Annotated in this window: 57 protein-coding genes and 8 pseudogenes (2 of these 65 running past the window's edge); 31 read left to right on the forward strand and 34 right to left on the reverse strand. The window is 48.4% G+C overall.

Annotation, left to right across the window (positions count from 1 at the left end; translation table 11 throughout):
- Positions 1-89, forward strand: partial view of an oxacillin-hydrolyzing class D beta-lactamase OXA-1 gene (locus CU081_RS25010; protein WP_001334766.1) — the 3' portion only. Its footprint begins 742 nt before the window's first position; 89 of the gene's 831 nt are visible here — the last part of the coding sequence; the start codon falls outside the window, past its left edge; its stop codon occupies positions 87-89.
- A 137-nt stretch (positions 90-226) separates the two neighbouring features.
- Positions 227-667 (forward strand): annotated as a pseudogene (locus CU081_RS25015) (CatB-related O-acetyltransferase); the annotation flags it as partial.
- Positions 668-720: 53 nt separating this feature from the next.
- On the opposite strand, the gene CU081_RS25020 reads toward CU081_RS25015, so the two are convergent.
- The gene (locus tag CU081_RS25020) at positions 721-1425 is read right to left on the reverse strand and encodes an IS6-like element IS26 family transposase (protein ID WP_001067855.1); all 705 of its coding nucleotides are present in this window, start codon (positions 1423-1425) and stop codon (positions 721-723) included.
- 106 nt (positions 1426-1531) lie between these two features.
- On the opposite strand from CU081_RS25020, the gene aac(3)-IIe reads away from it, so the two are divergent.
- From aac(3)-IIe to CU081_RS25035, 3 genes are all read left to right on the forward strand, one after another.
- Positions 1532-2392, forward strand: a complete 861-nt coding sequence (gene aac(3)-IIe / locus CU081_RS25025; RefSeq protein WP_000557452.1) for an aminoglycoside N-acetyltransferase AAC(3)-IIe — start codon at positions 1532-1534, stop codon at positions 2390-2392.
- A 12-nt stretch (positions 2393-2404) separates the two neighbouring features.
- Positions 2405-2947 carry an AAA family ATPase gene (locus CU081_RS25030; RefSeq protein ID WP_002063889.1) on the forward strand — a complete coding sequence of 181 codons (543 nt, stop codon included), beginning with the start codon at positions 2405-2407 and terminating at the stop codon, positions 2945-2947.
- Positions 2948-3038: 91 nt separating this feature from the next.
- A protein-coding gene (locus tag CU081_RS25035) for an IS3 family transposase (protein ID WP_165587319.1) occupies positions 3039-4195 on the forward strand; the annotation gives its coding sequence in 2 pieces (ribosomal slippage) (positions 3039-3297 and positions 3297-4195; 1158 coding nt in all).
- On the opposite strand, the gene CU081_RS25040 is transcribed toward CU081_RS25035, so the two are convergent.
- Positions 4141-4845, reverse strand: a complete 705-nt coding sequence (locus CU081_RS25040) for an IS6-like element IS26 family transposase (protein WP_001067855.1) — start codon at positions 4843-4845, stop codon at positions 4141-4143. The genes CU081_RS25035 and CU081_RS25040 overlap by 55 nt on opposite strands.
- A gap of 67 nt (positions 4846-4912) precedes the next feature.
- Positions 4913-7141, reverse strand: a pseudogene (locus tag CU081_RS25045) (Tn3-like element Tn3 family transposase); the annotation flags it as partial.
- Between the two features lie 13 nt (positions 7142-7154).
- On the opposite strand from CU081_RS25045, the pseudogene CU081_RS25050 reads away from it, so the two are divergent.
- Positions 7155-7499: pseudogene (locus tag CU081_RS25050) on the forward strand (WbuC family cupin fold metalloprotein); the annotation flags it as partial.
- 46 nt (positions 7500-7545) lie between these two features.
- Here the strand turns inward: CU081_RS25050 and CU081_RS25055 are convergent.
- From CU081_RS25055 to CU081_RS26195, 3 genes and pseudogenes are all read right to left on the reverse strand, one after another.
- Positions 7546-8421 carry an extended-spectrum class A beta-lactamase CTX-M-15 gene (locus CU081_RS25055; RefSeq protein ID WP_000239590.1) on the reverse strand — a complete coding sequence of 292 codons (876 nt, stop codon included), beginning with the start codon at positions 8419-8421 and terminating at the stop codon, positions 7546-7548.
- A gap of 255 nt (positions 8422-8676) precedes the next feature.
- Complete coding sequence (locus CU081_RS25060; protein ID WP_000608644.1) at positions 8677-9939, reverse strand: IS1380-like element ISEcp1 family transposase; 1263 nt, start codon at positions 9937-9939, stop codon at positions 8677-8679.
- A 193-nt stretch (positions 9940-10132) separates the two neighbouring features.
- Positions 10133-10339, reverse strand: a pseudogene (locus CU081_RS26195) (DUF4158 domain-containing protein); the annotation flags it as partial.
- Positions 10340-10502: 163 nt separating this feature from the next.
- Between CU081_RS26195 and CU081_RS25070 the strand changes: the two are divergent.
- From CU081_RS25070 to CU081_RS25080, 3 genes and pseudogenes are all read left to right on the forward strand, one after another.
- The gene (locus tag CU081_RS25070) at positions 10503-11060 is read left to right on the forward strand and encodes a recombinase family protein (protein ID WP_001235713.1); all 558 of its coding nucleotides are present in this window, start codon (positions 10503-10505) and stop codon (positions 11058-11060) included.
- A 182-nt stretch (positions 11061-11242) separates the two neighbouring features.
- Complete coding sequence (locus tag CU081_RS25075) at positions 11243-12103, forward strand: broad-spectrum class A beta-lactamase TEM-1 (RefSeq protein WP_000027057.1); 861 nt, start codon at positions 11243-11245, stop codon at positions 12101-12103.
- 209 nt (positions 12104-12312) lie between these two features.
- Positions 12313-12717, forward strand: a pseudogene (locus tag CU081_RS25080) (IS91 family transposase); the annotation flags it as partial.
- 106 nt (positions 12718-12823) lie between these two features.
- Here the strand turns inward: CU081_RS25080 and CU081_RS25085 are convergent.
- Genes CU081_RS25085 through sul2 form a run of 3 tightly spaced genes read right to left on the reverse strand, consistent with a single transcriptional unit; the run spans position 12824 to position 15339 of the window.
- A complete protein-coding gene (locus CU081_RS25085) occupies positions 12824-13660 on the reverse strand; it encodes an aminoglycoside O-phosphotransferase APH(6)-Id (protein ID WP_000480968.1) in 837 nt (278 codons plus the stop codon).
- Positions 13660-14463 carry an aminoglycoside O-phosphotransferase APH(3'')-Ib gene (gene aph(3'')-Ib / locus CU081_RS25090; RefSeq protein ID WP_001082319.1) on the reverse strand — a complete coding sequence of 268 codons (804 nt, stop codon included), beginning with the start codon at positions 14461-14463 and terminating at the stop codon, positions 13660-13662. The genes CU081_RS25085 and aph(3'')-Ib overlap by 1 nt, the downstream gene beginning before the upstream one ends.
- Positions 14464-14523: 60 nt before the next feature.
- A complete protein-coding gene (gene sul2, locus CU081_RS25095; protein ID WP_001043260.1) occupies positions 14524-15339 on the reverse strand; it encodes a sulfonamide-resistant dihydropteroate synthase Sul2 in 816 nt (271 codons plus the stop codon).
- A gap of 329 nt (positions 15340-15668) precedes the next feature.
- Here sul2 and CU081_RS26695 point away from each other — a divergent pair.
- Positions 15669-15755 (forward strand): annotated as a pseudogene (locus CU081_RS26695) (Arm DNA-binding domain-containing protein); the annotation flags it as partial.
- 270 nt (positions 15756-16025) lie between these two features.
- Here CU081_RS26695 and CU081_RS25110 read toward each other — a convergent pair.
- The 4 genes and pseudogenes from CU081_RS25110 to intI1 form a co-directional block, all read right to left on the reverse strand.
- Positions 16026-17030 carry an IS110-like element IS5075 family transposase gene (locus CU081_RS25110; RefSeq protein WP_000427619.1) on the reverse strand — a complete coding sequence of 335 codons (1005 nt, stop codon included), beginning with the start codon at positions 17028-17030 and terminating at the stop codon, positions 16026-16028.
- Between the two features lie 78 nt (positions 17031-17108).
- Positions 17109-18875, reverse strand: a pseudogene (locus CU081_RS25115) (Tn3 family transposase); the annotation flags it as partial.
- A 51-nt stretch (positions 18876-18926) separates the two neighbouring features.
- Positions 18927-19631: an IS6-like element IS26 family transposase gene (locus CU081_RS25125; RefSeq protein ID WP_001067855.1), complete on the reverse strand. Its 705-nt coding sequence runs from the start codon at positions 19629-19631 to the stop codon at positions 18927-18929.
- Positions 19632-19701: 70 nt separating this feature from the next.
- A complete protein-coding gene (intI1, locus tag CU081_RS25130; protein ID WP_000845039.1) occupies positions 19702-20715 on the reverse strand; it encodes a class 1 integron integrase IntI1 in 1014 nt (337 codons plus the stop codon).
- Positions 20716-20860: 145 nt separating this feature from the next.
- Between intI1 and aadA1 the strand changes: the two genes are divergently transcribed.
- On the forward strand, positions 20861-21652 hold the full coding sequence (gene aadA1, locus CU081_RS25135; protein WP_046622360.1) for an ANT(3'')-Ia family aminoglycoside nucleotidyltransferase AadA1: 792 nt from the start codon (positions 20861-20863) through the stop codon (positions 21650-21652).
- Between the two features lie 142 nt (positions 21653-21794).
- Here aadA1 and CU081_RS25140 read toward each other — a convergent pair.
- Positions 21795-22492 (reverse strand): IS1-like element IS1B family transposase gene (locus CU081_RS25140; protein WP_095033700.1). Its coding sequence is split into 2 segments (ribosomal slippage): positions 21795-22243 and positions 22243-22492, totalling 699 coding nucleotides; the frame shifts between segments, so codons are not numbered across the junction.
- A 278-nt stretch (positions 22493-22770) separates the two neighbouring features.
- Here CU081_RS25140 and catA point away from each other — a divergent pair.
- The 4 genes and pseudogenes from catA to CU081_RS25175 all read left to right on the forward strand — a co-directional run bounded on the left by catA (position 22771) and on the right by CU081_RS25175 (position 26059).
- The gene (catA, locus tag CU081_RS25155) at positions 22771-23445 is read left to right on the forward strand and encodes a type A chloramphenicol O-acetyltransferase (protein ID WP_031942326.1); all 675 of its coding nucleotides are present in this window, start codon (positions 22771-22773) and stop codon (positions 23443-23445) included.
- Positions 23446-23478: 33 nt separating this feature from the next.
- Positions 23479-24176 (forward strand): IS1-like element IS1B family transposase gene (locus tag CU081_RS25165; protein WP_095033700.1). Its coding sequence is split into 2 segments (ribosomal slippage): positions 23479-23728 and positions 23728-24176, totalling 699 coding nucleotides; the frame shifts between segments, so codons are not numbered across the junction.
- Positions 24177-24192: 16 nt separating this feature from the next.
- A pseudogene (gene pcoS, locus CU081_RS25170) lies at positions 24193-25407 on the forward strand (copper resistance membrane spanning protein PcoS); the annotation flags it as partial.
- 217 nt (positions 25408-25624) lie between these two features.
- Complete coding sequence (locus CU081_RS25175) at positions 25625-26059, forward strand: hypothetical protein (protein ID WP_000723070.1); 435 nt, start codon at positions 25625-25627, stop codon at positions 26057-26059.
- A 257-nt stretch (positions 26060-26316) separates the two neighbouring features.
- On the opposite strand, the gene CU081_RS25180 is transcribed toward CU081_RS25175, so the two are convergent.
- The gene (locus CU081_RS25180) at positions 26317-27432 is read right to left on the reverse strand and encodes a nickel/cobalt efflux protein RcnA (protein ID WP_001572377.1); all 1116 of its coding nucleotides are present in this window, start codon (positions 27430-27432) and stop codon (positions 26317-26319) included.
- A gap of 122 nt (positions 27433-27554) precedes the next feature.
- Between CU081_RS25180 and rcnR the strand changes: the two genes are divergently transcribed.
- Complete coding sequence (rcnR, locus tag CU081_RS25185) at positions 27555-27827, forward strand: Ni(II)/Co(II)-binding transcriptional repressor RcnR (protein ID WP_000019951.1); 273 nt, start codon at positions 27555-27557, stop codon at positions 27825-27827.
- 93 nt (positions 27828-27920) lie between these two features.
- Here rcnR and CU081_RS26365 read toward each other — a convergent pair whose 3' ends face one another.
- Positions 27921-28088 carry a hypothetical protein gene (locus CU081_RS26365; RefSeq protein WP_001572379.1) on the reverse strand — a complete coding sequence of 56 codons (168 nt, stop codon included), beginning with the start codon at positions 28086-28088 and terminating at the stop codon, positions 27921-27923.
- Positions 28089-28292: 204 nt separating this feature from the next.
- Here CU081_RS26365 and CU081_RS25190 point away from each other — a divergent pair, with 204 nt between their 5' ends.
- The gene (locus tag CU081_RS25190) at positions 28293-29111 is read left to right on the forward strand and encodes a DUF4942 domain-containing protein (protein WP_000193209.1); all 819 of its coding nucleotides are present in this window, start codon (positions 28293-28295) and stop codon (positions 29109-29111) included.
- On the forward strand, positions 29108-30313 hold the full coding sequence (locus tag CU081_RS25195; protein WP_001572381.1) for a hypothetical protein: 1206 nt from the start codon (positions 29108-29110) through the stop codon (positions 30311-30313). The genes CU081_RS25190 and CU081_RS25195 overlap by 4 nt, the downstream gene beginning before the upstream one ends.
- Before the next feature lie 279 nt (positions 30314-30592).
- Here the strand turns inward: CU081_RS25195 and CU081_RS25205 are convergent, their stop codons facing one another.
- From CU081_RS25205 to CU081_RS25215, 3 genes are read right to left on the reverse strand one after another with little or no spacing between them, the layout of a single operon-like run.
- Positions 30593-31912 (reverse strand): DUF1173 family protein, encoded by a 1320-nt coding sequence (locus tag CU081_RS25205; RefSeq protein ID WP_000078514.1) that lies wholly within the window; start codon positions 31910-31912, stop codon positions 30593-30595.
- Positions 31913-31934: 22 nt separating this feature from the next.
- On the reverse strand, positions 31935-32102 hold the full coding sequence (locus CU081_RS26370) for a hypothetical protein (RefSeq protein WP_000220758.1): 168 nt from the start codon (positions 32100-32102) through the stop codon (positions 31935-31937).
- 60 nt (positions 32103-32162) lie between these two features.
- Positions 32163-33590, reverse strand: a complete 1428-nt coding sequence (locus CU081_RS25215; protein WP_000833382.1) for a DNA cytosine methyltransferase — start codon at positions 33588-33590, stop codon at positions 32163-32165.
- 214 nt (positions 33591-33804) lie between these two features.
- On the opposite strand from CU081_RS25215, the gene CU081_RS25220 reads away from it, so the two are divergent.
- The 8 genes from CU081_RS25220 to CU081_RS25270 all read left to right on the forward strand — a co-directional run bounded on the left by CU081_RS25220 (position 33805) and on the right by CU081_RS25270 (position 40328).
- Positions 33805-34320: a thermonuclease family protein gene (locus CU081_RS25220; protein ID WP_031942328.1), complete on the forward strand. Its 516-nt coding sequence runs from the start codon at positions 33805-33807 to the stop codon at positions 34318-34320.
- A 2-nt stretch (positions 34321-34322) separates the two neighbouring features.
- On the forward strand, positions 34323-35219 hold the full coding sequence (locus CU081_RS25225) for a hypothetical protein (protein WP_000975181.1): 897 nt from the start codon (positions 34323-34325) through the stop codon (positions 35217-35219).
- Between the two features lie 47 nt (positions 35220-35266).
- Positions 35267-35581, forward strand: a complete 315-nt coding sequence (locus CU081_RS25230) for a hypothetical protein (RefSeq protein WP_001005009.1) — start codon at positions 35267-35269, stop codon at positions 35579-35581.
- Positions 35582-35654: 73 nt separating this feature from the next.
- Positions 35655-35912 (forward strand): hypothetical protein, encoded by a 258-nt coding sequence (locus CU081_RS25235; RefSeq protein WP_000637193.1) that lies wholly within the window; start codon positions 35655-35657, stop codon positions 35910-35912.
- A gap of 986 nt (positions 35913-36898) precedes the next feature.
- The gene (locus CU081_RS25255; RefSeq protein ID WP_001371914.1) at positions 36899-37096 is read left to right on the forward strand and encodes a hypothetical protein; all 198 of its coding nucleotides are present in this window, start codon (positions 36899-36901) and stop codon (positions 37094-37096) included.
- A 140-nt stretch (positions 37097-37236) separates the two neighbouring features.
- A complete protein-coding gene (locus CU081_RS25260) occupies positions 37237-37512 on the forward strand; it encodes a hypothetical protein (protein WP_000864986.1) in 276 nt (91 codons plus the stop codon).
- 491 nt (positions 37513-38003) lie between these two features.
- Entirely contained in the window at positions 38004-39482 is a 1479-nt protein-coding gene (locus CU081_RS25265) for a SulP family inorganic anion transporter (protein WP_000927306.1), read from the forward strand.
- An 18-nt stretch (positions 39483-39500) separates the two neighbouring features.
- The gene (locus CU081_RS25270; protein WP_001066652.1) at positions 39501-40328 is read left to right on the forward strand and encodes a universal stress protein; all 828 of its coding nucleotides are present in this window, start codon (positions 39501-39503) and stop codon (positions 40326-40328) included.
- A gap of 59 nt (positions 40329-40387) precedes the next feature.
- On the opposite strand, the gene arsC is transcribed toward CU081_RS25270, so the two are convergent.
- The 3 genes from arsC to CU081_RS25285 are packed head-to-tail and all read right to left on the reverse strand — an operon-like array spanning position 40388 to position 42481.
- Positions 40388-40813, reverse strand: coding sequence for a glutaredoxin-dependent arsenate reductase (arsC, locus tag CU081_RS25275; RefSeq protein ID WP_000065802.1), 426 nt, complete (start codon positions 40811-40813; stop codon positions 40388-40390).
- A 12-nt stretch (positions 40814-40825) separates the two neighbouring features.
- Positions 40826-42115: an arsenic transporter gene (locus CU081_RS25280; RefSeq protein WP_000922628.1), complete on the reverse strand. Its 1290-nt coding sequence runs from the start codon at positions 42113-42115 to the stop codon at positions 40826-40828.
- Between the two features lie 45 nt (positions 42116-42160).
- The gene (locus tag CU081_RS25285) at positions 42161-42481 is read right to left on the reverse strand and encodes a transcriptional regulator (RefSeq protein WP_000941305.1); all 321 of its coding nucleotides are present in this window, start codon (positions 42479-42481) and stop codon (positions 42161-42163) included.
- Positions 42482-42567: 86 nt separating this feature from the next.
- On the opposite strand from CU081_RS25285, the gene arsH reads away from it, so the two are divergent.
- Positions 42568-43272, forward strand: coding sequence for an arsenical resistance protein ArsH (gene arsH, locus CU081_RS25290; protein ID WP_000130816.1), 705 nt, complete (start codon positions 42568-42570; stop codon positions 43270-43272).
- 32 nt (positions 43273-43304) lie between these two features.
- Here the strand turns inward: arsH and CU081_RS25295 are convergent, their stop codons facing one another.
- The 6 genes from CU081_RS25295 to CU081_RS25320 all read right to left on the reverse strand — a co-directional run bounded on the left by CU081_RS25295 (position 43305) and on the right by CU081_RS25320 (position 50003).
- On the reverse strand, positions 43305-44708 hold the full coding sequence (locus CU081_RS25295; protein ID WP_000125668.1) for an ISNCY family transposase: 1404 nt from the start codon (positions 44706-44708) through the stop codon (positions 43305-43307).
- Positions 44709-45002: 294 nt separating this feature from the next.
- On the reverse strand, positions 45003-45809 hold the full coding sequence (locus CU081_RS25300; protein ID WP_016239971.1) for a hypothetical protein: 807 nt from the start codon (positions 45807-45809) through the stop codon (positions 45003-45005).
- 17 nt (positions 45810-45826) lie between these two features.
- Positions 45827-46267: a hypothetical protein gene (locus tag CU081_RS25305; protein ID WP_016239970.1), complete on the reverse strand. Its 441-nt coding sequence runs from the start codon at positions 46265-46267 to the stop codon at positions 45827-45829.
- Between the two features lie 152 nt (positions 46268-46419).
- Positions 46420-47781, reverse strand: a complete 1362-nt coding sequence (locus tag CU081_RS25310; RefSeq protein WP_000482601.1) for an FRG domain-containing protein — start codon at positions 47779-47781, stop codon at positions 46420-46422.
- Positions 47782-47794: 13 nt separating this feature from the next.
- Complete coding sequence (locus CU081_RS25315; RefSeq protein WP_000589340.1) at positions 47795-48598, reverse strand: hypothetical protein; 804 nt, start codon at positions 48596-48598, stop codon at positions 47795-47797.
- 58 nt (positions 48599-48656) lie between these two features.
- The gene (locus CU081_RS25320; protein WP_076611902.1) at positions 48657-50003 is read right to left on the reverse strand and encodes an ISNCY-like element ISLad2 family transposase; all 1347 of its coding nucleotides are present in this window, start codon (positions 50001-50003) and stop codon (positions 48657-48659) included.
- Positions 50004-50224: 221 nt separating this feature from the next.
- Here CU081_RS25320 and CU081_RS25325 point away from each other — a divergent pair, with 221 nt between their 5' ends.
- The 4 genes from CU081_RS25325 (at position 50225) to CU081_RS25340 (ending at position 52451) form a co-directional block, all read left to right on the forward strand.
- Positions 50225-50542: a hypothetical protein gene (locus tag CU081_RS25325; RefSeq protein ID WP_000785965.1), complete on the forward strand. Its 318-nt coding sequence runs from the start codon at positions 50225-50227 to the stop codon at positions 50540-50542.
- A 22-nt stretch (positions 50543-50564) separates the two neighbouring features.
- Positions 50565-50870 carry a hypothetical protein gene (locus tag CU081_RS25330; RefSeq protein ID WP_001100610.1) on the forward strand — a complete coding sequence of 102 codons (306 nt, stop codon included), beginning with the start codon at positions 50565-50567 and terminating at the stop codon, positions 50868-50870.
- Between the two features lie 44 nt (positions 50871-50914).
- Entirely contained in the window at positions 50915-51586 is a 672-nt protein-coding gene (locus CU081_RS25335) for a S1 family peptidase (protein WP_000285959.1), read from the forward strand.
- 457 nt (positions 51587-52043) lie between these two features.
- Positions 52044-52451 carry a hypothetical protein gene (locus tag CU081_RS25340; RefSeq protein ID WP_001371904.1) on the forward strand — a complete coding sequence of 136 codons (408 nt, stop codon included), beginning with the start codon at positions 52044-52046 and terminating at the stop codon, positions 52449-52451.
- A gap of 50 nt (positions 52452-52501) precedes the next feature.
- On the opposite strand, the gene CU081_RS25345 is transcribed toward CU081_RS25340, so the two are convergent.
- From CU081_RS25345 to CU081_RS25370, 6 genes are all read right to left on the reverse strand, one after another.
- Positions 52502-52891: a hypothetical protein gene (locus CU081_RS25345; protein ID WP_236689843.1), complete on the reverse strand. Its 390-nt coding sequence runs from the start codon at positions 52889-52891 to the stop codon at positions 52502-52504.
- A complete protein-coding gene (locus CU081_RS26795; protein ID WP_122966916.1) occupies positions 52788-53003 on the reverse strand; it encodes a hypothetical protein in 216 nt (71 codons plus the stop codon). The genes CU081_RS25345 and CU081_RS26795 overlap by 104 nt, the downstream gene beginning before the upstream one ends.
- A complete protein-coding gene (locus CU081_RS25355; protein WP_100185530.1) occupies positions 52985-53899 on the reverse strand; it encodes an IS5 family transposase in 915 nt (304 codons plus the stop codon). The genes CU081_RS26795 and CU081_RS25355 overlap by 19 nt, the downstream gene beginning before the upstream one ends.
- Before the next feature lie 496 nt (positions 53900-54395).
- Positions 54396-54887, reverse strand: coding sequence for a hypothetical protein (locus tag CU081_RS25360; RefSeq protein ID WP_000636790.1), 492 nt, complete (start codon positions 54885-54887; stop codon positions 54396-54398).
- 84 nt (positions 54888-54971) lie between these two features.
- The gene (locus CU081_RS25365) at positions 54972-55487 is read right to left on the reverse strand and encodes a hypothetical protein (RefSeq protein WP_000228894.1); all 516 of its coding nucleotides are present in this window, start codon (positions 55485-55487) and stop codon (positions 54972-54974) included.
- A gap of 564 nt (positions 55488-56051) precedes the next feature.
- A protein-coding gene (locus CU081_RS25370) for a hypothetical protein (protein WP_000502666.1) crosses the window boundary here: on the reverse strand, positions 56052-56394 show its end. 2993 nt of this gene lie beyond the right edge of the window; the window shows 343 of its 3336 coding nt (coding positions 2994-3336); its start codon lies beyond the right edge, outside the window; it ends in the stop codon at positions 56052-56054.

Raw genomic sequence — 56394 nt, forward strand, 5'->3', positions numbered from 1 at the left:
CACTTACAGGAAACTTGGGGTCGAATTTAACATCAAGCATAAAAGCCAAGAAAAATGCGATCACCATTCTAAACACACTAAATTTATAAAAAATCTAATGGCAAAATCGCCCAACCCTTCAATCAAGTCGGGACGGCCAAAAGCAAGCTTTTGGCTCCCCTCGCTGGCGCTCGGCGCCCCTTATTTCAAACGTTAGACGGCAAAGTCACAGACCGCGGGATCTCTTATGACCAACTACTTTGATAGCCCCTTCAAAGGCAAGCTGCTTTCTGAGCAAGTGAAGAACCCCAATATCAAAGTTGGGCGGTACAGCTATTACTCTGGCTACTATCATGGGCACTCATTCGATGACTGCGCACGGTATCTGTTTCCGGACCGTGATGACGTTGATAAGTTGATCATCGGTAGTTTCTGCTCTATCGGGAGTGGGGCTTCCTTTATCATGGCTGGCAATCAGGGGCATCGGTACGACTGGGCATCATCTTTCCCGTTCTTTTATATGCAGGAAGAACCTGCATTCTCAAGCGCACTCGATGCCTTCCAAAAAGCAGGTAATACTGTCATTGGCAATGACGTTTGGATCGGCTCTGAGGCAATGGTCATGCCCGGAATCAAGATCGGGCACGGTGCGGTGATAGGCAGCCGCTCGTTGGTGACAAAAGATGTGGGGCACTGTTGCAAAGTTAGCGATGAGGCAGCCTTTTGTCTTATTCAAAGGCCTTACATTTCAAAAACTCTGCTTACCAGGCGCATTTCGCCCAGGGGATCACCATAATAAAATGCTGAGGCCTGGCCTTTGCGTAGTGCACGCATCACCTCAATACCTTTGATGGTGGCGTAAGCCGTCTTCATGGATTTAAATCCCAGCGTGGCGCCGATTATCCGTTTCAGTTTGCCATGATCGCATTCAATCACGTTGTTCCGGTACTTAATCTGTCGGTGTTCAACGTCAGACGGGCACCGGCCTTCGCGTTTGAGCAGAGCAAGCGCGCGACCATAGGCGGGCGCTTTATCCGTGTTGATGAATCGCGGGATCTGCCACTTCTTCACGTTGTTGAGGATTTTACCCAGAAACCGGTATGCAGCTTTGCTGTTACGACGGGAGGAGAGATAAAAATCGACAGTGCGGCCCCGGCTGTCGACGGCCCGGTACAGATACGCCCAGCGGCCATTGACCTTCACGTAGGTTTCATCCATGTGCCACGGGCAAAGATCGGAAGGGTTACGCCAGTACCAGCGCAGCCGTTTTTCCATTTCAGGCGCATAACGCTGAACCCAGCGGTAAATCGTGGAGTGATCGACATTCACTCCGCGTTCAGCCAGCATCTCCTGCAGCTCACGGTAACTGATGCCGTATTTGCAGTACCAGCGTACGGCCCACAGAATGATGTCACGCTGAAAATGCCGGCCTTTGAATGGGTTCATGTGCAGCTCCATCAGCAAAAGGGGATGATAAGTTTATCACCACCGACTATTTGCAACAGTGCCTCTCGATAGGTATAGTGTTTTGCAGTTTAGAGGAGATATCGCGATGCATACGCGGAAGGCAATAACGGAGGCAATTCGAAAATTAGGAGTCCAAACCGGTGACCTGTTGATGGTGCATGCCTCACTTAAAGCGATTGGTCCGGTCGAAGGAGGAGCGGAGACGGTCGTTGCCGCGTTACGCTCCGCGGTTGGGCCGACTGGCACTGTGATGGGATACGCGTCGTGGGACCGATCACCCTACGAGGAGACTCTGAATGGCGCTCGGTTGGATGACAAAGCCCGCCGTACCTGGCCGCCGTTCGATCCCGCAACGGCCGGGACTTACCGTGGGTTCGGCCTGCTGAATCAATTTCTGGTTCAAGCCCCCGGCGCGCGGCGCAGCGCGCACCCCGATGCATCGATGGTCGCGGTTGGTCCGCTAGCTGAAACGCTGACGGAGCCTCACGAACTCGGTCACGCCTTGGGGGAAGGGTCGCCCGTCGAGCGGTTCGTCCGCCTTGGCGGGAAGGCCCTGCTGTTGGGTGCGCCGCTAAACTCCGTTACCGCATTGCACTACGCCGAGGCGGTTGCGGATATCCCCAACAAACGATGGGTGACGTATGAGATGCCGATGCTTGGAAGAAACGGTGAAGTCGCCTGGAAAACGGCATCAGAATACGATTCAAACGGCATTCTCGATTGCTTTGCTATCGAAGGAAAGCCGGATGCGGTCGAAACTATAGCAAATGCTTACGTGAAGCTCGGTCGCCATCGAGAAGGTGTCGTGGGCTTTGCTCAGTGCTACCTGTTCGACGCGCAGGACATCGTGACGTTCGGCGTCACCTATCTTGAGAAGCACTTCGGAGCCACTCCGATCGTGCCAGCACACGAAGCCGCCCAGCGCTCTTGCGAGCCTTCCGGTTAGAGGCCGTCGACAATGATAATCTGGATCAACGGACCTTTCGGCGCCGGAAAGACGACTCTCGCTGAGCGGCTGCGCGATCGGCGTCCGAAATCGCTGATCTTTGACCCTGAGGAAATCGGGTTCGTGGTGAAAGAAACGGTCCCCATACCAGCGAGCGGAGACTATCAGGATCTCCCCTTGTGGAGGGGACTTACGATCGCTGCGGTCAGCGAGATTCGCAGGAATTACTCGCAGGACATCATCATCCCAATGACGCTCGTGCACCCGGACTATCTGACTGAGATACTCGACGGGTTAAGGCAGATCGACGATCAGCTGCTGCACATCTTTCTGATGCTTAACGAGGACCTATTGCGTCACCGGATCTCGAACCAGACCATGCATCCTGACCCGAATCGGAATGCGGAGATTCGAGAGTGGCGATTAGCGAATGTCGCCCGATGCTTGGCCGCAAGGGAACGGCTTCCGTCCACAACCCGTGTTCTCGATAGTGGTGCACACACCAGCGATGAACTTGCAGCGATGGTGCTCGACAGACTCGATCAGCGCACCTGATCGCCTTAGAGCTGGCTCGGGAAATCTGCACAGCGGGGATAAGTGGAGTTTCTGCCTGACTTCGGCTTAGATGCCGGGAACAGGAGAGACCATGACGAGACGACCGCGCCGGAACCATAGCCCGGCTTTCAAGGCGAAGGTGGCACTTGCCGCCATCCGAGGTGAGCAGACGCTGGTGGAGTTGTCCCAGCAGTTCGATGTGCACGCCAACCAGATCAAGCAATGGAAAGACCAGCTCCTTGAGGGGGCGACAGGTGTGTTCGGCGATGAAACGAAAGCGGAGCCGTCGGGTCCGACCATCGATGTCAAAACGCTGCACGCGAAAATCGGCGAACTGACACTGGAGAACGATTTTTTATCCGGTGCGCTCGGCAAGGCGGGATTGCTGGGCGGAAAGAAATGATCGACCGCGAGCACAAGCTATCCGTCGTGCGCCAGGCGAAGCTTCTCGGCTTCAGCCGTGGCAGCGTCTACTATCTGCCTCGTCCGGTGTCTGACGGCGATCTGGCCCTTATGCGCCGGATTGACGAATTGCATCTCGACTACCCCTTTGCCGGAAGTCGGATGTTGCAAGGGCTCTTGAGAGGAGAAGGTCTGGAGACCGGGCGGCGACACGTCGCCACGCTGATGAAGAAGATGGGCATCAAGGCGATCTACCGCCGCCCGAACACCTCGAAACCAGCGCCAGGGCACATACGAAAGCTGGCAGTCACCCGGCCCAATCAGGTGTGGGCAATGGACCTGACCTACATCCCCATGGCGCGGGGATTTGTCTATCTGTGCGCCGTCGTGGACTGGTTCAGCCGGAAGGTCTTGTCATGGCGGTTGTCGATCACGATGGAAGCAGCCTTCTGCATCGAGGCGGTGGAGGAGGCACTTGCCCGTCATGGCAGGCCGGAAATCTTCAATACCGACCAGGGATCGCAGTTCACCTCCATCGACTTCACCGCCGTGCTGAAGAGGTCACAGATTGCCATCTCGATGGATGGCAAGGGTGCGTGGCGAGACAATGTCTTCGTCGAGCGGCTCTGGCGTTCGATCAAATACGAGGAAGTCTACCTCCATGCCTACAAGACTGTGTCCGAGGCACGCGCTGGCATCGCCCGATATCTGAACTTCTACAACACCAGACGCCCACATTGGCACTGTTGCAAAGTTAGCGATGAGGCAGCCTTTTGTCTTATTCAAAGGCCTTACATTTCAAAAACTCTGCTTACCAGGCGCATTTCGCCCAGGGGATCACCATAATAAAATGCTGAGGCCTGGCCTTTGCGTAGTGCACGCATCACCTCAATACCTTTGATGGTGGCGTAAGCCGTCTTCATGGATTTAAATCCCAGCGTGGCGCCGATTATCCGTTTCAGTTTGCCATGATCGCATTCAATCACGTTGTTCCGGTACTTAATCTGTCGGTGTTCAACGTCAGACGGGCACCGGCCTTCGCGTTTGAGCAGAGCAAGCGCGCGACCATAGGCGGGCGCTTTATCCGTGTTGATGAATCGCGGGATCTGCCACTTCTTCACGTTGTTGAGGATTTTACCCAGAAACCGGTATGCAGCTTTGCTGTTACGACGGGAGGAGAGATAAAAATCGACAGTGCGGCCCCGGCTGTCGACGGCCCGGTACAGATACGCCCAGCGGCCATTGACCTTCACGTAGGTTTCATCCATGTGCCACGGGCAAAGATCGGAAGGGTTACGCCAGTACCAGCGCAGCCGTTTTTCCATTTCAGGCGCATAACGCTGAACCCAGCGGTAAATCGTGGAGTGATCGACATTCACTCCGCGTTCAGCCAGCATCTCCTGCAGCTCACGGTAACTGATGCCGTATTTGCAGTACCAGCGTACGGCCCACAGAATGATGTCACGCTGAAAATGCCGGCCTTTGAATGGGTTCATGTGCAGCTCCATCAGCAAAAGGGGATGATAAGTTTATCACCACCGACTATTTGCAACAGTGCCCTATTTTTCGGGGATCTGATTGCCCTCTGGCAATATCATTCAGCACGCCATAGTCGGCATCATGGTCCATTCGCCAGAAAACCGAAGCACCGGCATCAGCCAGGCGTGGAGAAAACTGGTATCCCAGCAGCCAGAAAAGGCCAAAGACAAGTTCGCTGGCACCTGCTGTATCGGTCATAATTTCGGTTGGATTCAGCCCGGTCTCCTGTTCCAGAAGACCTTCCAGCACAAAGATAGAGTCCCTCAGCGTCCCCGGTATAACGATGCCATGAAAGCCGGAATACTGATCGGACACAAAGTTGTACCAGGTGATCCCTCTGTTATTACCAAAGTATTTGCGGTTCGGTCCGGCATTGATTGTTCTGACTGGCGTAACAAAGCGCATTCCATCTGCAGATGCCACTTCTCCTCCACCCCATATCTGTGCCAGTGGCAGCGTTGCCTGAAAATCAACCAGTCTGGCATTAGCGCTGGTGATAGTTTCAGCCCGCAGATAGTTCGCTTTTGTCCAGTTCAGCCGGTGTCGGGTCAGTGCAGGAACATTTGATCTGATCAGTGGTTCCAGACCGATATTGCAGGCTTCAGCCATCAGCACGGCGCTGATGCTGACGGGCAGATCATCAACTCTGGCACTGGCTTCACTAGCATGGAAAAACTCATCAGCAAATCCGGTATGGGCGTTAATTTCGAGCAGCAACTCCGTTAAATCCACCGGAGGGAGTAGATCACTGATCATTTTGCTCAGTCGTTTCAGACTGTCCGGCTCATCAAGACTGGCGAGGGGAGAAATTGTCAACCGGGGCTTCGGGCCAGAAACATCGAGTTCGACAGCCTCATTTTCGCAAAGACGTGCAGCAACCTGTCTGTAACGACTATCAAGCTGATGACCCAGAGATTTTATTGCTTCCTGCGGGTCTGTCGGGTGCCCCAAAGAACGATAAACCTTAATCCGGTTTGCCTGCCAGTCAGCACCCTGTAGTAATCTTGCACGAGGATCTCCCCACCGGTTACTGCCGGTAACGTAGACATCCCTCCGCCTCAGACTATCCTGCAGTTTACTGAGAAAGCAGAGCGTGTATCCCCTGCGGGTGATATGTTTTTCCTTGTTAATCACCAGCCGTTTCCATGACCGACTGATAATTTCCGTTGGTGCGTCGTCAAAAAACTGCCGCCGTGAGCTGAACTCCCGGCTGAGGTAGTCACAGGCATTCAGAGTGGTAACCCCGGCAGGTGCGGATGAAAATTTAACGGTATTCAGCAGATGGGGCAGGAAACGACGAACGCGCCCGTACTGCTCCACCATTTCTTCATGAAAATTATCGTCTGAGGGCCGGGCAATTTCACGGACAAGCGTGATGATTTCAGCCAGCTTTTGCCTTGGGATGTAGCTGAACACCTCAGCACGAATCGATTCGTCCGGTGTTTCTTCTTTCAGCAGGTACGAACATGCGCTGGCGAGCGCCAATGCAGATTTATCCAGATCCTTCAGCGAGCGGAGCCGTTTTTTCTGCCCAATCTTTCTGGCGTCACGGATGATAACGGCCAGCATGGCGTCCAGAACGTCCAATGCATCATCCAGCGCCAGCGTTTCCCATGCAAGGACAAAGGCAACCAGAACCGCCATCCTTTTCTGCGGTGACATCCTGGCAATATTGAACACCGAAGTCATACCAGCATAACGTGCGAGATTTTTCAGGCGCACAGCCGGGAGTGTACTCAGGTTTTCAGCATGCAGGCCAAAATCGTTCAGAGTTTTCCAGCGTTCAATTGCTTCATTAAACGCCGGACCACTGATGGTCACAGGGCCCTTTTTCAGTGATTCCAGTAAAGACAGGCGGCTGCAATCAGTTGGCCCCAGCAGCATCTCCAGCTGTGAACGCTGTTCGGCTGACGGTATCAGTGCCAGTTTGTTCCACAGGCGCAACGTCGCCTTTTCCCTTACCTCTGAAATCAACCGGGTCAGCGTAGTGGCTCCGGGGAGAATAATACGATGTTGCATAAGCCACCCTGTCGCCAGATCGAAAAGCAGGCCAGGACGTTCGTTGCTTATCCAGCTCCGGGTATATAAAAGACGGGTAAGGCGAAATGTCCAGGGCCAGGCAAATTCACGATACTGATAGTGCTGACGTATCAGCGCTGCATGCTCACGGCGGGTATTTTCCCTCTGACCGTATTCTGCAAGAACGGTGATATCACGAATCCCGAGCTGTCTGGCGGTAAAATGCCGGACGCCGGAAGGAATATGACCTGGGACCTACGTGCGCCCGCACCGACACCCTCACACCTTCGAGCTACTGTTGCCATTAAGGGGTCGTTTCGTGGTGCTGAATTTTGACGATCGGGGTACCGTCACCCATCGGGCGATATTGGGGGAAACCTGTACGGTGCTGGAGATGGCCGCAGGAACCTGGCATGCCGTGCTGTCGCTGGATACCGGTGGCATAATTTTTGAAGTAAAACACGGTGGCTATCAACCCGTGGCTGCCGATGACTATGCGCACTGGGCTCCAGCGGAAGGAGAACCAGGAACCACGGAGCTTATGGCCTGGTATGCGCAAGCGCAGGTGGGCGACAGCACTTTTGCCGTCTAAGGCGATAAACAAAAACGGAATGAGTTTCCCCATTCCGTTTCCGCTATTACAAACCGTCGGTGACGATTTTAGCCGCCGACGCTAATACATCGCGACGGCTTTCTGCCTTAGGTTGAGGCTGGGTGAAGTAAGTGACCAGAATCAGCGGCGCACGATCTTTTGGCCAGATCACCGCGATATCGTTGGTGGTGCCATAGCCACCGCTGCCGGTTTTATCCCCCACAACCCAGGAAGCAGGCAGTCCAGCCTGAATGCTCGCTGCACCGGTGGTATTGCCTTTCATCCATGTCACCAGCTGCGCCCGTTGGCTGTCGCCCAATGCTTTACCCAGCGTCAGATTCCGCAGAGTTTGCGCCATTGCCCGAGGTGAAGTGGTATCACGCGGATCGCCCGGAATGGCGGTGTTTAACGTCGGCTCGGTACGGTCGAGACGGAACGTTTCGTCTCCCAGCTGTCGGGCGAACGCGGTGACGCTAGCCGGGCCGCCAACGTGAGCAATCAGCTTATTCATCGCCACGTTATCGCTGTACTGTAGCGCGGCCGCGCTAAGCTCAGCCAGTGACATCGTCCCATTGACGTGCTTTTCCGCAATCGGATTATAGTTAACAAGGTCAGATTTTTTGATCTCAACTCGCTGATTTAACAGATTCGGTTCGCTTTCACTTTTCTTCAGCACCGCGGCCGCGGCCATCACTTTACTGGTGCTGCACATCGCAAAGCGCTCATCAGCACGATAAAGTATTTGCGAATTATCTGCTGTGTTAATCAATGCCACACCCAGTCTGCCTCCCGACTGCCGCTCTAATTCGGCAAGTTTTTGCTGTACGTCCGCCGTTTGCGCATACAGCGGCACACTTCCTAACAACAGCGTGACGGTTGCCGTCGCCATCAGCGTGAACTGGCGCAGTGATTTTTTAACCATGGGATTCCTTATTCTGGAAGATACGAAATAACAACAACATGAATAGTCCCTAAATTCCACGTGTGTTTTTTATTAGCTTCAAAAATCACTATTTCACGAAGAATTTAGACTGCTTCTCACACATTGTAACATTATTTACAACCACCTTTCAATCATTTTTGATAAATCATTGATTTCATCTTTGCTGCAATGATACTTAATAAACTCTGCAAGTTATCCACAGAGCAACACTCAATTTTATTGATGATATTCTTATTATACCAGACATTTTTCATACACTCCCTTGTACGGATAGTTTTCCGACAACTTCATGATTACATATCTTGCGGTTTTGATTATTTTTGCTGCAAGAAATACATACTTCAAACGAAAGGTCTTTATTTGCTGTCTGTATTCTGAAGAGTCCAAGGAATCAAACTTGAACAACAAAAATAGGTTATATGAAAGCATCATCATTTGAAACACGGCTTCATTCGCCCAAAATGACTTTAGCAAGAGATGACCCACCGCCATGTCGTATTTGGCTTCTTTGATATAGTTTTCAGCATTACCACGCTTTTCATAGTATATAACTACTTTTTCAGAAAGCAAGGTAGTATTTGTTACAAAGAAAAAGTAGTCGTATTCGGAACCTTCTAAAAGTGATAATTGTGCTCTTTCTTTTTCTGGTTTCAGTACGCGAGATACGACAAATCTTCTGTCTTTTTCCCATTTAACTAATTTTGTATACAGTTCTGTAGTTTCTCTACCTTCTTCTCCTTTAACGAATACAATTGATGAATTCGTTGCTTGTGAGGTGAGTGTAGAATAACTTTTGGCTTTAATTAAATATTTGCATCCAAGAGATTCTATCGTTTCGATAATTTTTTCATCAAAGTAGCCACTATCCATTCGAAATAAAATTTCTAAATCGTCTGATTTGATGTTAGCAACAATTTCTTTGATCATTTCCGCAGCACCGTTTGCAGTGTAAGTATTGCCACTTCTTACAAATCCGGTAACATATGCTTTTAATTCGTCGCAAAATGCAAATTGGATATTGTAGCATCGGTTTCCCAGTTTCTTAGGATTATATCCTTTTGACGCACCTTCTTGATGACCTTCTACGTTAATTACACTACTATCAATATCAATCGTAATGGATGTCAATTTACTTTTAGTGAGCAGTTTTTTAAAGACTTTAAAATTAATGTCTCTAAACATTTGGGTTGTCTTGAAGTTGAAGTTTCCTAGAAACCGTGACACTGTTTCAGGTTCTTTTACGGAAATATCAAACTCGTTGACGAGGGGATCATTTTGAAGTAGCTTTAGACGTTCTAACTTATCAATGCCAATGAAGTGACCGCAGAGCATGGTCTTTATATGATTCATCTTGATTTTATTTGTTGAGTCATTATCAAATACGAGGTCATTTTCAATAAAATCAAAAATCCCATTGCTTTTTGCATTCTCAAGGAGCAGAAAAAGACCTGCATTTGATGTTAGATTCTTAGCTTTGAAATCAATTTTATTAATCATAATTAGAACCCCTTTTTACTACTTTTCTTACTATTATTTTACCATATATCGAGTCATAAAAGCTGATAATTTAACATATTTTTGAGCACTTTTCTTTCACCCAATGGGTGAAAGCTGAATTTCGAAGGAATGCATATTTATCAAGGCTTTGATTATGCTTTTTGAAGTACTGACGTAGAATCTAGGTATGATTCATATCGGTGAGGAAGGTGCCCAGAAAACGGACACATCCAATTTGCAGGGCAATGCCCAGACGGTTGTGATCACCTCTGCTTTTTCCGATAAATTCCTTGTCTGCTTCATCAAGGTGAAAATATCGTGCCAGCTGAAGCTCATCCGGTTCACCGGTGAATCTGCCATAGCTTTCAGTCTGCTCAGTGGTCAGAAAGTCAACGGGCATATCGGCCTCCCTGCCTGACGGGCATTTAGTAACATTTTTCCAACCGTACGAAATGTTATAAATTATCGGACATCGTAAAACTGTTACATTAATATGTCTATTAAATCGTAAATTTGTAATAATAGACATGAGTTGTCCGATATTCGATTTAAGGTACATTTTTATGCGACTTTTTGGTTACGCTCGGGTCTCAACCAGTCAGCAGTCTCTTGATCTTCAGGTCAGAGCACTCAAAGACGCAGGTGTGAAAGCAAACCGTATATTTACCGATAAGGCATCCGGCAGTTCAACAGACCGGGAAGGGCTGGATTTGCTGAGGATGAAGGTGGAGGAAGGTGATGTCATTCTGGTTAAGAAGCTCGACCGTCTTGGCCGCGACACTGCCGATATGATCCAACTGATAAAGGAATTTGACGCTCAGGGCGTGGCAGTCCGGTTCATTGATGACGGGATCAGTACCGACGGTGATATGGGGCAAATGGTGGTCACCATCCTGTCGGCTGTGGCACAGGCTGAACGCCGGAGGATCCTAGAACGCACGAATGAGGGCCGACAGGAAGCAAAGCTGAAAGGAATCAAATTTGGCCGCAGGCGTACCGTGGACAGGAACGTCGTGCTGACGCTTCATCAGAAGGGCACTGGTGCAACGGAAATTGCTCATCAGCTCAGTATTGCCCGCTCCACGGTTTATAAAATTCTTGAAGACGAAAGGGCCTCGTGATACGCCTATTTTTATAGGTTAATGTCATGATAATAATGGTTTCTTAGACGTCAGGTGGCACTTTTCGGGGAAATGTGCGCGGAACCCCTATTTGTTTATTTTTCTAAATACATTCAAATATGTATCCGCTCATGAGACAATAACCCTGGTAAATGCTTCAATAATATTGAAAAAGGAAGAGTATGAGTATTCAACATTTTCGTGTCGCCCTTATTCCCTTTTTTGCGGCATTTTGCCTTCCTGTTTTTGCTCACCCAGAAACGCTGGTGAAAGTAAAAGATGCTGAAGATCAGTTGGGTGCACGAGTGGGTTACATCGAACTGGATCTCAACAGCGGTAAGATCCTTGAGAGTTTTCGCCCCGAAGAACGTTTTCCAATGATGAGCACTTTTAAAGTTCTGCTATGTGGTGCGGTATTATCCCGTGTTGACGCCGGGCAAGAGCAACTCGGTCGCCGCATACACTATTCTCAGAATGACTTGGTTGAGTACTCACCAGTCACAGAAAAGCATCTTACGGATGGCATGACAGTAAGAGAATTATGCAGTGCTGCCATAACCATGAGTGATAACACTGCTGCCAACTTACTTCTGACAACGATCGGAGGACCGAAGGAGCTAACCGCTTTTTTGCACAACATGGGGGATCATGTAACTCGCCTTGATCGTTGGGAACCGGAGCTGAATGAAGCCATACCAAACGACGAGCGTGACACCACGATGCCTGCAGCAATGGCAACAACGTTGCGCAAACTATTAACTGGCGAACTACTTACTCTAGCTTCCCGGCAACAATTAATAGACTGGATGGAGGCGGATAAAGTTGCAGGACCACTTCTGCGCTCGGCCCTTCCGGCTGGCTGGTTTATTGCTGATAAATCTGGAGCCGGTGAGCGTGGGTCTCGCGGTATCATTGCAGCACTGGGGCCAGATGGTAAGCCCTCCCGTATCGTAGTTATCTACACGACGGGGAGTCAGGCAACTATGGATGAACGAAATAGACAGATCGCTGAGATAGGTGCCTCACTGATTAAGCATTGGTAACTGTCAGACCAAGTTTACTCATATATACTTTAGATTGATTTAAAACTTCATTTTTAATTTAAAAGGATCTAGGTGAAGATCCTTTTTGATAATCTCATGACCAAAATCCCTTAACGTGAGTTTTCGTTCCACTGAGCGTCAGACCCCTAAAAGAACTTTCCGCTAAGCGATAGACTGTATGTAAACACAGTATTGCAAGGACGCGGAACATGCCTCATGTGGCGGCCAGGACGGCCAGCCGGGATCGGGATACTGGTCGTTACCAGAGCCACCGACCCGAGCAAACCCTTCTCTATCAGATCGTTGACGAGTATTACCCGGCATTCGCTGCGCTTATGGCAGAGCAGGGAAAGGAATTGCCGGGCTATGTGCAACGGGAATTTGAAGAATTTCTCCAATGCGGGCGGCTGGAGCATGGCTTTCTACGGGTTCGCTGCGAGTCTTGCCACGCCGAGCACCTGGTCGCTTTCAGCTGTAAGCGTCGCGGTTTCTGCCCGAGCTGTGGGGCGCGGCGGATGGCCGAAAGTGCCGCCTTGCTGGTTGATGAAGTACTGCCTGAACAACCCATGCGTCAGTGGGTGTTGAGCTTCCCGTTTCAGCTGCGTTTCCTGTTTGGGGTCGTTTGCGGGAAGGGGCGGAATCCTACGCTAAGGCTTTGGCCAGCGATATTCTCCGGTGAGATTGATGTGTTCCCAGGGGATAGGAGAAGTCGCTTGATATCTAGTATGACGTCTGTCGCACCTGCTTGATCGCGGCCGCGATAGCTAGATCGCGTTGCTCCTCTTCTCCATCCGCGTTCCAAGCTGCGGAAAGGCACCCATAAGCGTACGCCTGGTCGAGCAGGCGACGCGGATCGACGTCCAGCGCACGAGAGAATGCGTCCGCCATCTGTGCAATGCGTCTAGGATCGAGACAAAGGTCGTCTCTGTCAGCCGGATCGTAGAACATATTGGCGGCGCCAAAGCCCACTTCACCGACCAGACCGACGGGATCTATCACCAGCCAGCCGCGACTGGAGAACATGATGTTTTCATGATGCAGATCGCCATGTAGCCCACGCAGTTCCGAGGCATTGCTCATCATTTGATCGGCTATAATCGCCGCGTGGACGTAGTCAGTTTGACAACCTGCGTTTTGATCATCGCGCGCCCGCTGAAACAAAGCTGCAAAGCGATCCCGGATCGGGAGAAGGGCAGAAGGCAGGGGTTCCTCAGATGCGGCATACAGCTTCGCCATTAGTTCCGCTGCAATTTCGGTCGCCTGGTAGTCGCCGTGCTCGGCAACGATGTGAGAGAGCATTCGCTCCCCGGCATATTCGAGCAACATCAGATTGTTCTCACGACCGAGCAACCGGACTGCTCCCCTCCCATTGCGCCATACCAGATAGTCGGCCCCGCGCAGTTCATCAGCAATGTCTTCTATAGGTTTCAATCCCTTGACGATTGCAGGAGTCCCGTCTGGCAATGAAACTTTCCAAACGAGGCTGGAAAAGGTGTCCGCAATGAGAACAGGTTGCGAAACGTGCCAATGAGCAGGAAAAACAGGCGGCATGAACATCAACCCCAAGTCAGAGGGTCCAATCGCAGATAGAAGGCAAGGCGTTCGCGGTCGGGGGCTTCGATCCCCAATACATTGAATAGGACAGCGAAGGCGCGCTCTGCTTCATCTGGCGCTGCCCAGTTCTCTTCGGCGTTAGCAATCATGAGTGCCAAATCGGCATAGCGATCTGCTGTTCCGAGCCGCCCAAGGTCGATCAGACCCGTGCATTGAAGAGTTTTAGGGTCCACCATGAAGTTCGGCATGCAGGGATCACCATGGCAAACAACCATATCGGTGCGCTCTTGGTCGAGCCGCACCGGTAGCTCTCGTTCGACACGAGCCAAAAGATCGAGCTGCGGCGTACTCTTGTCCTCGTCCGGTAAGAAGTCGGGATTGACGGCATTGCGGGACACCACATCAACGGCGCGTCCGAACATTCGCGACAGCCTGCGCTCAAACGGACATTGATCAACCGATAGGCTGTGAACAGCGCCAAGTTGCTGCCCCATTGACGGCCACGCTTTGAGCAAATCCGCTCCAGACAGATCAGCCGCCGGTACTCCCGGAATTGCCGTTATCACCAAGCATGCACCCTCCTGTTCCTCCTGCCAGTTGATGACCTCGGGGCAAGCCACACCTCGACCTTTGAGCCAAATGAGGCGGTCACGCTCTCCAGCGAGCTCACCGCGGCGGGAAGCAGGTGCGATTTTCGCGAAGGCATGCCCGTCACCACGTCGAAAAACAAAATCACCAGATTCTCCGCCTCTGACAGGCAACCAGTCAGAATGCGATTCACCAAAAAAAATATTAGTTCGATTCAATGGAGGTTCCTTCAGTTTTCTGATGAAGCGCGAATATAGAGAAATATCCCGAATGTGCAGTTAACGAATTCTTGCGGTTTCTTTCAGCGCCGCCAATACCGCCAGCCCGTCGCGCAAGGGGCGCGGCTCGTGTGTGCGGATGAAGTCAGCTCCACCTGCGGCGGCGGCAAGCTCTGCAGCGAGTGTCGCGGCCCCGACATCCCCCGGACCACGGCCTGTGAGCGCGCGCAGAAAGGATTTGCGCGAAACAGACAGAAGCACCGGCAAATCGAAGCGCAGCCGCAATTCATCGAACCGCGCCAGCACCGAGAGCGAGGTTTCGGGAGCAGCCCCCAGAAAAAACCCCATGCCGGGATCAAGGACAAGGCGGTTGCGTTTGATACCGGCACCCGTCAGCGCCGCGATGCGCGCGTCAAAGAACGCCGCAATGTGATCCATGATGTCGCCAGCGGGTGCCTCGCGCCGATCTGCCTGCCCGTCTTGCACCGAATGCATAACGACGAGTTTGGCAGATGATTTCGCCAATTGCGGATAGAACGCAGCGTCTGGAAAACCGCGAATATCATTGAGATAGGCCACACCACGCGACAAGGCATAGGCTTGCGTCGCGGGTTGATAACTGTCGAGCGAGACGGGAATGCCATCTGCCTTGAGCGCGTCCAGCACCGGCGCGATACGCGCGATTTCTGTGTCGGACGAAACAGGCGCGGCGTCGGGATTGCTGGATGCCGGACCGAGGTCGATCACATCTGCCCCCTCGGCCATCAGCTTACGCGCCTGCGCAATGGCTGCGTCTGGCGCCAGATACCGGCCTCCATCGGAGAAACTGTCCGAGGTTATGTTGACGATGCCGAAAATGATGAGCGATTTATTCATGGGGGCTTCTATAATAATAATAATCGAGCATGAGTCTCATACGGATGCTCGGGTCGAAAGGGAATCCCCAGGCGAGTAACCTGTTTGCGGTGCTCCATTAGCTGCAGGAGCAGAATAGCATACATCTGGAAGCAAAGCCAGGAAAGCGGCCTATGGAGCTGTGCGGCAGCGCTCAGTAGGCAATTTTTCAAAATATTGTTAAGCCTTTTCTGAGCATGGTATTTTTCATGGTATTACCAATTAGCAGGAAAATAAGCCATTGAATATAAAAGATAAAAATGTCTTGTTTACAATAGAGTGGGTATCGGAGACGAAGAAGGACAAGGTACATGCTGACCGATACCAAGCTGCGCAATCTCAAGCCCAGGGACAAACTCTACAAAGTGAATGACCGGGAAGGTCTCTATGTGGGGGTCGCCTCAGAAAACGAATCTATGGTCACTCCCGTTTTTGCAACACCGATTTTGACGACAAGTTGGCTTGCTTGAATCTATCCGGCGTCTGAATGGGATTTTATTCCCGCGCCTCGATGAGTTCCGCGCCTGATGAACCTCCAGAAAATATACGGCTTCAATGAGCCTTTCCGTTTTACAGGTTCCTCAACAGGCCGGTGGGCCGTTAGTATCATCAATATCAGTATTCGCAAAACCAGATGAATGATTGTTTAAACTGGTGTATTTCTGCCTTTATGCTTCGTAAGTTTGCTGTCGCGCCGTCAGTGCCCAGGCTATTCTGGCCAGCTTGTTTGCCAGAGCACAGGTGACGACAAAGTTGCTTTTCCGACACAACAACTCCCTGACCCAGTCGGCCAACTTGCCAGACTGGTGTTCCAGTTTTTGTATGAATACCCTGGCACACTGAACCAACAAAGTTCGGATCTTTTTGTTGCCCCGCTTGCTAATCCCTAACAATGTCGTCCGACCTCCCGTGCTGTACTGTCGGGGTACCAGCCCTGTTGCCGCCGCAAAGTCACGGCTGCTGGCGTACTGCTTCCCGTCGCCAATCTCAGTTGAAATAGTACTGGCAGTCAGCGTTCCAACGCAGGGAATACTCAGCAAGCGCTGTCCAACCTCATCTTCGTCCAACTTTCGTTTCAACTGAGATTCCAGATCTTTAATCTGCTCAACAAGATAGTGATAATGCTGTTGTAATTTCAGCAGTAACTGGCTGAGATAAAGAGGCAAACTACTGTCCTCAAGAAGGGTACTCAGTCGACTAATAACGGCAGCACCTCGCGGAACGCTGATACCAAATTCCAGCAGAAAAGCATGCATCTGATTAGTTGTTTTCACCTTATCCTGAACCAGGGATTCACGGACACGATGCAGAGCTCGCATTGCCTGCTGAGATTCGGTTCTGGGCTGCACGAAACGCATAGATGGACGTGATGCTGCTTCACAGATAGCTTCAGCATCAACGAAGTCATTTTTGTTGCTTTTAACGAATGGGCGGACAAATTGCGGTGATATCAGCTTTGGAAAATGCCCTAACTCTTCCAGCTTGCGTGCCATAAAGTGAGAACCGCCACAGGCTTCCATCGCGATGGTTGTTGCCGGGCATGTCGCCAGAAATTCGATTAGCTTTGGTCGGGTGAATTTTTTACGGTAAACGGCCTTCCCACGATGATCCTGACAATGAATATGGAAAGAGTTCTTACCCAGATCGATACCAATAAGCGCAATGTTTTCCATGATGGTTCTCCGAATGAAAGCCTGTCCTCAGCATAGTACTGGGAAGGAGGGAGTGACCATCTCATTAAATAAAGCACGCTAAGCCGGTTGCAGCGGTCGTAGCGGCCTGAACTTGCCCGCGCCGATCTTGGCGCTGCTGCGCCAGAGGTAATCGCCGGTGAGGTTGATGTGCTCCCAACCGAGCGGCGACAGGTACTGCAACAGCGCGTCATCAACGGCATGGCCGTTGCCACGCAGCGCGTGCGCAGCCCGTTCCAGATAGACCGTGTTCCACAACACGACGGCAGCCGTTACCAGATTGAGGCCGCTAGCCCGGTAGCGCTGCTGCTCGAAACTGCGGTCGCGGATTTCACCCAGGCGGTTGAAAAACACTGCCCTGGCCAGCGCATTGCGCGCCTCGCCCTTGTTCAGGCCGGCATGCACGCGGCGGCGCAGTTCCACGCTTTGCAGCCAGTCCAGGATGAACAGCGTGCGCTCGATGCGGCCCAGCTCGCGGAGCGCCACGGCCAGGCCGTTCTGGCGTGGGTAGCTGCCGAGCTTTCGGAGCATCAGGGAGGCCGTCACCGTGCCCTGCTTGATCGAGGTGGCCAGCCGCAGGATTTCGTCCCAATGGGCGCGGACGTGCTTGATGTTGAGCGTGCCGCCGATCATGGGTTTCAGCGCGTCATAGGCGGCGTCGCCCTTCGGGATGTAGAGCTTGGTGTCGCCCAGGTCGCGGATGCGCGGCGCGAAGCGGAAGCCCAGGAGGTGCATCAGGGCGAAGACGTGATCGGTGAAGCCCGCCGTGTCGGTGTAATGCTCCTCGATCCGCAAGTCGGACTCGTGGTACAGCAGGCCGTCGAGCACGTAGGTCGAATCGCGCACGCCGACGTTCACGACCTTGGTGTGAAATGGCGCGTACTGGTCAGAAATGTGGGTGTAGAACGTCCGCCCTGGGCTGCTCCCGTATTTCGGGTTGATGTGGCCGGTGCTCTCGGCCTTGCTGCCGGTGCGGAAGTTCTGGCCGTCCGACGATGAGGTGGTGCCGTCGCCCCAGTGCTCGGCGAAGGGATGGCGGAACTGTGCGTTGACCAGATCGGCCAGCGCCGCCCCGTAGGTTTCGTCGCGGATGTGCCAGGCTTGCAGCCAAGCCAGCTTGGCGTAGGTCGTGCCGGGGCAAGACTCCGCCATCTTGGTCAGGCCCAGGTTGATCGCGTCGGCGAGGATCGTGGTCAGCAACAGGTTCTTGTCTTTGGCCGGGTCGCCCGATTTCAGATGCGCGAAATGCCGAGTGAAGCCCGTCCATTCGTCCACCTCCAGCAGCAGTTCGGTGATCTTGACGTGCGGCAGGATCATTGCCGTCTGGTCGATCAGCGCTTGGGCGGTGTCGGGTACCGCCGCGTCGAGCGGCGTGATCTTCAAGCCTGACTCGGTGATGATGGCGTCCGGCAGCTCGTTGGCCGTCGCCATACGGTTGACGGTGGCAAGCTGTGTTTCCAGCAGCGTCAGCCGGTCGTTCAGGTACCGGTTGCAGTCGGTGGCCACGGCCAGCGGCAATTCGCTGGCCTGCTTGAGGCTGGCGAATTTCGCGGGCGGCACCAGGTAGTCCTCGAAGTCCTTGAACTGGCGCGACCCCTGCACCCAGATGTCGCCGGAACGCAACGCGTTCTTCATCTCCGACAGCGCGCACAGTTCGTAGTAGCGCCGGTCGATGCCGGTGTCGGTCATGACCAGCTTCTGCCAGCGCGGCTTGATGAACTCGGTCGGCGCGTCGGCGGGCACCTTGCGGGCGTTGTCGCTGTTCATGCCGCGCAGCACCTCGATGGCGTCGAGCACGTCCTTCGCGGCGGGAGCGGCCCGCAGCTGGCACTGTTGCAAAGTTAGCGATGAGGCAGCCTTTTGTCTTATTCAAAGGCCTTACATTTCAAAAACTCTGCTTACCAGGCGCATTTCGCCCAGGGGATCACCATAATAAAATGCTGAGGCCTGGCCTTTGCGTAGTGCACGCATCACCTCAATACCTTTGATGGTGGCGTAAGCCGTCTTCATGGATTTAAATCCCAGCGTGGCGCCGATTATCCGTTTCAGTTTGCCATGATCGCATTCAATCACGTTGTTCCGGTACTTAATCTGTCGGTGTTCAACGTCAGACGGGCACCGGCCTTCGCGTTTGAGCAGAGCAAGCGCGCGACCATAGGCGGGCGCTTTATCCGTGTTGATGAATCGCGGGATCTGCCACTTCTTCACGTTGTTGAGGATTTTACCCAGAAACCGGTATGCAGCTTTGCTGTTACGACGGGAGGAGAGATAAAAATCGACAGTGCGGCCCCGGCTGTCGACGGCCCGGTACAGATACGCCCAGCGGCCATTGACCTTCACGTAGGTTTCATCCATGTGCCACGGGCAAAGATCGGAAGGGTTACGCCAGTACCAGCGCAGCCGTTTTTCCATTTCAGGCGCATAACGCTGAACCCAGCGGTAAATCGTGGAGTGATCGACATTCACTCCGCGTTCAGCCAGCATCTCCTGCAGCTCACGGTAACTGATGCCGTATTTGCAGTACCAGCGTACGGCCCACAGAATGATGTCACGCTGAAAATGCCGGCCTTTGAATGGGTTCATGTGCAGCTCCATCAGCAAAAGGGGATGATAAGTTTATCACCACCGACTATTTGCAACAGTGCCCGCTGCCCTACCTCTCACTAGTGAGGGGCGGCAGCGCATCAAGCGGTGAGCGCACTCCGGCACCGCCAACTTTCAGCACATGCGTGTAAATCATCGTCGTAGAGACGTCGGAATGGCCGAGCAGATCCTGCACGGTTCGAATGTCGTAACCGCTGCGGAGCAAGGCCGTCGCGAACGAGTGGCGGAGGGTGTGCGGTGTGGCGGGCTTCGTGATGCCTGCTTGTTCTACGGCACGTTTGAAGGCGCGCTGAAAGGTCTGGTCATACATGTGATGGCGACGCACGACACCGCTCCGTGGATCGGTCGAATGCGTGTGCTGCGCAAAAACCCAGAACCACGGCCAGGAATGCCCGGCGCGCGGATACTTCCGCTCAAGGGCGTCGGGAAGCGCAACGCCGCTGCGGCCCTCGGCCTGGTCCTTCAGCCACCATGCCCGTGCACGCGACAGCTGCTCGCGCAGGCTGGGTGCCAAGCTCTCGGGTAACATCAAGGCCCGATCCTTGGAGCCCTTGCCCTCCCGCACGATGATCGTGCCGTGATCGAAATCCAGATCCTTGACCCGCAGTTGCAAACCCTCACTGATCCGCATGCCCGTTCCATACAGAAGCTGGGCGAACAAACGATGCTCGCCTTCCAGAAAACCGAGGATGCGAACCACTTCATCCGGGGTCAGCACCACCGGCAAGCGCCGCGACGGCCGAGGTCTTCCGATCTCCTGAAGCCAGGGCAGATCCGTGCACAGCACCTTGCCGTAGAAGAACAGCAAGGCCGCCAATGCCTGACGATGCGTGGAGACCGAAACCTTGCGCTCGTTCGCCAGCCAGGACAGAAATGCCTCGACTTCGCTGCTGCCCAAGGTTGCCGGGTGACGCACACCGTGGAAACGGATGAAGGCACGAACCCAGTGGACATAAGCCTGTTCGGTTGGTAAGCTGTAATGCAAGTAGCGTATGCGCTCACGCAACTGGTCCAGAACCTTGACCGAACGCAGCGGTGGTAACGGCGCAGTGGCGGTTTTCATGGCTTGTTATGACTGTTTTTTTGTACAGTCTATGCCTCGGGCATCCAAGCAGCAAGCGCGTTACGCCGTGGGTCGATGTTTGATGTTATGGAGCAGCAACGATGTTACGCAGCAGGGCAGTCGCCCTAAAACAAAGTTAAACATCATGAGGGAAGCGATGATCGCCGAAGTATCGACTCAACTATCAGAGGTAGTTGGCGTCATCGAGCGCCATCTCGAACCGACGTTGCTGGCCGTACATTTGTACGGCTCCGCAGTGGATGGCGGCCTGAAGCCACACAGTGATATTGATTTGCTGGTTACGGTGACCGTAAGGCTTGATGAAACAACGCGGCGAGCTTTGATCAACGACCTTTTGGAAACTTCGGCTTCCCCTGGAGAGAGCGAGATTCTCCGCGCTGTAGAAGTCACCATTGTTGTGCACGACGACATCATTCCGTGGCGTTATCCAGCTAAGCGCGAACTGCAATTTGGAGAATGGCAGCGCAATGACATTCTTGCAGGTATCTTCGAGCCAGCCACGATCGACATTGATCTGGCTATCTTGCTGACAAAAGCAAGAGAACATAGCGTTGCCTTGGTAGGTCCAGCGGCGGAGGAACTCTTTGATCCGGTTCCTGAACAGGATCTATTTGAGGCGCTAAATGAAACCTTAACGCTATGGAACTCGCCGCCCGACTGGGCTGGCGATGAGCGAAATGTAGTGCTTACGTTGTCCCGCATTTGGTACAGCGCAGTAACCGGCAAAATCGCGCCGAAGGATGTCGCTGCCGACTGGGCAATGGAGCGCCTGCCGGCCCAGTATCAGCCCGTCATACTTGAAGCTAGACAGGCTTATCTTGGACAAGAAGAAGATCGCTTGGCCTCGCGCGCAGATCAGTTGGAAGAATTTGTTCACTACGTGAAAGGCGAGATCACCAAGGTAGTCGGCAAATAATGTCTAACAATTCGTTCAAGCCGACGCCGCTTCGCGGCGCGGCTTAACTCAAGCGTTAGATGCACTAAGCACATAATTGCTCACAGCCAAACTATCAGGTCAAGTCTGCTTTTATTATTTTTAAGCGGGTAATGACTCCAACTTATTGATAGTGTTTTATGTTCAGATAATGCCCGATGACTTTGTCATGCAGCTCCACCGATTTTGAGAACGACAGCGACTTCCGTCCCAGCCGTGCCAGGTGCTGCCTCAGATTCAGGTTATGCCGCTCAATTCGCTGCGTATATCGCTTGCTGATTACGTGCAGCTTTCCCTTCAGGCGGGATTCATACAGCGGCCAGCCATCCGTCATCCATATCACCACGTCAAAGGGTGACAGCAGGCTCATAAGACGCCCCAGCGTCGCCATCGTGCGTTCACCGAATACGTGCGCAACAACCGTCTTCCGGAGCCTGTCATACGCGTAAAACAGCCAGCGCTGGCGCGATTTAGCCCCGACGTATCCCCACTGTTCGTCCATTTCCGCGCAGACGATGACGTCACTGCCCGGCTGTATGCGCGAGGTTACCGACTGCGGCCTGAGTTTTTTAAATGGCGGAAAATCGTGTTGAGGCCAACGCCCATAATGCGGGCGGTTGCCCGGCATCCAACGCCATTCATGGCCATATCAATGATTTTCTGGTGCGTACCGGGTTGAGAAGCGGTGTAAGTGAACTGCAGTTGCCATGTTTTACGGCAGTGAGAGCAGAGATAGCGCTGATGTCCGGCGGTGCTTTTGCCGTTACGCACCACCCCGTCAGTAGCTGAACAGGAGGGACAGCTGATAGAAACAGAAGCCACTGGAGCACCTCAAAAACACCATCATACACTAAATCAGTAAGTTGGCAGCATCACCCGACGCACTTTGCGCCGAATAAATACCTGTGACGGAAGATCACTTCGCAGAATAAATAAATCCTGGTGTCCCTGTTGATACCGGGAAGCCCTGGGCCAACTTTTGGCGAAAATGAGACGTTGATCGGCACGTAAGAGGTTCCAACTTTCACCATAATGAAATAAGATCACTACCGGGCGTATTTTTTGAGTTATCGAGATTTTCAGGAGCTAAGGAAGCTAAAATGGAGAAAAAAATCACTGGATATACCACCGTTGATATATCCCAATGGCATCGTAAAGAACATTTTGAGGCATTTCAGTCAGTTGCTCAATGTACCTATAACCAGACCGTTCAGCTGGATATTACGGCCTTTTTAAAGACCGTAAAGAAAAATAAGCACAAGTTTTATCCGGCCTTTATTCACATTCTTGCCCGCCTGATGAATGCTCATCCGGAATTCCGTATGGCAATGAAAGACGGTGAGCTGGTGATATGGGATAGTGTTCACCCTTGTTACACCGTTTTCCATGAGCAAACTGAAACGTTTTCATCGCTCTGGAGTGAATACCACGACGATTTCCGGCAGTTTCTACACATATATTCGCAAGATGTGGCGTGTTACGGTGAAAACCTGGCCTATTTCCCTAAAGGGTTTATTGAGAATATGTTTTTCGTCTCAGCCAATCCCTGGGTGAGTTTCACCAGTTTTGATTTAAACGTGGCCAATATGGACAACTTCTTCGCCCCCGTTTTCACCATGGGCAAATATTATACGCAAGGCGACAAGGTGCTGATGCCGCTGGCGATTCAGGTTCATCATGCCGTTTGTGATGGCTTCCATGTCGGCAGAATGCTTAATGAATTACAACAGTACTGCGATGAGTGGCAGGGCGGGGTGATGCTGCCAACTTACTGATTTAGTGTATGATGGTGTTTTTGAGGTGCTCCAGTGGCTTCTGTTTCTATCAGCTGTCCCTCCTGTTCAGCTACTGACGGGGTGGTGCGTAACGGCAAAAGCACTGCCGGACATCAGCGCTATCTCTGCTCTCACTGCCGTAAAACATGGCAACTGCAGTTCACTTACACCGCTTCTCAACCCGGTACGCACCAGAAAATCATTGATATGGCCATGAATGGCGTTGGATGCCGGGCAACCGCCCGCATTATGGGCGTTGGCCTCAACACGATTTTCCGCCATTTAAAAAACTCAGGCCGCAGTCGGTAACCTCGCGCATACAGCCGGGCAGTGACGTCATCGTCTGCGCGGAAATGGACGAACAGTGGGGATACGTCGGGGCTAAATCGCGCCAGCGCTGGCTGTTTTACGCGTATGACAGGCTCCGGAAGACGGTTGTTGCGCACGTATTCGGTGAACGCACGATGGCGACGCTGGGGCGTCTTATGAGCCTGCTGTCACCCTTTGACGTGGTGATATGGATGACGGATGGCTGGCCGCTGTATGAATCCCGCCTGAAGGGAAAGCTGCACGTAATCAGCAAGCGATATACGCAGCGAATTGAGCGGCATAACCTGAATCTGAGGCAGCACCTGGCACGGCTGGGACGGAAGTCGCTGTCGTTCTCAAAATCGGTGGAGCTGCATGACAAAGTCATCGGGCATTATCTGAACATAAAACACTATCAATAAGTTGGAGTCATTACCCCGGAACAAAACGGATATTAAGTCATTATCAGAAAAAATAAACGATGCGATGGTAGGGCACAATGGTTTATTCATTTCTATAAAAAACATGGAAAATGAAAAAATTGTTGAACTCTATGCCAAAAATTCTGTTGTTCCAGCGGTCCTGCTTAATAAGTCGGGTGATATTCTCGACTATATGATCCAGACGGAAGAAAATAACACCGTGTACCGCAGTATCTCGCGGCGGGTTGCCGTGACGCCGGAACAGGGTAAAAGCAAACATGTCATCATTACGGTTGCCACGGATACTGGGTATCACACCCTGTTTATGGATAAGCTCAGTACCTGGCTGTTCTGGTTCAATATCGGTCTGGTCTTTATTTCTGTTTTTCTGGGCTGGCTGACCACACGTATTGGTCTGAAACCGCTACGGGAAATGACCAGTCTGGCTTCCTCCATGACCGTACACAGCCTGGATCAGCGTCTTAATCCCGATTTGGCTCCGCCGGAAATTTCTGAGACCATGCAGGAGTTCAATAACATGTTCGATCGCCTGGAGGGGTCATTCCGGAAACTGTCAGATTTCTCGTCTGACATCGCGCATGAGCTGCGCACAGCGGTCAGTAATCTGATGATGCAGACGCAGTTTGCACTGGCTAAGGAAAGGGATGTTTCGCATTACCGCGAAATCTTATTCGCTTACCTGGAAGAACTGAAAAGGTTGTCACGAATGACCAGTGATATGCTTTTTCTGGCACGTTCAGAGCATGGTCTGCTGCAGCTGGATAAACATGATGTGGATCTGGCCGCCGAACTGAATGAATTACGTGAGCTGTTCGAGCCTCTGGCAGACGAAACAGGAAAGACAATCACCGTTGAAGGAGAGGGCGTTGTTGCCGGAGACAGCGATATGCTGCGACGTGCTTTCAGTAACCTGCTTTCCAATGCAATCAAGTATTCTCCCGATAACACCTGTACAGCGATACACCTTGAGCGTGACAGTGACTGTGTGAACGTGATGATTACGAATACGATGTCCGGCCAGGTTCCCGCTAATCTGGAACGTTTGTTTGATCGGTTCTATCGAGCTGATTCATCAAGGGTCCACAACACGGAAGGCGCGGGGCTGGGATTATCAATTACAAGGTCGATCATTCATGCTCATGGCGGCGAGCTGTCAGCAGAACAGCAGGGGCGGGAAATTGTGTTCAGTGTGCGCCTGTTAATGGATTAATCCCGTTCTTCAGGAGAAACCTGGAAGGTGACAAAATTGTCATCATTCAGTCACGCGATAAACAGAGGCGGTTTTTTATAATCATACATAAATCAGGAGCAGAGTGATAACGCAATCGCCTGGTTCCTGGAGTGATGAATAACCCGCCCTGAGATCAAATGCTTTCTCTGTTATAAGCCGTTGATTGTTTGGGTATGAAAACACCGGAGACCCAACCATGAAAAAGATCCTTGTATCATTTGTTGCCATTATGGCTGTCGCTTCATCCGCCATGGCTGCAGAGACAATGAACATGCATGACCAGGTAAATAATGCCCAGGCACCCGCCCATCAGATGCAGTCAACCTCTGAAAAAAGCGCTGTTCAGGGAGACAGTATGACAATGATGGATATGAGCGGACACGATCAGGCTGCAATGTCCCATGAAATGATGCAAAACGGCAACGCTTCTGCCCACCAGGACATGGCGGAGATGCATAAAAAAATGATGAAAGGCAAACCAGGGGCCACCAACGAATCAGCAACGTCATTTTCAGAAATGAACGAGCATGAAAAAGCCGCTGTTGTGCACGAGAAGGCGAATAATGGTCAGTCTTCCGTTATTCATCAGCAGCAGGCTGAAAAGCATCGCAGCCAGATCACCCAGAATTAACCCGCAGCTCCACTTGTTAGACCCTCATTTGACGCCGAAGTCACTGGCTTACGCTCCCGTCCGGGAGCGTTTTTTTTATTCTTTCATTTATCATTGAGTCTTATGGGAATGGATTTAATCAGTTACTTAATCCCTGCCTCAGCAACAAGTCCCGGAAAGAGCAGCTTTATATTCCGGGTTTTTCTGCTCATAACCTCAACGGTGGCGCTTAGGATGTACTTTGTAAGTACCCAGAGTGTGTGTCATCAGTACCGGTGTTAATGCACCAGCCCATTCCAGCCATGTATACCCATGTAAATCCCAACAGCAGCAATCAGGGCGCTTGAAATATAGGGGGCTCTTCTGGCGATGGTATTGAAGCCACTCCAGCGTTTGGCGACCTGACGAACGCTGATCGCCGCACCCACTCCAACCGTTACGAGGGTCAATGCCAGGCCGATACTGAAACAAACAACCAGTGTGGCACCCAGCGTAAGCGCTTTAAGCTGAAGGCAGATCAACAATACAGTTATAGCTGCCGGGCAAGGGATAAGCCCTCCTGTCAGTCCAAATATCAGGATTTGCCCGTTGGTTACTTCTTTCCCGTCGAAGCGGCGTTTTATGTCATTGGCATGAGCCAGTTCGTGAGCGTCCTGATACTCTTTCGAATTCACATCCAGCCCATCAAGCTCAGAGTGGTCATGGTCATGGTCGTGTTCAGCGAACGCCACATCATAGTCATGGACATGACCACGATGTCCCAGAGACAGACGTACGTTGAAACTGTGAGGCTCAGGGATGGGAGATGTTGACTCCAGATAATCACCATGATCAACAAATTCAAAAGTCTGAGAGATCGTACTGTTTTCCCGAAGTGTGGTTAATGAGATATCTTCAGAAGCCCATCTTTGGCCACTAAGAGTGCGTAGCCGCCAGTGGGGAAGTTGTCCTTCTTCAAAAATGGACAGTTCAACTTTTCCATGGCCAGTATCGATCAACCTTGTTTCGTCATGGTGATGATGTTCATTCTCCTGCATTCCCTCCAGCCAGTTTTTCTCACCGCTCCAGGTTCGCCAGAACATCCAAAAAGCCGTACCAAGGATGATCACTGAAGAGACCATCTGTAGCCAGGGTTCGGCTGATTCTGCGGTAAATTTATTACTGATATACATCCCTCCAAAAGCAATCAGCCATACGACTGCAGTGTGCGACAATGTTGCCGCGACACCCAGCATCACGGCCTGACGTACGGTGCCTTTTATAGCAATGATGAATGCTGCCATCATTGTTTTGGAGTGCCCGGGCTCCAGTCCATGAAGCGCGCCAAGCAGAATGGCGCTGGGGATGAAAAACCATGCGTTGCCTTGCTGAAGAAGTGTCGTAAATTCGTTCATGAGAATCATTCTTGGTTATTAAGTGTAGGCCGGATTCTACTCCCCCCCAGTAAAATATACTACCCCCCAGTAGAATAACGCTGGTATAGTTACATAAAATATCCAGGAGAGTGAGAGCCCACATGTCACATACCATCCGCGATAAACAAAAACTGAAAGCACGTACAAGCAAGATCCAGGGGCAGGTTGCTGCGCTGAAAAAAATGCTTGATGAACCTCACGAATGTGCCGCTGTACTGCAACAAATAGCCGCCATACGTGGTGCCGTGAATGGTTTATTGCGTGAAGTGATTAAAGGACATTTGACTGAACATATTGTTCATGAAAGTGAAGAACAGAAACGAGAAGAAGACCTGGACGTTGTGCTGAAGGTTCTGGATTCTTACATCAAGTGACAGTTTGGCTAAAAGCCCTGAGCATTAATTTATCTAAATAACACGTTATCAAGTGACGGTTTTGGGCTGTTTGTAGCGGCATAGTGAGTTTGTTTAATCAATGAGCTTTAAGATGCCCCCCTTCATGCAAGGCAACGCGTACATTTCTGGTACATCTACTTCCCTTACTTTGCTCAGGGCAACCCACATTGTTAAAGCCTCTACTCGCTGACCATCAAAATCACCCAACGTCAGATAATGGAAAAAAATTTTGGATGACATTTTGAAACGTGTCCTCTGCTGTGAACGTCGAGAGATGCTACGCGAGAAAGGAGATGACCTACTTAGTATCCTGTTAAGTAGGTCTATCTGAAGAAGTAGACAACTTTAAAGTCTTTTTCATGTTAAAGGAGACAACTTTAATGTCTGTGTACACCTACCTTTGCTCAAATCAAAATGTTCTGACATACCAAAATGGAGTGTAAAATGACTCAAAACCAGGGTTCTGAGCCAGTACCGGCGAGCCGGACAGGGCAGCTCATCAGCGCCCGGGATATGGCCATGCAGAAATTCGAAGAAGGGATGCGGTTAATCTCGGAAGCGTCGGAACTGTGCGGTCTCTCTCTCTTCACCAGCAGAATTATGCAGCCCAACGCATTTGGTCTTCCGTCGTCACTGGATCGCACCATCGAGGAGGGGCGTAAGGAAATTGACCGTAAAACGTGGAAAAGGCTCTTTGAAGAAACAGGTATGGACCGGTACTGGAACCATAAGCAAAAAGAAGCCTTTAACGAATCCCTTCGTACGGATCCGCCCGTCGCTTCCCTGGAGATTGTTAAGGGAACATTACAGCATGCACTGGCTAACAGACGAGACACCCTTGCAGAAGGTTTCGTTGATGTTCTCAACAAGCTTGACCGAAGTTTCAAAAGCAATGCCAGGCAATATACAATGCCAAAAAAGCTTGTTCTTCGGGGGATTTTTCCTGGTGTGAACGTGCTGAGGTACAACGGTTTCTCGCAGGACAATCACTTTTGTTTACGCGACTTTGAGAATATTGTATGCATCTGTTCTGATACTCCAACACCTGCAACCGGCGGTGGGCTGAGTATGGTCGACAGGCTGACGGCCATGAGAAATACAGAATTCACAGGCGAGGTCAGTGATGAGAATGGCTGGCGGTGTCGCCTGTTTGAGAATGGAAACGTTCATATTTGCATCGACAGTATCTCGCTTCTGAATGCTCTGAACGATCTTATCAGCATATATTTTGCAAACCAGCTTCCGGCCGCAGGAAAAAAATGATGATTGAAAATGATAAAGAAAAAAGCCTGAACGATGCTACCCCGCCAGAGGTGCAGAATGACATCCGCAGCGAATCCACTGAAAAATCAAAGGAAATGGGTCGTTCAAGGTACTCATCTATCGCGATGATCGATTACTTCAATGCAATCGAACGTCTGTGCAAAGAGAAAGAAATTAACCCGGAAAATATCGATCTGAGCTTCAAAGTTCACTGGCTCAGAAACGCTGTTGGCGGCTCGTTTGCAAGGTCACAGGAGATGTTCGCGGAGTACCAGAAGTATGTTAAAGAGGTTCCTGAAGAGGCCCGTTACCTGGATATACCCGATGAGGTAAAGGTTGCACTCGGCGATATTATCTCGTACATCACCTGGCACTACCGTAGAAGCTATACCGCAATACAGAATGATAGTGTTAAAAAAGCTGAAGCACGTAGCATGCAGCTGGAGGAGGAGGTAACGCAGCTGTTACAGCGGCTTGAGCAAAGCGCTACCGATATGGATGAGCTGAAACTTGAGAATCAGGCACTACAGGGTCGATTAGAGATCCGGGACAGTACCGTCAAGGAGTTAGAAACAAGGCTGAATGTTGCCGAAGCAGAACTCGAAACCTGCCATCACCAGTTAGATAGCACACGGCATGAATTGAGCCTCGCACAGCAGTCAAATGACTCACTCTCCCAGCAACTGGCTGAACGTAAAACAGAGATCGCTGGTCACCTTGAATATCAAAAAAAGCTGAACGAAGAGATCAACACGCAGCGTTCTGATAACGCCGGTCTTTCCAGACAATGCGACCAGTTAAGTCAGACTGTGTCAGATACAAAGGCAGAGAGGGACAGGTTTGAACAGGAATTGATTGCTGCACAGAACCTTTGTACTGAGCTGAAAAGTGCACTGTCCGGGAAAGAGGGTGACCTGGTGGCGGTGAATGCCGAACTTACTGAACTCCATAAACTAAACGAGTCGCTGAGCGCCGACCTGAATAAAGTAACTTTGGTCAGCCAGGGCTATGAAGCGGAAGTGGCTGAACAAAGCAATGAACTCAAAACGCTCCAGGCCAAAGTAATGAAGCTGGAAGCTACCCTGGAGGCGGAGAAAACAATCTCAGAATCCCTGAAAGGCACCATTGATACATTAACTGGTGCAATGGCAGGGGGAGGTACTGGAAAGTCAAAACAGCCGCGTAGCAGAAAAACATCATGATAAATGAAGCCAGGTTGATACACTTCTCTGCATCCCCTGGCACATAAGAACTTCTGCGGACATTCAGCCCGTCCGCAGGAGTTTTCGTCCTTCAGTCAACAAATGCACTACCTTTTTTGAGTCTCCACTTTCCAGAGCAGAAAACACGTTACCGATTCTACCAACAGCTTGTATCTGAGTGATAACCCCAGTCTTGTAATCATCTAGGATCCCTGACAGGAAAGCGTTCAGTTTTGTCTGTTCGCTTAGCGAAAGCATGTAGGACATTTTTTCTCCATTTTAAGCAGGTGTGTCAGTTGAAAGAGGTTTGCGTGATTCTGGAAAATGAGGCAGCACCATAGTTTCAGATGCTGTGGTCGCATCCCAGTGCCACCATCCATAAGGCCCATATTCACGGTTGTAATAATCTTTTTTGAGTTGCTTTCGGGCCAGATAAGCAGGAGTGGCCATACCAAATACTTCCATCGGGAACGGCTTATCGCTTTTTGTGTCGAGCAGGTAGAAGTCAGGGAACACCTCACTAATACTCGCATCATAACGCATGGGCTTAACGTACTGCCGGTGCTCTGCATCCAGCTTTTCTGCAACAACCGCCTCATAGGAGGAGTCCAGAGGTATCCAGTTCTCGCTAACGTGCATCAGCACAATTTGATGAGCTCTTACAGAAGGGCCTCTGCCGGTTACCGCAGCTGGTGACGTCAACGCAAAGACAACTATTTTCGCCCCGGATTTCCATGCTGCGTACTCCGATGAAAATCGTTTCTTTACGCTATCCCAATGGACTTCTGAATTGAAAAAAATCAGCGGTAGCCCCCCAAAATTCCGCAGGGGTAAAAATTTAAGTGGCTTCTCATGCTTTTCAGCATCGTAGCGAGGTAAAACTGACAGGAGCATGAGACGTTTATCACTCATCGCCTGTGATGAAAGACGCTGAATTTGCGACTGAGCGACAGGTTGTTTCGGGTCAGGTACACCAATGAATAAATGGTCACCTATGCAGGCTCTGCCGGTACGAATTTGTTTAGCGGTTTCAAGCAGACGATACCGTACCAGTGAATCGTTACGTTTCCCTGCCATTTTCGGGTACCAGACATTCAGACCAGACTCTGTCCACAAAAGACTAAGCAAGCCCAGGAGGGTCATTGAGGCCTGACCTCCTTCTGGTCGCTGAACATGGGGCAGGGGAGGCACTTCTGATTTTTCAGGAGGATCTTTCTCTGTCATACCGATACCGAGCCTTACAGCCATATCACCTTCGGTTGTAATCCGGACCACACCACTCGCATATCCTTTCAGGCCGGTATGCCGGGCATCAAGGGAGAAGAATACACAGGAAGGATCATGCTCAATGCCCGTGTTAGCGGCTTTGACGAGAATAAAGGCATCACCGTTCGGTAAAGCACGAACATAAAGTCGCTTTTCTCCTTTTCCACGACATCCGCAGGTGATGACTGATTTTTGACCTGAGGTGTGGTGTGCCTTTTTAAGAGCCGACTGCCACCCTTTAGCAAACTCATCCTGCGTTTGAAAGTCAGGTGAATACCTTTTGACGTTTGGATCGTCGTCGTAAGCAATCATCACTGCGAATTTTTGGCTCATAGTAGTCTCCTAAACAGGAAGTTTAATATCCCAACCAGAGCAACACTTCCTGAGCGTCATACTGTTCCTTTACGCCCATGTCGCTAAAGAATTCTTCGAAATCTGTTTCGGGAACGCAATGCCTGGACAGTTCTTGTAATGCTCGTTCTTTAGATACCGTCTCACCTTCAGCTGATTCGAAATACGTCATGGTTGACCTCTGACATTATTACAACAATCTTAAGCATTTAAATTGATGAAGGAGCTCAGGTCAGCTGACTTCGTCGTAAAACTGCCGCAAGCGCTGGGAGGCTGCAAATTCAATTCGTGACTTCAGCAGTTTGGCGACGGCCGCAAAGACATCAACGACCACGGAGTTCCCAAACTGTCTGTAAGCCTGTGTATTGGACACAGGGATACGGAAAACACTTTCCCCGGGTTTATCGAAGCCCATTAGCCTGCTGCATTCACGTGGCGTTAGCATGCGTGGCCGACGGTCCATGTTGTATGTGTTATGGAAATCAGTTTCTCCCAGTTCATGAGACCAGCCCCGATCAATAAGAATTTCAGATCCGTCTTTCATATAGCGGCTTGAGAGGGTTCTGGTGACACTATTAACATTGGAAGGATCTACTAGTCCAAAACCAAAACCATTGCCTTTTGCCGCATGTTTCTTTGCATAGTTGTATAAGTACTCCCAGAGTTTAGGGGAGAGGATGTATTTACTATCTACGCTCGGATCCAGTAAATCTGAGAGAGAAGGGCGCTTGTCCGGATAAAAGTCTTTAATGTCTCTCAGAGTAAAACCGTCTTTCAGACGTAGGTCGCGGCGAAAACCAATAAGGACGATACGTTCACGGTGCTGGGGTCGGAAATGACGGCCATCGATGACTTTAGGATCATCCGCGCCCGTGCTTTCGCTGTTTGCGACGTCGTAGCCAAGCTCATCGAGCGTTTTCATGATGATGTTAAAGGTATTACCCTTATCGTGACTCTTCAGATTTTTTACGTTTTCCAGAACAAAAATTGCAGGTTGTTTTGCCCGGATGATCCTGGCCACATCAAAGAAGAGCGTACCCTGAGTGTCGCACTCGAAACCGTGTTTGCGACCCATAGAGTTCTTTTTACTGACACCGGCGATGCTGAATGGCTGGCATGGAAATCCCGCAAGAAGAACATCATGATCCGGGATAGAGGCATCGATAAATTTGTATGCCTCGTCATCAGTAACCTCGGGCCGGTTGCTAAGAGTGATGTCACGGATGTCTGAATTGAAGCGGTGCTCGTTCTCATCGCAATACCAGTTCGCCCGGTAAGTACGGCTGGAATAAGTATTCCATTCGCTCGTGAAAAGACATTTACCACCGATGGCATCAAATCCGCTTCGCAGTCCACCTATCCCTGCAAACAGATCGATAAAGCTAAAGTGCCTGTCCTCATAATCAGCAGGTCGTGAAGGTATTAAAGTCTGTAGATAGCGTCCATCTGCGATACTCAGCTCACAATGCTCAGGTATGCATGTAACCTGACGTTTAAGGGATGCACGGGACCAATTACTGCCATTTTCATCATTTAATACCTGAGCCAGATATTTCAGGTCATAAATGGTCGAAGCTGTTAACAAAGTTTTGTGGATCAGAGATGGTGTTTTATCCACATCATTCAGGTCTGTCTCAAGATCATGAGTGTAACGTTTCATCCAAACTCTCTCAGGAATAATATCTTTGAGATAGATTAACACGCTTAATTTGGATTATTTTTTGGTTCAGGTTCTAAATTTATTGTGATTATTCTGCCTTTAAGTTGCAAAAAGATTGGTTTTAAGCCCGCCCATGAAATAATGACTTGTTAAAATACTGCCTGTAAATAGGCTTGTGGATACATGTCTGTACTCAACAAATCAAGGTGAAATGATGTTTTTTTTAACAAAGTTACTTTTGCCCATCATGATTGTTGTATTCCCAGTGGCGTCCTGGGGGAACTCAACAACTTTTGAGGCAAAGGTGGTTAAGATTGTTGACGGTGACACCATAACTGCGTTGGATGCTCAAAACACAACCATCAAAATACGGATGTATGGTATAGACGCTCCTGAATCTAAACAGGCTTTTGGCCAAAAAGCAAAACAGGCCTTAACCACAGCTATAGCAACTAAAATCGTTACCGTGATAGACCATGGTACGGATATCTATGGCCGTATGTTAGGTACCATCTGGTTAGATGGATATGATATCAATGCCTCTATGGTGGACAGTGGATATGCGTGGGTTTATCGGTTCGAAGATAACGCCATTGTCCCTGGCTATATCAAATATGAATCCGCAGCACAAAAGGAGGCAAAAGGGTTATGGGCAGACACCAACCCTGTCCCACCATGGCAGTGGAGACAGGCAAACGAAAAGCCCAGAAAGGTGAAAGGGAAGAAATAACCATGATGAAAGAGCCTCATCCGTTACTTCAGTTGGTACTAAACGATTCCGGTCGTCTAACCATGCCTGTTTATTATAGAGATCAACAGTATTGCCCGACTTGCCTTACAAAGGTGTTGAAGAGTGAGGATGGAAGTTTGGCGCACCTCGGGGAAATAAATCAAAATACATGTAGACCTTCTATTTCAGTAGTTGTGACAAAAGCAATTATTGAAATGTTATGTGACGGGGAAAAAATATTTGTAAATCCAATACGATACCGAGGCCGGGTGCTGGCACCCTCAGTAATTTTTTCTCCCGACACTCACACTTTCAAACCGTTTATAAATACAGACTATCAGCCTGTGGGAGCAAACTGGAAAAGTGAAAAGGGATATAAACTCGGTCTGTTTTATCTCAAAGATCGAGCCAACTCTATCAATAAAGAGGAATTTGATTTCATTGCCGTTATAGACCCTAAGGCAATGCAGAAAGAATTTATTTCGGCCTGGTCTGAGGTTGATGAAAAAAATCCATTGGAAACGCTGAAGCAGATCTTACGATCTAAAAACAACTCTTCTTTATGGGTAAAATGGCCTGGCAAAATTGAGCATGCGCAAAAAGGAAATTGCAACGAAAATTACTGGTTCGATTATCAATCTGATAATCAGGAAGTGAACTGTACGGTCTCTGTTGTAGGTATCGAAGGTAACAGTTCCGGTGAGACAATTTATAGATTGCAAACTTTGCTAAAGCGTAAGCTCAATGAATATCAACTGGTTCGGTCTTTAGGGACTATTATGCTTCTTGATAATACCGGGAATATGATTCCATCAAACCATCCTTATTTTGAAGTCATCTCAAAAGCATGTATAAATGGAGTGCGTGACTTTGTTCGTCAAAACCCGTGGGTAGTCTGACGGTCAACTATAAAGCATAATATAATTAGTAATAACAAGGAACAGACATGAATGAAAACTCAGTAATCTTAATAAGTTTATTTTGGTTTTTTTTTGGATCGAGTGTTGTAGCTGGTTTTATGGATGCATCATTATATTGCTGGATTTTTGCAGCCATAAGCGCATTGTTTCTTCTTTCGGTGATACAAACACCAAAGGAGTTAACGGTATCTATTCTTCTTGCGGTACTTATGGCAAGCTCCGCAGGTGTTTTCATTCTGGCTTATAAAGTCAAAACGAATGTCGTTTCACCAATCTATCTCTTAAAAAAGCCTACTGCATACATGGCTGAAATAGATAACCGAAGGATTCATGGTTACTAAATATTTTGCAATTGCATCATTTGACGGTCCGGGTTTATTTACCCACAGCATCGACTAATTCAAGAGGTTACATATGATAGTTTCAGAAGCAATTTTTTATTCTTCTATTATTTCCTGGGTTCTTTATTGGTGGTTTATTGGAAATATTACTAAAAAGGTAGGGATGCTTGTTGTTCCACTCACGCTTACCTTCGGATGTTACATTTATGCAATTCATTTGGATGATTCCGAACAGCAAACCAATTTACGTTGGGAGCAGATCGGTTTTATTACCTTTATAATTGTGATAATGTGGGCAGGAAAGTTTGTGATGAAAAGACTATCTGAATGATGATCTAATCCACACTTTTCGATATCTTAGAAAAGTAACTTTGTGAGCAAACAGTCATATGACATGCAAAACGCTGATCTCAAAGACAGATGATGGATACACATTTAGCATTTCACCTTACGAAGACGGGTACCGCTTATCAGTCTCGCCTGAAAATCGTCACAATGGTACCCAAAGCTTTGACGGCTGGTTCCCACGTTTTTTTTCCGAACCACAGTATGCCAAATCATCTTTAACTAAGTTTCTCGGTGAGTCCTTAGTATGGGAAGAAGATTCAAGTAATGCTCTATGAGATTACTTATTATAAATTTTTCTATTAATCTCCATGGAGTGATATATGAATTTGGCCTATTTTTTATTTTTGTCTATAACTGTTATGCTTACGAGCTTTATTATTAAATCACTTGTCGTATTGGTAAAGTTCAAATTACTTCGTGATGAACGTCTCGAATATACCAGCAATAAAAATATTGATGAGATGTACGATTTAATGAATGCGAAGGAAGAAATCCTCATAAGGCATCATAAGCAGATGTTGGCATTGCATCTTTCACTATTAATATTCGTTCTATTTATTGCTTACATTTACTAAAAATAATTTTATTCAACATTTCAACAAAGGGTTTTCAATGGAAAGCTTCGAAACTGAACAAATGATTCAATATGCTTTCTACATAAATATCGTAATAACGACTGGTTTGGCATGGTTTTGCTTGCGGTCAGGATTGCATTACAATTTTTTCAGAAAAGCAGAGAGTGCCAGAACAAAAGGGCTGAGTAGTACCTCTACTGAACACGGTCCAGCAATTGTGAGAATAAAGAAGCTACAAGCATTAGTAGATTTTATTAGTAACTGTGCTTTTCTAATCCTTTCAATTGGCACAGCTTATATTTTGTATTTTTGGATCCACAGTTAACTCATACAAGGTAACTTCGGCAAATAACAACTTCTAATGCAGGACTTTAATAACTATAACGGATGCTACATGAAAAACGACAGTTTAATTACGCGGTATAAAATACTTAAAGGCGAACGCGATGAGTCTATCTTCACCATAATAATCGCGCTAGTAGTAAAGCTGGGGCTGGTAGCCCTGGCATTCTATCTGTTGCTTGGTTCCACGATTGATTGGTCAAGCTGGAAAACCTATGCCGCCATGTTGATCTTTGGAGCATTTCTCTAAAAGGATGACCACGGCAATACCAGGTCAGACAACAAGGTCGTTAGCATGATCGTTGGAAGCAACGGAAGCACCTTGAAAAAGGTCGGCAGCACTATAAAATCCATCAGCAATGCACACAAATAAACTACTGGTATCTTAAAATGAAAGTGAAAGAGTTGATCGCCATGCTGAACGAAAGAGACCCTGAGGCAATTGTTCTGATTTCCGGCTATGAAACGATCGGCGGCACGGAAGTCGCAGAAGCTGATTTGCTCATTGATATGCAGTCAATATGCTTAGAACAGGCTGATAATCTCACAGGAAACCGTAAAGTTGTTTCTTCCGGTGGTGAAGATTCAGTTTGGTTAGGCTGGAAAGATGATTACCGTACAAAGGTGTTTTTAGAAGATGCCCAAATTCCTGATCAAGATGAATGACGGTCAGCGTTGGCTTCAAAGGCAATCTATCAGTACGTGAAACGTAAATGTTAAAAAATAACCACATATGAATCAATAACTTATGTCAAAGCTAAGTAGAGATGTCCGGGGTGGGGCAAAGTTCAAATGTCCTTTGATAATATTGAATTCCTGGATAAAAATCGCATCTTAACCTCTTCGTTTGAGTACCTTGTTGGGTTGACCCCGTATTCGCTTTATTTGTAGTATTGGGCTGCTTTGAAGTGTTTCATGTTCAAACGCGACGTGTTCTGTAAGTTCTTCCTGACAACAGAGCCGACAATATATACACATCCGCTATGGAGAATCTGACAACCGCTATGCGTATTACGCCACCCTGAGTTTTTCCTTCCTCTGTCGTACTGAGCAAGCCTCAGCACGCACTCAATAACATCCCGTCTGCGGATGTGCTTTACCGTACGTAAAAATGTAGCCCTCCAGGGCTGACTGTATCTAAAAACTGAGAAATTACTATGTTGCTGTCCTCGACGCGTAAGGACTGGCTGGGTAACGTCCGTGGTGACGTTCTGGCCGGTATTGTTGTCGCGCTCGCACTCATTCCAGAAGCGATCGCCTTTTCCATTATCGCCGGTGTTGATCCCCAGGTGGGCCTCTACTCGGCGTTCTGTATTCCTCTCGTTATGGCCTTCTTTGGCGGACGTCCGGCGATGATTTCGTCCTCCACCGGTGCAATGGCTCTCCTGATGGTGACGCTGGTGAAAGATCATGGCTTACAGTATTTACTGGCTGCCTCCATACTGACCGGGGTATTCCAGCTGATAGCCGGATATCTGAAGCTTGGCGGGCTGATGCGTTTTGTTTCACGCTCAGTGGTCACGGGGTTTGTTAATGCACTGGCAATACTGATTTTTATGGCCCAGTTGCCTGAGCTGACCAATGTGACATGGCATGTTTATGCCATGACTGCGGCAGGGCTGGGGATCATCTATCTCTTCCCTTATATCAACAAAACCATTCCTTCACCGCTTGTGTGCATCGTGGTGCTGACTGGGATTGCCATGTGGCTGCATCTGGATGTGCGAACCGTCGGGGATATGGGGAAACTTCCCGACAGTCTGCCGGTCTTCCTGCTCCCGGACGTGCCTTTAAATCTTCAGACGCTGCTCATCATCCTGCCATATTCTGCGGGGCTTGCGGTGGTTGGCCTGCTTGAGTCGATGATGACCGCCACTATCGTGGATGACATGACCGACACGCCAAGCGACAAAAACAGGGAGTGCAAAGCTCAGGGCATCGCGAACATCTGCACATCCTTTATCGGAGGAATGGCAGGCTGCGCGATGATTGGGCAATCTGTTATCAACGTAAAATCCGGTGGACGCGGACGACTTTCAACCCTCACGGCGGGCGTGGTGCTGCTTTGCCTGATTGTGTTCCTGCGCAACTGGGTCTCCCAAATTCCGATGGCAGCGCTGGTCGCGGTGATGATTATGGTTTCCATCGGGACATTCTCCTGGCGCTCCATTGCCAACCTGCGGACACACCCCCTTTCAACCAGCGTGGTCATGCTTGCCACCGTCGCGGTTGTGGTGGCAACACATAATCTGGCCTTCGGTGTGCTGACCGGTGTACTGATTGCTTCGCTCAATTTTGCCACTAAAGTATCCCGGTTCATGCGTGTAACCTCAGTTCTGGAGGGGACGAGCCGGACGTATACCGTCACCGGCCAGGTATTCTTTGCATCAGCAGACCGCTTTACGAGCCACTTTGATTTCCGTGAAGCGATTGAGAATGTGGTGATAGACGTTTCACATGCCCATTTCTGGGACATCACGTCCGTCAGCGCCCTGGATAAGGTGGTCATTAAGTTCCGTAGAGAGGGCGCCGGGGTTGAAATACGTGGGATGAATGAAGCCACCCGCACCATCGTTGACCGGTTTGGTGTTCACGATAAACCTGAAGAAGTCGAAAAACTGATGGGCGGTCATTAACAGACTGGAGGGAAAACTATGAATAATACTGTTACAGCCTGTGTGGACGGTTCACTTTCAACGCGGTCAGTGTGTGAATATGCGGCGTGGGCAGCCCGCACTTTGCAATCACAGCTAGCACTGTTGCACGTTATCGAAAAAGACAGCACCCCGGTAGTGTCAGACCTGACCGGCACTCTCGGCATAGACAGTCAGCAATTGCTGACCGATGAGCTGGTAGAAATTGAAGGGCAACGTAATCGCCTGCTGATGGCCCAGGGGAAAGCAATACTGGAAAGTTGTGCTGAACTGCTTCAAAAACAGGGAAGCCCGGATGTGCTTTTGATGCAAAAACACGGTACACCGGATGAAGTTCTGGCAGAGCTGAGCGACCTTCGTCTCATGGTGCTGGGGCGTCGGGGTAGCCAGCATCCGGTAGGCTCTCATCTGGAAAGCGTTATTCGTCTGCAAAAGAAACCCCTACTGGTTGTTCCGGAGAACTACTCAGTGCCTTCCAGAGTCATGCTGGCTTATGATGGCAGTGAAGAAAGCAGGAGTAACCTGGAACGTCTGACGATGAGTCCCTTACTCAGGGGGCTGGAGTGCCACCTTGTCATGGTAAACGGTAAGAAGGAAGAGCTGCTGACCGCACAGCAAATTTTACGTGACGCGGATATAGAAAACAGCACAACACATCTTACCGGGCAATCAGTCGGGGACGCGCTTATTCGTTACGCCGAGGAAAATGCTGTCGATCTGATAGTGATGGGGGCCTACGGTCATTCCAGGTTGCGGCAGTTCTTTATCGGTAGTCATACCTCCGAAATGCTGCAAAAGACGCAACAACCGCTTCTTATCCTCCGTTAGCACTGATTATCTTAAATAAAAAAGGGCGAGTTCTCTCGCCCTTCGTCACAAGAACACGTTTAGTTCAGCCGGTTACCTTTTTCATCAACTACCTTCTCACCGTCCTCTTTCGTGAACGCGCTTTTCTGCGCATCGGGAAGAATATCCAGCACGACTTCAGAAGGGCGGCATAGCCGGGTACCCAGCGGCGTTACCACGATAGGGCGATTGATCAGAACAGGGTGCTGCAACATAAAATCGATTAACTGCTCGTCAGTAAAGCGGTCTTCCGCCAGCCCTAACGCTTCAAAAGGTTCGACATTCTTACGCAGCAGCGCTCGTACCGTGATCCCCATATCCGCAATGAGTTTTACCAGCTCAGCTCGTGATGGTGGGGTTTCAAGATAATGAATAACGGTCGGCTCTGTACCGCTGTTGCGGATCATTTCAAGGGTATTGCGTGACGTGCCGCAGGCCGGGTTGTGATAAATGGTAATGTTGCTCATATCAGTATCTCATTACAAAGTGAAAGACAGACGAAGCGCCAGTGCTGCAAGCGTGACAAACAGCACGGGGATTGTCATGACAATGCCCACCCGGAAGTAATATCCCCAGGTAATTTTGATATTTTTCTGCGACAGAACGTGCAGCCACAGTAACGTTGCCAGACTGCCGATAGGGGTAATTTTTGGCCCCAGGTCGCTGCCGATGACGTTGGCGTAAATCATCGCTTCTTTGATAACACCGGTCGCTGTGCTGCCATCAATCGACAGCGCCCCGACCAGCACGGTCGGCATATTGTTCATCACTGATGACAGGAAGGCCGTCAGGAAGCCCGTACCCAGCGTTGCCGCCCACAATCCCTGCTCTGCCAGCTGATTCAGCAAGGAAGAGAGATAGTGGGTCAGACCGGCATTTCGTAAGCCGTAGACCACCAGGTACATCCCCAGCGAGAAGATAACGATTTGCCAGGGCGCACCACGCAGCACCTTACCGGTGTTAATGGCATGCCCTTTTTTCGCAACAGCAAACAGAAGCAATGCACCAGCGGCTGCGACCAAACTGACCGGTACGCCCAGCGGCTCCAGTCCGAAGAATCCCACCAGAAGCAACACCAGAACCAGCCAGCCGGTTTTAAAGGTATTCACATCACGTATAGCGTCTTTCGGTTCTTTCAACAGAGAAACGTCGTAAACGGCGGGAATGTCCTTACGGAAAAACAGATGCAGCATCACCAGCGTAGCCGCAATCGCGGCCAGGTTAACCGGGACCATCACGGCGGCATATTCTGAGAAACCAAGCTTAAAGAAATCCGCCGAGACGATATTCACCAGGTTTGAGACAATCAGTGGCAGGCTTGCCGTGTCAGCGATAAACCCTGCGGCCATGATAAACGCTAAGGTTGCTCCCCGGCTGAATCCCAGCGCCAGCAGCATCGCGATAACGATAGGTGTCAGGATCAGTGCCGCACCGTCGTTGGCAAACAGTGCCGCAACCATCGCACCAAGCAGGACGATCCAGGTGAAGAGCAGCCGCCCCCGGCCATTCCCCCAACGGGCAACGTGCAGCGCGGCCCATTCAAAGAAGCCGGATTCGTCGAGCAGAAGACTGATGATGATCACGGCGATAAAGGTGGCGGTCGCATTCCACACTATCTGCCAGACCACCGGAATATCCCCCAGATGAACGACGCCAGTCAGCAATGCCAGAATTGCGCCCAGTGAGGCACTCCAGCCAATCCCCAGCCCTCTGGGTTGCCAGATAACCAGGACGAGCGTGAATAAAAAGATAGCACCAGCCAGTAACATCAGAAACTCCATTCACATTTGTTTATTCGGATATATATATCGCCATCAGCAGGAGACAGATGCCACGCTACTGAGCTTGTTGCGTATGTTTTCTCGTTCACAGTTCCAGGCTGTATCAATAATACCCGCAGCCCATGCTGGCATGTGTGGCGACAGTCGGTAATGCACCCATTTTCCTTCGCGACGGTCGATGACCAGCTCGGCTTCACGTAAAAGGGCCATATGGCGAGAAATTTTTGGCTGAGACTCTGCGGTTGCCGCACAGATGTCACAGACGCACATTTCACCGGACTCCCTGAGAAGCATCACGATAGTTGAACGGGTCTCGTCGGCGAGCAGTTTAAAAAGCTGAACAGGCTGTAGCATGCTTAACCTCGTAAAAAAATAACAATACATATGGTATTTCATATGTGATAACTTTTAAAGCATAGCTTATGAAATGGAGATTTTTTATGACCGACTTACCAGCAATCGAACCGGCTTATTTTGATGATGCGCTTGCCAGCAAACTTACGGGCAACAACGAAACCATGCCGCGAATTCTCATCCTGTACGGTTCAGTACGAGAGCGGTCCTACAGTCGTTTTGCAGCGGAAGAGGCCGGGCGGTTGCTGGCAAAGATGGGGGCTGAGGTGAAAATATTTAACCCATCCGGTCTGCCGTTACCCGATGATGCGCCCGAAAGTCACCCCAAAGTGCTTGAACTCCGCGAGCTGGTCAGGTGGTGTGACGGAATGGTCTGGAGTTCTCCGGAAAGACATGGCGCCATGAGCTCGGTGATGAAGGCCCAGATTGACTGGATACCCCTGAGTGAAGGTGCTGTTCGTCCTTCCCAGGGTAAAACGCTGGCCGTCATGCAGGTTTGTGGTGGTTCACAGTCGTTTAACACGGTCAATCAGATGCGGATACTTGGCCGCTGGATGCGGATGTTCACCATCCCCAATCAGTCGTCAGTGCCAAAGGCATGGCAGGAATTTGATGATGAAGGGCGCATGAAACCCTCACCCTGGTATGACAGGATTGTCGACGTTACCGAAGAGTTGTTCAAAATGACGTTACTCCTGAAAGGGCACACAGCCTACCTGTCCGACCGCTACAGCGAAAGGAAAGAGAGTCATCAGGAGCTCGCGGCACGGGTCAATCAGGCCAAAATCTGACAGCCAGGCATGCCCGGATGGATTACCGGGCTTTAAATCGGTTTCTTCCCAAATATCTCTTCAGAGCGTGACTGAAGTTTCACCAGGGCATTGAACATATCGTCCTGATCCAGGGAACGCTGGGATTTCTTCGTCGTGGGAGCTTTACGCCTGCGAGAAGGGCCGTCTCCGGATGGTACGGATTGCGACCGGTTATTATCCCGCTCGGCCTGGACCAGCTGCGCCATTTCCAGGGCCCGCCCCAGACGTTTGTTATCCACAATGGCCCCCTGATCGATTTCAGAAAGCTTGTCATAGGTGGAGTAGGGAAGTGATACGCCATTAAGCCGGAGCTCTTTATGTCCATCCGGGTAATGCCAGACATCGATGTATTTACCAATCGCCCGACGACTGAATTCGCTGTCTTCAATCAGATAAAGGACTTTGTCGTATTGCACTGTGAGTGATTTCGACACTTTACGAGCTTCACGCCAGTTAAATACCATATCAAGATCGTCATCGACATCCAGTTCCCGATGAACATCAAACGCCTGGCGAGGCGCTTTTGCGAAACGACGGTTGTAATCGTTCATGAACTCTTCGGCAAATGCGTTCGCAGCTTCCATGGAACTGATGCCCTGGAGCCTGAGCTCCTTGACCAGTCGGTCCTGAAGCGTCAGGTGCGCCCGTTCAACGCGGCCTTTGGCAGCACTGGTTTCTGCACAAATGGTCTGAATGTTCAGTTCATGCATCGCACGGCCAAACTGGGTATCGCCGTCGCCGCCGGTTGCATTTTTATTGTTGATCCTGAATACGCTGGCTTTGTCGCTGTACAGCGCAAGCGGTTTGCCATGTTTTTCAATATAGCCCCGGGTCGCTTCAAAATAGGTGAAAGTAGACTCAGATTTCACGAAAAGAAGCTGCATTAAACGACTGGTTGCGTCATCAACGTAAACCAGTGCCGTACACTTAGGTCCCCGATTTTCAAACCAGTGGTGGTCGCAGCCGTCGATTTGTATGAGTTCACCGGCACAGGCACGGCGGTAACGAGGTTGCTGAATTTTTGGCGCACGTTGCTTACGTGGGACCCACAGACTGGCCTGAGTCATCAGCTTACGGACGGTTTCTTTGGAAAGATGAACACCGTGCACCTCAGACAGTTTTTCACAGGCCAGCGTCGGACCGAAATCGTTATAGCGTTCGCGAATAATGTTCAGCGCGTATGCGGCCAGTCCCTGAGGCAACTGGTTGTTACTGGATTTACCACGACGGCGGCTGGTCATGCCAATCGGACCATCTTCACGATAACGCGCAAGCAGACGACGGCACTGACGGTCGGAGATACCAAGCCGCTGAGCTGCCATTTGTGTTGTCAGACGCCGGTCGATGACATCCTGAATGATTTTGAGTCGGTTAACTTCATCCAATGTGAAAAACTCCGCTGCGAGAGCCGTCATGGTAATCCTTACTTGATTATACACGCCGGACATCTTAACTTAGCCATTATCGGACATTACAACTTTGCTACTACAACTTATGTCAAAGCAAGTTTAAAATGTCACCTCTTTGTGCAAGATAGAAAGGGCACTTTCAGCCTATGTAATCATATTAATGTGACTGCTGCGTTATCCCACTCAACCAATTAATAAAGCAAAAGTTAAATATGAAAGACTGGAATAAAAATATAACGAAAACATCTTAATATGGAAATATCTGTGTCAACGGGATCTTTAGTTATTGAATATCTGGTTCTAAATAGGTTCTACATTCAACGGGAAGGGAAACCAAATATCTATATGTTTTTTATAAATACCATTACGTGGCAAACAACAATCTGCATATTTTTTTAAAGAATCTCCACATGGACAAATATTTTCTGGCGATAATACTCCATCATGTTCTTTCGCCTTAAATCTCCAGGTCGTAATATTGAAAATTTGATGTGGGGATTGTATGTATTTGACAACACTAATTAAAGTTGAATAGTTATAATGATCACCATCATTGGAGAAAAAAACACTACATTTGTTAACGGGATTACTAACTATGTCATAAGTAATTAATTCAAAATCGATCACTTCATCAAAGCAAAGAACTCCATTATAAAGTTTATTTTTAACATGACCACAATCATTAATAAAACTACGGGTTGTATTACATACTGAACATTTCACTTCTTTTATTATTTCACGAGAACTACCGAAGATTTTATATGGGAATAACGCCTGCCAATTACATACCATTCTCGCTAAGAAGTTAACACCATAGAAATTAACCTCAGGCAGAAACTCATTATTTTCTTTAATATGTATTAAATCTATTTCTATCCTTTCAAGTTCTACCCATGCTTCATAAAAATCACCTCTTGTAAGTAAATTAATGACTTGAATATATTTTAAATGGGCTAGTAAAATTGTTTTGTATAAAAACAATCTGTTTGATTCATTATTCAAGCTCAAGGATTGAGCTTTTTTTAACTCAGCATTAAGATAATCAAGAATAGCACTATCTTCTTGAGTAATACACATCCAACGCTTTAACTTTTCGTGAATATTCATAATATCTATATAGATTTTTATTTGATTTTGTTAATTACTTTTAAAACATCGTCTACTTTTCCAGAAACAGTGTATTTCACATGTTTTCCTGATTTATTTTTTTTAATTATAGAGACTTTAACGTCTATATCTCTAGTTCCAAAGTTATCAATTTTTTTCTGAATATAATTTGAAACAAGATTTACTAAAAAAGGTATCATTACTGATGTGGCAAAGAAAGTGCCTAACGCTAACGTTATACTGTTTAATTGCAGGTACGAAACACCATTAGAATCTCCGTACACTTTAACATTAGAATGTGATTGCTTGGTGAACTGGAAAAAATCCAGTGCATTACCTCCAGTAATTTTTGAACTATCAAAAACGATCGCAATCTCATCATCTTGAGGTTCATATGAAGAAATGATTTTTACCTCTTCATCTTCATCACTCATTTCACTCAAAGTAATGGGGTTCATTCTCAACTCCTTGTTTTATATTTTTACATTCAAATTTTACTATACGACTGGTTAATTGCTCCTGTCCAACACACACCAGAGTTCATATGCTTAGCATACAAGGGACCAATGCCAGTAGCGACAGGCTAGTGTGTCAAAAAACCACATGAAGATCAATCTCCTGCGGAAAATTTGGCCGCAATTAGTTTCATTGTCCTTTCCATGCCTTGATAAACTGTCGCATCTGTAATGTTTAACCTTGCGAGTTCCTTAAGTATTCTAGCTTTGTTTCTGATCACTATTTTTTCTACTTTAAACTCTTGCATAGCATCATCAGGGTTTGAAACTAAATCGGGATAAACAGCATTATTCCCAAATAATAAGAATGCACCTGACTGTGATGACATCCTTTCATTATTATTTCTTCCTTTAACGAAAATTAACCTTTCCAAATCTGATGGTATAATTACATCTTTAAAATAAGGTTTTTCATCTTTAATGTAATGTATGAGTTTTTGACAAGCTTCAGTTTTATTGAAAGCCTCCTTGTCCATTTTACAATCCAGCTGATCTTTCAGTGTTTGACTTAGCATTGATATATTTGATATGCAACTTACTGTATCAGAGTCAAAGAATTTTATACGATCCCTTTTTGTTTTGAAAATAATAACATGTCCATCAACCTCATTTGTATTTTCATTATTACTAATGTCGCAACAAGCGAAATACAGAGCGATTAGTGGATTTGATGTTATATCCAACAAACGAGTTGGTAGTCCGTAGTGTTGCATCCTTACTAACTTGTCTAGCATTGTTTTATCATCAACAAACTCAGTTGGCCTTGCTGTTAGGGCTTCACGGACTAAATTTGATTCACTGTGCAAATGCTTGAAGTTACCTTTTTTGTTTTTCCTGAAAACTGATGGAGCCAACTCGTAAGATACATCAGAATGTCCACGATAAAATATTTCTGCATCTTCTTCATGATCTTGTTCTAAAACACGCGCCATGAAACTTTGAACATTATCTATTATTGGGTAGTTATCAACTTCATCAGGAAGTGCTTCAGTAGGAGGAAGTGGTGTACTTCTTGTCGTTATATTTAGAAGTGCTAATGTTTGATTTAAATCACGTGCTTTTATTCCCCAGTGAGTCCGTTTCAGCCCATATGCACCTAATTCTAAAGCTGTTTGATATAACTCTTTGTTTATCACTACGACATCATCTTGTGAGTGAGTGATTCTGAAATCAAACTCAACATTTTTGTTAACTGTTCGTAGATTTGAAATTACACCAAGTCGCAAAGTAATGTATTCAACATTGTCTCGGGAATAAAGTTCTGACATAAAAAGCGTAGGTAATTTCTCAATATAAGATAATGCTTTATCATTCAAAGGCGTTAACTTCAACCGGATGTCATCAGAGGTGCCTTCTAACATACGTGATATAGGAAAATCACAACTCCCACTAACCCGTTCATACATGGGCCAATGTTCAAAATAGTCAGGTTCTCCGCCCATAATTAGATTAAACATTAAAACTAAATCCTTATATTTTACTTAATGAATTATTTACAATCCAATCAATTGCGCCAGAGGTGCGAATCCAAGGCTTTATATTATGATTCACATAATAAATGGCTTCATCCATTCCACCTAACGTGATATATCCACTGTTAGACTTGATCTGTAATCTGCACTTCGATAACAAGCCGGGGATGTGTCTATTAGAATCAATCGCAGCTTTAGCGATATCATCGGCATCCGGGGATGACTGTCGGTAGGCGAGTAGGGCGCGTGTATACTGAAAAAACGAACGCATATCCCCAGGATAATCGTCCAGTAGCAAGGCCAGATCATCCACCATTTCAAGCTCAAGGTAATAGTTCGCTAATAAATGACGAATCCCCTGGTTATCGTTCGGGTTGAGCTTCAGCATTTCGCGGCTATGAGCCATAGCCGGATAAAAATTACCAGACTCCCATAAGGCCTCAGCCAAAGCTGCTTTTGCTCTCATATATGGACGTGTTTCGACAAATCCCCAGAAACGTCCTGCGAACTCCTGAAAATCCTCGCCAAGTGCAATGCTGGCTGCGTACAAAGCAGTCTCCAGCTTCCCGATTTTTGACTCAGGAGGTTCTTGAGATATCTCGCAGTAGAATGAGTATGCGTCAGCACAGAGCGGGGATTTCTTGATAGCTTTTCTGATGAGTTTCAGCACAACTTCCAGGTCATCATTTTCCCAGGCATCGAACATGAACTCCTGAGCCGCAACCAGATCTAGATGTAATTGCTCAGAGCTGACAGCAGTTTTATACAAATCAACGCGCTTTGTAGTCGGGAATTTAATCATCTCAAGTATCCTTTTGGGGACTCACTGTTCCGGTACTTTGCAGCACTGATGGTCGATTCTATCGCTTTGAACTTGCCACAAACAAGCTCGGGTCTGCCAGAACGGGATTGATAGCCCGGAGCTGTTCCTGGATGCGCACCTGAGCCTTACGGCTGGGCGATTTTTTGCTTCGTTCCCGTTTGCCTTCGCTTTCCCGCTCATCCTGTTTTACCTGAGCCAGTCGGAGTACAGTCCCGAGACGTTTGTTATCAACAATCTGCCCCTGGTCGACACAGGCCAGCTTATCAAATGCCTGGCACTTAAGGCTCCGGTGCCCATAGAGGAAGGCGAGGGTGCCATCGGGATAATCCAGTACTTTAATTTTTTCACCGGCAAGACGGCTATTTTCTTCTGTGGTGTCCATGAGATAAAGGATCTTATCGTACTGGAAGGTCAGTGATTTCGACACGGTACGAACATCATGCCAGGCAAAGATGTCTCTTAATTCATCGGGGCTTTCCTGCACCGGACGATGCAAATCTTTGGGGAACTTAGCCGGTCGTGAAAACCGGCTGTTAAAGTCAGCGATGAAAGTGGCAAGCCAGGCATTTGCGGCCTCAATGCCGGTTATACCTTCCAGACGCATTTCTTTGATCAGCCGATCCTGAAGTGTCTGATTCGCACGTTCCACGCGGCCTTTAGCTTCAGAGCTGTTGGCACAAATAAGCTCGATTGCCAGGTCATAAAGCACACGTCCGAACTGGGTAACGGTGGTATTGCGTTTCTCCGGACCACTGACGCGAAATATTGCGTGTTTGTCACTGTACAGCGATACCGGCTTCCCATGCTGCTCGATGTATTCCCGGGTTGCCAGCATGTAGTCAAAGGCTGTTTCTGACTCGCTGAACCGCAAATGCATCAGACGCCCGGTGGCATCATCGATAAAGACCAGCAGGCAGCATTTTGGCGCACGGCCTTCAAACCAGTCATGGTGGGAGCCGTCGATCTGGATAAGTTCACCCAGACAATCACGCCGATGTCGGGGTTGATAAACCCGTGACTTACGGCGAGCATGCGGGACCCAGAGTCCGTCAGACGTCATCCAGTTGCGGACGGTCTCGATTGAAAGCCGGATATTATGGCGCTCTCTGAGTTTTTCTGCGGCCAGTGTGGGCCCAAAGTCACTGTAGTTTTCACGTATCAGCGTGAGTACTCGTAGTTTGAGAGATTCGGTCAACCGGCGGTTGCTGGGCTGGCCGCGTTTGCGGCTGACAAGTCCTTCAGCACCAGAAACTCGGTAACGATTGATAAGTCGTTGCGCCTGACGTTCTGAAATGCCAAGCTGTGATGCTGCATCACGACGGCGTAGACGCTTTTCACAAACTGCCTGTATCACCGGTAGGCGGTGGATCTCTTTATCTGACATGGTCACCAACATGCGTTGAGCCCCTTAGAATTGCATTCAGTTTAGCTTACTCTAAGGTGACGTTTCTATCTGGATAAAAAGTGACATTACTAAATGGTTCTAACAACTTAAGTGCGCATAATCAGGATTATGTAAGATCAGCGTTAAGTAGTCGATTTATTTGAAAGTGACGTCGTCTTTAAGTTAAAATCACCTATAATCAATACCTACTGGAGCAGCTCATGGCTGACACCTACCTCCCCCCGGGCTTTAAAAAATGCAAATCATGTCAGCAAGTTAAACCCTTTGAACAGTTTGGAAAAGAGCTCAAGGGCAAGTTTGGCCTCAAGAGTAAATGCCGAGCGTGTATTAGCGAGAAAAACAAAACGTACGCAGCAGGCCCAGGGGCCGAAGTAAAGACGCAAAATAATAGGACCTACCAGGCAGAAAACAAGACTGAGCTCGCGGAGAAAATGCGCGTTAAGCGTGCGAAAGAAAAATTTGGTGATCGCTATAATTCCTACCTCGCTTCTTTAGAGTCCATGAAAAAACTCAAATAATGTAATCGCCAACGGAGGAATAATGAATGTACATCTGAAATATGATACGATAAAGCACTATCACTTTGATTGGCTAACGCCTGCTGGCGACTATCCTAATTCAGCGGTTATGCTCGTAGGTTTCCGTGATGGGCGCTGGATTATTGTTCAAGAGTTCGGAAATGATTATAGCTGCTTCGAGGGCGTTCTGAAGAATGGTGATGATCTTAATACGGAGCCTAAATTCTATTCCGACTTAGAAAGCGTAGCGGTTGCTGCTTTTGGCATGATGAAGCAGATATATCCCCAGTACCAAGATAGCACGTTAGAAGAATTCCTCGCTGGATAAAATATTCTAGAAACCAAACTCGCCTTATTCGAAGGAAACTGACTATGTATAGAAAGGTTTTAGCTCTTTCAGCCTTACTGATTTCTGCTTGTTCCACCGATAATCCTCATAAACAAAGTATGCACCACAATGATTTTGAGCTTTCGGACTCAGCTGTAAAAATTCAAATCAAGTCTGGAAATAAGACAATCTCCGGCTCAGGTACTTGGATCGATGAACAACATATTCTTACAGCTTCACATTTATGGCTTGATGCAAGCAAGGATTATAGTCTAAGTATAATAACAAGGAATGGGAGCCAACCAGCAACAGTTATCAATATTGATGATCCTAAGAACCGGGACCTCGCTCTTTTAAAAGTAGAAAAAAATACTATTGTCAAAGCCCCACCTAATTGGAAGCTTCCAGTATGTGATAATGTTCTAGCTCCAGGTGAGTCTGTTTGGGTTCTATCGGGAATGTATAATACGCTTTCAAATACGTATGCTTCCCCCGACTCAACCTACTATTATAAAGGAATAGTTGGTTCTGATGGTTTGACTGCTTTTTATCAAAATGGAGTTAGTGGAAGCGCTGTGTTAAACCAATCTAAGAGTTGCTTATATGGTGTTGTGAGTCAACAAGACATTAAAAAGATCAATGTCTATCAGATATATATTACGAAGATTACTACAAATGAAATTATACGCGGATTCATAGGTTATAAAAATAATTAAATGAGCGTAATCTTACAACAGGCAATTCCGACGTTATCTGCGTTGGTCTACCTATCTGAACCTTTAAAAGGAACGTCTATCATGTATAAACTTTTACCCGCAATACTAGTCTTTCTTTCGGTGTTCCTTGGACTAATCGCTCTACTCAGTGCTATCAAAAATGGTTCTGATGAATTGGCGGTATTCCTCATTACACTTTCGGCGTGGTTCGCTGCTTTAAGTAAGTTTTATTCACTTAAACTGTATAAAAATAGTTAGCCTGTGAATCCAAATACAGTTGACAAGTATCCAGCACTGCCCCCGTGATTTATTCAGGTTAGAAGCATTCCCGGAGTGCAGGCTGGGATTAGAAAAGTTACTTTTCTTACGATGTACCAACCAATAGGGCACGACTTATCGTAATGCCTAATTACATATTACCTGTTTAAGTCGATCTAATAATTTCATTGGAGCAGACATGTCCCCGGAATTGGTATCAGGCATTGCACGAGTGGCGCATGAAAAGCTACTTTCAGTTTTGACGGAGTGCGGCACAAAGAAGACGAAAGGCACATGCCTTTTTGCAAGCTATCTTGTATGTTATTTAGCAAAAACTAAAGGTCTAGATGCTGTTGTTCGTGGGGGTAACGGTGCAGATGATGGCGGTATATTTACAGAGAGTGGTGGCTTTGGCCATTATTGGTGTGAATTGAACTTCGAAGAAGTGCAATATTATATTGACATCACTTCCGAGCAGTTTGGGTTTCATCCATACATAGTGAAACGCGTCAACGATATAACAGGATGGCCACGATATATTCCTGGTGATCAGGAAACGGTCGATAGTCATTTAGAACAATTATTACGCGACGGCTATACAGAATAGGCTGCGTATACACTATCGCAGCCTTTCAGGCTCTTAACCCTTGTGACCAGTTAACGGAACCACTCAGGATGACGCTGCCGATCAACGTTGATAACCTGCGAATTAAATTCAACGACATCCGCTGGAGTAAGCATTAATTCATCAGGATTTACAATAAATGGTCTTAAAACCACTTCGCCACCGTCTTCTTTTGCACCGTAGATATTAATAAGAAAGTGCAGTCGTTGATTTCCGTCAGCATTGCGTTGCCATTCTCTAAAAGTCAAAGTCTGTTTAATATAGTTTGTTAAAAGAAATGCGAATTCAGATTCTTCCGTTTGTGAGATACCGTTTTTGTTAGACATTTTTTTTAGTATCTTTCCGAGCATGGATACACAGGCATCTAGGGAAGGTGCGAATAAGCAGGTCATTTCTTCCCAAGCTGACTCGCTGATTAAAATTTCGCGGATCTGGGCCGATTTTTTTCCCGCAAACACATCGAATCAGCCTATTTAGGCTATTTTTTCCACCATTTCTGGCGTTATTTCCGGTTTTTACTGAGATCTCTCCCACTGACGTATCATTTGGTCCACCCGAAACAGGTTGGCCAGGGTGAATAACATCGCCAGTTGGTTATCGTTTTTCAGCAGCCCCTTGTATCTGGCTTTCACGAAGCCGAACTGCCGCTTGATGATGCGAAACGGGTGCTCCACCTTGGCACGGATGCTGGCTTTCATGTATTCGATGTTGATGGCCGTTTTGTTCTTGCGCGGATGCTGCTTCAAGGTTTTTACCTTGCCGGGACGCTCGGCGATCAGCCAGTCCACATCCACCTCGGCCAGCTCCTCGCGCTGTGGCGCTCCTTGGTAGCCGGCATCGGCTGAGACAAATTGCTCCTCTCCATGAAGCAGATTACCCAGCTGATTGAGGTCATGCTCGTTGGCCGCGGTGGTGACTAGGCTGTGGGTCAGGCCACTCTTGGCATCGACACCAATGTGGGCCTTCATGCCAAAGTGCCACTGATTGCCTTTCTTGGTCTGATGCATCTCCGGATCGCGTTGCTGCTCTTTGTTCTTGCTAGAGCTGGGTGCCTCAATGATGGTGGCATCCACCAAAGTGCCTTGGGTCATCATGACGCCTGCTTCGGCCAGCCAGCGATTGATGGTCTTGAACAATTGACGGGCCAGTTGATGCTGCTCGAGCAGGTGGCGGAAATTCATGATGGTGGTGCGATCCGGCAGGGCGCTATCCAGGGATAATCGGGCAAACAGGCGCATGGAGGCGATTTCGTACAGGGCATCTTCCATGGCACCGTCGCTCAGGTTGTACCAATGCTGCATGCAGTGAATACGCAGCATGGTCTCCAGCGGATAGGGCCGTCGGCCATTGCCCGCCTTGGGATAAAACGGCTCGATGACAGCGGTCATATTCTGCCATGGCAGAATCTGCTCCATGCGGGAGAGGAAAATCTCTTTTCGGGTCTGACGGCGCTTAGTGCTGAATTCACTATCGGCGAAGGTGAGTTAATGGCTCATGATGTCCCTCTGGGATGCGCTCCGGATGAATATGATGATCTCATATCAGGAACTTGTTCGCACCTTCCCTAGACTTAACGATGTTAAAATTTTGGTTGTATTAAAATCCTCCTGCGAAAGTGAAATCATCCATGTATTATCTTTATGATAGTCGGTGATATAAATAAAATGAGATGTAAAAGGCGTTGAGTGATTGAACTCTCCTAAGTTCCATCCATACTGTCTCACTGTATTTGAGCTAAGTTCTTTGTCGGTAATGTTCATAATTCATACCTTTCGATAAAGTCTGTAATGATAATTAGCTATCTCAAAGGCCCAGAACAACTCTTGAAATAACCTCACTCGAAGAATTTATCATATTGAACACCCCTACCTAATAACCTTGCCGACTTAATAAATCACAATAGCCCTCCCCTGTCATTTTAAAACGCTACTTGAATTTTTGATAGCTTATAGTTGTTTTACGTTCTTTGTGATACTCATATGTCATCTTCTCTTTCCAGTACCAATCTTGTAAATCCTGCAAGTCTAGCCCATTTTTCTCACGTATGCTTTCGTGTAATTCGCTAAGCGCGAGTTTATCATTAGGTTTATAAATGGCTAATTTTTCTTCAAATAAATCCAGCCAACGTTTCCCCATCTTTCGACGCAAAACAAACACCATCGTGATAATTGTACTGAAATGCACAGCAATTAGTTCCAACTTATGCGATTGCTGACCAGATAAAATTACTATTGTAACAACAGGGATGGCCGTATATAAAGCAATCAAAGCGACCATAAGTTGATATGGTTTTTCCCGTATTACCATGTCCATGGGTAAACCAGAGGACGCTACTGCTTGCCAAAATCTTAAATACCTTCCGATGGACTTAAACCTTTTCCCGTTTTTATGCATAAACCTGTTTTTATTTACTATCATGTTAGACCTCTATTTTTCTGTAATTCTAGAAGAATGTTACCTTAACCCTTAACAGGGATAACACCGCATGTATTATCTCCATAATCAAAGCGCAGGGCCGGTAATAAAAAGTACCATACCATCGATGTGTAGTTCGTTCAGTGCATCCCTGTCCGTGGATAGCTTTCTAATGTTGTCAGGAGTTGCATCAATCGGGTATAAATCTTGCGTCAGTTTGACGAGATTCTTCTCAGTGCAGGTAAGACCGCCTTCAGCGAGAGTGCGCAGGTAATCACTAAACACGACTTCTTTTTCATCAGAGGTAAGTCGCTCGAAGTACCCCATATGTTCGGACGTGAAATTCTCATCTGCAATACTTCTCACTACTGAGATGATATCCGACCTTATGACCAACTCCCGCACCGCAGCATAAAAAATCCTGCCGTAATGTCCTGACACGTTTTCCTTTGCGAGCCACCAGCGCTCATCCGTGGTAACGGGTACTGTGGTCGGGGATGCCAGTAGCAGAACGGGGCTTAAACCGGATCGCGATAACCCTTCAGCAAAAGCTTCTTCAGGAAGACTGCTAACAGGCTTGCCTTGATAACGTGCTTCTACCATCTATGCTTCTCCTTTCTGATGTAGGCATGACTGCCTTCTATTTAAGCAATCAGTAAACCGGATTGAGCTGAGCAACGTTATCCTTCTCCCATCATTGCTTGCCACTTTTACCATAAGCGCCAAACAATTAGCCCCATTATTCCGGTTGTAAACTGAACCTTAACACTAACCAGTATGAATCGGTCATCTGGGGCAAAGTGTCCACCGGGTTGAAGTAGCCAGGTTGTTAGCGGCGGATGGAAAGCCAGTACGAATCCGTAAACTATAAAAGCCAAGCTCAGTAAAAGAAGGAGCATGCGCCCAATACGTTTGAGTTGATAAGATAAACTCGCGCTAGTTTTTCGTGGGGGTACGATATGGTCTTTCAACACTGTCTCCTTGCCAGCAAATGCCGAAGCGCTGGCATAAAGATTAAACAATTTTTATGCCAGTTACTCCGGCGAGATGGGTGATAATCCTCGTTGCCATCATAAAGCCTTATCTCTTTCAAATTTGAGCGATAAGGGGTCTTTGAGCCTGTAATGGCTTTTTGTTTGATGTTTTGATGGCACCTGCCCCCGCGTTTTACCATGACCGAAGTACATAGCGGCTCACACCTTCTGCTGGCTGTTGCCACTCGCTATTCTCCGTTGACGGTCTGAGGCGCGTCGAGCCCCGGGAGATGTTTTTCATCGCCTGCTCAAGAGTGTCCATCCTGTAGGTTTTGATGTTCACCCCTTCTTCAGAAATAGGCCCCAGCAGTTCCGTAACCTCACGCTCACCCTGATAAATATCGACCCACTGTGTAATATTCACCTTATCACCATTCGCATCAATGCCACGTCGGTTAAAGTGGTCAATTTCAAACTCACACACGGTTACCGGTACCAGCCCCTCCGGGCGCGGATACCCGAGTATTTCATCAAAA

It is taken from the genome of Enterobacter sp. CRENT-193, assembly GCF_002787395.1.
GTDB classification, from domain to species: domain Bacteria; phylum Pseudomonadota; class Gammaproteobacteria; order Enterobacterales; family Enterobacteriaceae; genus Enterobacter; species Enterobacter hormaechei_C.

Bases quoted from the DNA above. Each gene is read 5' to 3' on its own strand.
- CU081_RS25020 (WP_001067855.1), bottom strand. From the start codon at position 1,425: ATGAACCCATTCAAAGGCCGGCATTTTCAGCGTGACATCATTCTGTGG.
- CU081_RS25030 (WP_002063889.1), top strand. From the start codon at position 2,405: ATGATAATCTGGATCAACGGACCTTTCGGCGCCGGAAAGACGACTCTC.
- CU081_RS25040 (WP_001067855.1), bottom strand. From the start codon at position 4,845: ATGAACCCATTCAAAGGCCGGCATTTTCAGCGTGACATCATTCTGTGG.
- CU081_RS25055 (WP_000239590.1), bottom strand. From the start codon at position 8,421: ATGGTTAAAAAATCACTGCGCCAGTTCACGCTGATGGCGACGGCAACC.
- CU081_RS25060 (WP_000608644.1), bottom strand. From the start codon at position 9,939: ATGATTAATAAAATTGATTTCAAAGCTAAGAATCTAACATCAAATGCA.
- CU081_RS25070 (WP_001235713.1), top strand. From the start codon at position 10,503: ATGCGACTTTTTGGTTACGCTCGGGTCTCAACCAGTCAGCAGTCTCTT.
- CU081_RS25075 (WP_000027057.1), top strand. From the start codon at position 11,243: ATGAGTATTCAACATTTTCGTGTCGCCCTTATTCCCTTTTTTGCGGCA.
- CU081_RS25085 (WP_000480968.1), bottom strand. From the start codon at position 13,660: ATGTTCATGCCGCCTGTTTTTCCTGCTCATTGGCACGTTTCGCAACCT.
- sul2 (WP_001043260.1), bottom strand. From the start codon at position 15,339: ATGAATAAATCGCTCATCATTTTCGGCATCGTCAACATAACCTCGGAC.
- CU081_RS25110 (WP_000427619.1), bottom strand. From the start codon at position 17,030: ATGGAAAACATTGCGCTTATTGGTATCGATCTGGGTAAGAACTCTTTC.
- CU081_RS25125 (WP_001067855.1), bottom strand. From the start codon at position 19,631: ATGAACCCATTCAAAGGCCGGCATTTTCAGCGTGACATCATTCTGTGG.
- intI1 (WP_000845039.1), bottom strand. From the start codon at position 20,715: ATGAAAACCGCCACTGCGCCGTTACCACCGCTGCGTTCGGTCAAGGTT.
- aadA1 (WP_046622360.1), top strand. From the start codon at position 20,861: ATGAGGGAAGCGATGATCGCCGAAGTATCGACTCAACTATCAGAGGTA.
- catA (WP_031942326.1), top strand. From the start codon at position 22,771: ATGGAGAAAAAAATCACTGGATATACCACCGTTGATATATCCCAATGG.
- CU081_RS25175 (WP_000723070.1), top strand. From the start codon at position 25,625: ATGAAAAAGATCCTTGTATCATTTGTTGCCATTATGGCTGTCGCTTCA.
- CU081_RS25180 (WP_001572377.1), bottom strand. From the start codon at position 27,432: ATGAACGAATTTACGACACTTCTTCAGCAAGGCAACGCATGGTTTTTC.
- rcnR (WP_000019951.1), top strand. From the start codon at position 27,555: ATGTCACATACCATCCGCGATAAACAAAAACTGAAAGCACGTACAAGC.
- CU081_RS26365 (WP_001572379.1), bottom strand. From the start codon at position 28,088: ATGTCATCCAAAATTTTTTTCCATTATCTGACGTTGGGTGATTTTGAT.
- CU081_RS25190 (WP_000193209.1), top strand. From the start codon at position 28,293: ATGACTCAAAACCAGGGTTCTGAGCCAGTACCGGCGAGCCGGACAGGG.
- CU081_RS25195 (WP_001572381.1), top strand. From the start codon at position 29,108: ATGATGATTGAAAATGATAAAGAAAAAAGCCTGAACGATGCTACCCCG.
- CU081_RS25205 (WP_000078514.1), bottom strand. From the start codon at position 31,912: ATGAGCCAAAAATTCGCAGTGATGATTGCTTACGACGACGATCCAAAC.
- CU081_RS26370 (WP_000220758.1), bottom strand. From the start codon at position 32,102: ATGACGTATTTCGAATCAGCTGAAGGTGAGACGGTATCTAAAGAACGA.
- CU081_RS25215 (WP_000833382.1), bottom strand. From the start codon at position 33,590: ATGAAACGTTACACTCATGATCTTGAGACAGACCTGAATGATGTGGAT.
- CU081_RS25220 (WP_031942328.1), top strand. From the start codon at position 33,805: ATGTTTTTTTTAACAAAGTTACTTTTGCCCATCATGATTGTTGTATTC.
- CU081_RS25225 (WP_000975181.1), top strand. From the start codon at position 34,323: ATGATGAAAGAGCCTCATCCGTTACTTCAGTTGGTACTAAACGATTCC.
- CU081_RS25230 (WP_001005009.1), top strand. From the start codon at position 35,267: ATGAATGAAAACTCAGTAATCTTAATAAGTTTATTTTGGTTTTTTTTT.
- CU081_RS25235 (WP_000637193.1), top strand. From the start codon at position 35,655: ATGATAGTTTCAGAAGCAATTTTTTATTCTTCTATTATTTCCTGGGTT.
- CU081_RS25255 (WP_001371914.1), top strand. From the start codon at position 36,899: ATGAAAAACGACAGTTTAATTACGCGGTATAAAATACTTAAAGGCGAA.
- CU081_RS25260 (WP_000864986.1), top strand. From the start codon at position 37,237: ATGAAAGTGAAAGAGTTGATCGCCATGCTGAACGAAAGAGACCCTGAG.
- CU081_RS25265 (WP_000927306.1), top strand. From the start codon at position 38,004: ATGTTGCTGTCCTCGACGCGTAAGGACTGGCTGGGTAACGTCCGTGGT.
- CU081_RS25270 (WP_001066652.1), top strand. From the start codon at position 39,501: ATGAATAATACTGTTACAGCCTGTGTGGACGGTTCACTTTCAACGCGG.
- arsC (WP_000065802.1), bottom strand. From the start codon at position 40,813: ATGAGCAACATTACCATTTATCACAACCCGGCCTGCGGCACGTCACGC.
- CU081_RS25280 (WP_000922628.1), bottom strand. From the start codon at position 42,115: ATGTTACTGGCTGGTGCTATCTTTTTATTCACGCTCGTCCTGGTTATC.
- CU081_RS25285 (WP_000941305.1), bottom strand. From the start codon at position 42,481: ATGCTACAGCCTGTTCAGCTTTTTAAACTGCTCGCCGACGAGACCCGT.
- arsH (WP_000130816.1), top strand. From the start codon at position 42,568: ATGACCGACTTACCAGCAATCGAACCGGCTTATTTTGATGATGCGCTT.
- CU081_RS25295 (WP_000125668.1), bottom strand. From the start codon at position 44,708: ATGACGGCTCTCGCAGCGGAGTTTTTCACATTGGATGAAGTTAACCGA.
- CU081_RS25300 (WP_016239971.1), bottom strand. From the start codon at position 45,809: ATGAATATTCACGAAAAGTTAAAGCGTTGGATGTGTATTACTCAAGAA.
- CU081_RS25305 (WP_016239970.1), bottom strand. From the start codon at position 46,267: ATGAACCCCATTACTTTGAGTGAAATGAGTGATGAAGATGAAGAGGTA.
- CU081_RS25310 (WP_000482601.1), bottom strand. From the start codon at position 47,781: ATGTTTAATCTAATTATGGGCGGAGAACCTGACTATTTTGAACATTGG.
- CU081_RS25315 (WP_000589340.1), bottom strand. From the start codon at position 48,598: ATGATTAAATTCCCGACTACAAAGCGCGTTGATTTGTATAAAACTGCT.
- CU081_RS25320 (WP_076611902.1), bottom strand. From the start codon at position 50,003: ATGTCAGATAAAGAGATCCACCGCCTACCGGTGATACAGGCAGTTTGT.
- CU081_RS25325 (WP_000785965.1), top strand. From the start codon at position 50,225: ATGGCTGACACCTACCTCCCCCCGGGCTTTAAAAAATGCAAATCATGT.
- CU081_RS25330 (WP_001100610.1), top strand. From the start codon at position 50,565: ATGAATGTACATCTGAAATATGATACGATAAAGCACTATCACTTTGAT.
- CU081_RS25335 (WP_000285959.1), top strand. From the start codon at position 50,915: ATGTATAGAAAGGTTTTAGCTCTTTCAGCCTTACTGATTTCTGCTTGT.
- CU081_RS25340 (WP_001371904.1), top strand. From the start codon at position 52,044: ATGTCCCCGGAATTGGTATCAGGCATTGCACGAGTGGCGCATGAAAAG.
- CU081_RS25360 (WP_000636790.1), bottom strand. From the start codon at position 54,887: ATGATAGTAAATAAAAACAGGTTTATGCATAAAAACGGGAAAAGGTTT.
- CU081_RS25365 (WP_000228894.1), bottom strand. From the start codon at position 55,487: ATGGTAGAAGCACGTTATCAAGGCAAGCCTGTTAGCAGTCTTCCTGAA.